Origin of the sequence: Paracoccus laeviglucosivorans (assembly GCF_900182695.1) — a bacterium.
GTDB classification, from domain to species: domain Bacteria; phylum Pseudomonadota; class Alphaproteobacteria; order Rhodobacterales; family Rhodobacteraceae; genus Paracoccus; species Paracoccus laeviglucosivorans.
In genome coordinates, this window is the sequence record NZ_FXTK01000022.1 from 1 (window position 1) to 55198 (window position 55198).

General features: G+C 64.0%; 57 protein-coding genes and 1 pseudogene (1 of these 58 cut by a window edge). 19 read left to right on the forward strand and 39 right to left on the reverse strand.

Translation table 11 applies throughout. The features are described 5' to 3' along the window. On the forward strand, positions 1 to 883 hold an 883-nt coding region (locus FN835_RS17410; protein ID WP_221930465.1), incomplete at its 5' end, for a ParB N-terminal domain-containing protein. Positions 884 to 975: 92 nt separating this feature from the next. On the opposite strand, the gene FN835_RS17415 is transcribed toward FN835_RS17410, so the two are convergent. From FN835_RS17415 to osmF, 5 genes are read right to left on the reverse strand one after another with little or no spacing between them, the layout of a single operon-like run. Beyond that, positions 976 to 2526: a tyrosine-type recombinase/integrase gene (locus FN835_RS17415; RefSeq protein ID WP_342778601.1), complete on the reverse strand. Its 1551-nt coding sequence runs from the start codon at positions 2524 to 2526 to the stop codon at positions 976 to 978. Next, entirely contained in the window at positions 2468 to 3205 is a 738-nt protein-coding gene (locus tag FN835_RS17420) for an ABC transporter permease (protein WP_142664515.1), read from the reverse strand. The genes FN835_RS17415 and FN835_RS17420 overlap by 59 nt, the downstream gene beginning before the upstream one ends. Then, the gene (locus tag FN835_RS17425) at positions 3202 to 4128 is read right to left on the reverse strand and encodes an ABC transporter ATP-binding protein (RefSeq protein WP_142664516.1); all 927 of its coding nucleotides are present in this window, start codon (positions 4126 to 4128) and stop codon (positions 3202 to 3204) included. The genes FN835_RS17420 and FN835_RS17425 overlap by 4 nt, the downstream gene beginning before the upstream one ends. Further along, the gene (locus FN835_RS17430) at positions 4125 to 5264 is read right to left on the reverse strand and encodes an ABC transporter permease (RefSeq protein ID WP_142664517.1); all 1140 of its coding nucleotides are present in this window, start codon (positions 5262 to 5264) and stop codon (positions 4125 to 4127) included. The genes FN835_RS17425 and FN835_RS17430 overlap by 4 nt, the downstream gene beginning before the upstream one ends. A 6-nt stretch (positions 5265 to 5270) precedes the next feature. Continuing rightward, positions 5271 to 6185 (reverse strand): glycine betaine ABC transporter substrate-binding protein OsmF, encoded by a 915-nt coding sequence (gene osmF / locus FN835_RS17435; protein WP_142664518.1) that lies wholly within the window; start codon positions 6183 to 6185, stop codon positions 5271 to 5273. 216 nt (positions 6186 to 6401) lie between these two features. On the opposite strand from osmF, the gene FN835_RS21325 reads away from it, so the two are divergent. Beyond that, positions 6402 to 6554, forward strand: coding sequence for a hypothetical protein (locus FN835_RS21325; RefSeq protein WP_185958736.1), 153 nt, complete (start codon positions 6402 to 6404; stop codon positions 6552 to 6554). On the opposite strand, the gene FN835_RS17440 is transcribed toward FN835_RS21325, so the two are convergent. The 5 genes from FN835_RS17440 to FN835_RS17460 form a co-directional block, all read right to left on the reverse strand. Beyond that, positions 6539 to 7468 (reverse strand): DNA/RNA non-specific endonuclease, encoded by a 930-nt coding sequence (locus tag FN835_RS17440; protein WP_142664519.1) that lies wholly within the window; start codon positions 7466 to 7468, stop codon positions 6539 to 6541. The genes FN835_RS21325 and FN835_RS17440 overlap by 16 nt on opposite strands. After that, a complete protein-coding gene (locus tag FN835_RS17445) occupies positions 7468 to 7722 on the reverse strand; it encodes a hypothetical protein (protein WP_142664520.1) in 255 nt (84 codons plus the stop codon). Before FN835_RS17445 ends, FN835_RS17440 begins: the two co-directional genes overlap by 1 nt. A gap of 5 nt (positions 7723 to 7727) precedes the next feature. After that, entirely contained in the window at positions 7728 to 9275 is a 1548-nt protein-coding gene (locus FN835_RS17450) for a S8 family peptidase (RefSeq protein WP_142664521.1), read from the reverse strand. A 116-nt stretch (positions 9276 to 9391) separates the two neighbouring features. Continuing rightward, positions 9392 to 11578 (reverse strand): calcium-binding protein, encoded by a 2187-nt coding sequence (locus FN835_RS17455; protein WP_142664522.1) that lies wholly within the window; start codon positions 11576 to 11578, stop codon positions 9392 to 9394. Positions 11579 to 11758: 180 nt separating this feature from the next. Further along, positions 11759 to 12676: a helix-turn-helix transcriptional regulator gene (locus FN835_RS17460; RefSeq protein ID WP_142664523.1), complete on the reverse strand. Its 918-nt coding sequence runs from the start codon at positions 12674 to 12676 to the stop codon at positions 11759 to 11761. Positions 12677 to 12905: 229 nt separating this feature from the next. On the opposite strand from FN835_RS17460, the gene cysD reads away from it, so the two are divergent. From cysD to FN835_RS17485, 5 genes are all read left to right on the forward strand, one after another. After that, complete coding sequence (gene cysD / locus FN835_RS17465; protein WP_142664524.1) at positions 12906 to 13811, forward strand: sulfate adenylyltransferase subunit CysD; 906 nt, start codon at positions 12906 to 12908, stop codon at positions 13809 to 13811. 48 nt (positions 13812 to 13859) lie between these two features. After that, positions 13860 to 15767, forward strand: a complete 1908-nt coding sequence (cysN, locus tag FN835_RS17470; RefSeq protein WP_142664525.1) for a sulfate adenylyltransferase subunit CysN — start codon at positions 13860 to 13862, stop codon at positions 15765 to 15767. A gap of 106 nt (positions 15768 to 15873) precedes the next feature. Further along, positions 15874 to 16158, forward strand: coding sequence for a metal/formaldehyde-sensitive transcriptional repressor (locus FN835_RS17475; RefSeq protein ID WP_142664526.1), 285 nt, complete (start codon positions 15874 to 15876; stop codon positions 16156 to 16158). Next, positions 16155 to 17099: a CDF family Co(II)/Ni(II) efflux transporter DmeF gene (gene dmeF, locus FN835_RS17480; RefSeq protein WP_142664527.1), complete on the forward strand. Its 945-nt coding sequence runs from the start codon at positions 16155 to 16157 to the stop codon at positions 17097 to 17099. Before FN835_RS17475 ends, dmeF begins: the two co-directional genes overlap by 4 nt. Before the next feature lie 62 nt (positions 17100 to 17161). Beyond that, positions 17162 to 17860: an aspartate/glutamate racemase family protein gene (locus FN835_RS17485; RefSeq protein WP_142664528.1), complete on the forward strand. Its 699-nt coding sequence runs from the start codon at positions 17162 to 17164 to the stop codon at positions 17858 to 17860. 1 nt (position 17861) lies between these two features. Here FN835_RS17485 and FN835_RS17490 read toward each other — a convergent pair whose 3' ends face one another. The 6 genes from FN835_RS17490 to FN835_RS17515 form a co-directional block, all read right to left on the reverse strand. Further along, the gene (locus FN835_RS17490; protein WP_142664529.1) at positions 17862 to 18491 is read right to left on the reverse strand and encodes an ABC-type transport auxiliary lipoprotein family protein; all 630 of its coding nucleotides are present in this window, start codon (positions 18489 to 18491) and stop codon (positions 17862 to 17864) included. Positions 18492 to 18502: 11 nt separating this feature from the next. Then, positions 18503 to 19762: an MlaD family protein gene (locus FN835_RS17495; protein WP_142664530.1), complete on the reverse strand. Its 1260-nt coding sequence runs from the start codon at positions 19760 to 19762 to the stop codon at positions 18503 to 18505. Between the two features lie 3 nt (positions 19763 to 19765). Then, complete coding sequence (locus FN835_RS17500; protein WP_142664531.1) at positions 19766 to 20533, reverse strand: ABC transporter ATP-binding protein; 768 nt, start codon at positions 20531 to 20533, stop codon at positions 19766 to 19768. Beyond that, on the reverse strand, positions 20530 to 21618 hold the full coding sequence (locus FN835_RS17505) for an MlaE family ABC transporter permease (RefSeq protein WP_142664532.1): 1089 nt from the start codon (positions 21616 to 21618) through the stop codon (positions 20530 to 20532). The genes FN835_RS17500 and FN835_RS17505 overlap by 4 nt, the downstream gene beginning before the upstream one ends. A 51-nt stretch (positions 21619 to 21669) precedes the next feature. After that, on the reverse strand, positions 21670 to 22725 hold the full coding sequence (locus tag FN835_RS17510; protein WP_142664533.1) for a glycosyltransferase family 61 protein: 1056 nt from the start codon (positions 22723 to 22725) through the stop codon (positions 21670 to 21672). 67 nt (positions 22726 to 22792) lie between these two features. Next, a complete protein-coding gene (locus FN835_RS17515; RefSeq protein WP_142664534.1) occupies positions 22793 to 23710 on the reverse strand; it encodes a LysR family transcriptional regulator in 918 nt (305 codons plus the stop codon). Between the two features lie 90 nt (positions 23711 to 23800). Between FN835_RS17515 and metF the strand changes: the two genes are divergently transcribed. Further along, positions 23801 to 24658, forward strand: coding sequence for a methylenetetrahydrofolate reductase [NAD(P)H] (gene metF, locus FN835_RS17520; protein ID WP_142664535.1), 858 nt, complete (start codon positions 23801 to 23803; stop codon positions 24656 to 24658). Here metF and FN835_RS17525 read toward each other — a convergent pair. Beyond that, positions 24655 to 25659: a DUF2235 domain-containing protein gene (locus FN835_RS17525; protein ID WP_185958737.1), complete on the reverse strand. Its 1005-nt coding sequence runs from the start codon at positions 25657 to 25659 to the stop codon at positions 24655 to 24657. The genes metF and FN835_RS17525 overlap by 4 nt on opposite strands. Positions 25660 to 25741: 82 nt before the next feature. After that, positions 25742 to 26884: a type III PLP-dependent enzyme gene (locus tag FN835_RS17530; RefSeq protein ID WP_142664537.1), complete on the reverse strand. Its 1143-nt coding sequence runs from the start codon at positions 26882 to 26884 to the stop codon at positions 25742 to 25744. 126 nt (positions 26885 to 27010) lie between these two features. On the opposite strand from FN835_RS17530, the gene FN835_RS17535 reads away from it, so the two are divergent. Next, positions 27011 to 27442, forward strand: coding sequence for an Lrp/AsnC family transcriptional regulator (locus FN835_RS17535; protein ID WP_142664538.1), 432 nt, complete (start codon positions 27011 to 27013; stop codon positions 27440 to 27442). On the opposite strand, the gene rsmD is transcribed toward FN835_RS17535, so the two are convergent. Both rsmD and FN835_RS17545 read right to left on the reverse strand, forming a co-directional pair. Then, positions 27439 to 27999 (reverse strand): 16S rRNA (guanine(966)-N(2))-methyltransferase RsmD, encoded by a 561-nt coding sequence (gene rsmD, locus FN835_RS17540; protein ID WP_142664539.1) that lies wholly within the window; start codon positions 27997 to 27999, stop codon positions 27439 to 27441. The genes FN835_RS17535 and rsmD overlap by 4 nt on opposite strands. Next, positions 27996 to 29162: an NAD(P)/FAD-dependent oxidoreductase gene (locus FN835_RS17545; RefSeq protein ID WP_142664540.1), complete on the reverse strand. Its 1167-nt coding sequence runs from the start codon at positions 29160 to 29162 to the stop codon at positions 27996 to 27998. The genes rsmD and FN835_RS17545 overlap by 4 nt, the downstream gene beginning before the upstream one ends. A gap of 76 nt (positions 29163 to 29238) precedes the next feature. Between FN835_RS17545 and FN835_RS17550 the strand changes: the two genes are divergently transcribed. Beyond that, positions 29239 to 29721 carry a peroxiredoxin gene (locus FN835_RS17550; protein ID WP_142664541.1) on the forward strand — a complete coding sequence of 161 codons (483 nt, stop codon included), beginning with the start codon at positions 29239 to 29241 and terminating at the stop codon, positions 29719 to 29721. Here the strand turns inward: FN835_RS17550 and FN835_RS17555 are convergent. After that, entirely contained in the window at positions 29655 to 30368 is a 714-nt protein-coding gene (locus FN835_RS17555; RefSeq protein WP_142664542.1) for a winged helix-turn-helix transcriptional regulator, read from the reverse strand. The genes FN835_RS17550 and FN835_RS17555 overlap by 67 nt on opposite strands. Positions 30369 to 30455: 87 nt before the next feature. On the opposite strand from FN835_RS17555, the gene FN835_RS17560 reads away from it, so the two are divergent. Genes FN835_RS17560 through FN835_RS17585 form a run of 6 tightly spaced genes read left to right on the forward strand, consistent with a single transcriptional unit; the run spans position 30456 to position 36637 of the window. Further along, the gene (locus FN835_RS17560; protein ID WP_142664543.1) at positions 30456 to 30809 is read left to right on the forward strand and encodes a DUF1428 domain-containing protein; all 354 of its coding nucleotides are present in this window, start codon (positions 30456 to 30458) and stop codon (positions 30807 to 30809) included. Between the two features lie 10 nt (positions 30810 to 30819). After that, entirely contained in the window at positions 30820 to 31608 is a 789-nt protein-coding gene (locus tag FN835_RS17565; protein ID WP_142664544.1) for a VOC family protein, read from the forward strand. Further along, positions 31605 to 32237 carry a YceI family protein gene (locus tag FN835_RS17570; RefSeq protein ID WP_142664545.1) on the forward strand — a complete coding sequence of 211 codons (633 nt, stop codon included), beginning with the start codon at positions 31605 to 31607 and terminating at the stop codon, positions 32235 to 32237. The genes FN835_RS17565 and FN835_RS17570 overlap by 4 nt, the downstream gene beginning before the upstream one ends. 4 nt (positions 32238 to 32241) lie before the next feature. Beyond that, positions 32242 to 32871, forward strand: a complete 630-nt coding sequence (locus FN835_RS17575; protein ID WP_142664546.1) for a glutathione S-transferase family protein — start codon at positions 32242 to 32244, stop codon at positions 32869 to 32871. Beyond that, on the forward strand, positions 32871 to 33536 hold the full coding sequence (locus FN835_RS17580) for a glutathione S-transferase family protein (protein ID WP_142664547.1): 666 nt from the start codon (positions 32871 to 32873) through the stop codon (positions 33534 to 33536). The genes FN835_RS17575 and FN835_RS17580 overlap by 1 nt, the downstream gene beginning before the upstream one ends. Before the next feature lie 59 nt (positions 33537 to 33595). Beyond that, a complete protein-coding gene (locus tag FN835_RS17585) occupies positions 33596 to 36637 on the forward strand; it encodes a valine--tRNA ligase (protein WP_142664548.1) in 3042 nt (1013 codons plus the stop codon). Between the two features lie 71 nt (positions 36638 to 36708). On the opposite strand, the gene FN835_RS17590 is transcribed toward FN835_RS17585, so the two are convergent. The 3 genes from FN835_RS17590 to FN835_RS17600 are packed head-to-tail and all read right to left on the reverse strand — an operon-like array spanning position 36709 to position 38995. Beyond that, a complete protein-coding gene (locus tag FN835_RS17590) occupies positions 36709 to 37383 on the reverse strand; it encodes a sirohydrochlorin chelatase (RefSeq protein WP_142664549.1) in 675 nt (224 codons plus the stop codon). Then, entirely contained in the window at positions 37376 to 37936 is a 561-nt protein-coding gene (locus FN835_RS17595) for a DUF4202 domain-containing protein (protein ID WP_142664550.1), read from the reverse strand. The genes FN835_RS17590 and FN835_RS17595 overlap by 8 nt, the downstream gene beginning before the upstream one ends. Positions 37937 to 37987: 51 nt before the next feature. Further along, positions 37988 to 38995, reverse strand: coding sequence for an NAD(P)/FAD-dependent oxidoreductase (locus tag FN835_RS17600; protein ID WP_142664551.1), 1008 nt, complete (start codon positions 38993 to 38995; stop codon positions 37988 to 37990). A 47-nt stretch (positions 38996 to 39042) separates the two neighbouring features. On the opposite strand from FN835_RS17600, the gene mnmC2 reads away from it, so the two are divergent. Then, positions 39043 to 39723: a tRNA (5-methylaminomethyl-2-thiouridine)(34)-methyltransferase MnmC2 gene (gene mnmC2, locus FN835_RS17605; protein WP_142664552.1), complete on the forward strand. Its 681-nt coding sequence runs from the start codon at positions 39043 to 39045 to the stop codon at positions 39721 to 39723. On the opposite strand, the gene FN835_RS17610 is transcribed toward mnmC2, so the two are convergent. After that, positions 39697 to 40416 carry a rhomboid family intramembrane serine protease gene (locus FN835_RS17610; RefSeq protein ID WP_142664553.1) on the reverse strand — a complete coding sequence of 240 codons (720 nt, stop codon included), beginning with the start codon at positions 40414 to 40416 and terminating at the stop codon, positions 39697 to 39699. The genes mnmC2 and FN835_RS17610 overlap by 27 nt on opposite strands. A 118-nt stretch (positions 40417 to 40534) precedes the next feature. On the opposite strand from FN835_RS17610, the gene FN835_RS17615 reads away from it, so the two are divergent. Further along, positions 40535 to 41803: a 4-aminobutyrate--2-oxoglutarate transaminase gene (locus FN835_RS17615; protein WP_142664554.1), complete on the forward strand. Its 1269-nt coding sequence runs from the start codon at positions 40535 to 40537 to the stop codon at positions 41801 to 41803. An 81-nt stretch (positions 41804 to 41884) separates the two neighbouring features. Here the strand turns inward: FN835_RS17615 and FN835_RS17620 are convergent, their stop codons facing one another. From FN835_RS17620 to pgsA, 4 genes are all read right to left on the reverse strand, one after another. Then, positions 41885 to 42841 (reverse strand): acetyl-CoA carboxylase carboxyltransferase subunit alpha, encoded by a 957-nt coding sequence (locus FN835_RS17620; RefSeq protein WP_142664555.1) that lies wholly within the window; start codon positions 42839 to 42841, stop codon positions 41885 to 41887. 69 nt (positions 42842 to 42910) lie between these two features. After that, on the reverse strand, positions 42911 to 43345 hold the full coding sequence (locus tag FN835_RS17625; RefSeq protein ID WP_142664556.1) for a molybdenum cofactor biosynthesis protein MoaE: 435 nt from the start codon (positions 43343 to 43345) through the stop codon (positions 42911 to 42913). A 1-nt stretch (position 43346) separates the two neighbouring features. Continuing rightward, a complete protein-coding gene (moaD, locus tag FN835_RS17630; protein WP_142664557.1) occupies positions 43347 to 43598 on the reverse strand; it encodes a molybdopterin converting factor subunit 1 in 252 nt (83 codons plus the stop codon). Then, complete coding sequence (pgsA, locus tag FN835_RS17635) at positions 43588 to 44217, reverse strand: CDP-diacylglycerol--glycerol-3-phosphate 3-phosphatidyltransferase (RefSeq protein ID WP_142664558.1); 630 nt, start codon at positions 44215 to 44217, stop codon at positions 43588 to 43590. Before pgsA ends, moaD begins: the two co-directional genes overlap by 11 nt. A 130-nt stretch (positions 44218 to 44347) precedes the next feature. Between pgsA and FN835_RS17640 the strand changes: the two genes are divergently transcribed. Further along, complete coding sequence (locus FN835_RS17640; protein WP_185958739.1) at positions 44348 to 45016, forward strand: metal-binding protein ZinT; 669 nt, start codon at positions 44348 to 44350, stop codon at positions 45014 to 45016. Positions 45017 to 45056: 40 nt separating this feature from the next. Here the strand turns inward: FN835_RS17640 and FN835_RS21485 are convergent, their stop codons facing one another. The 10 genes and pseudogenes from FN835_RS21485 to dnaJ all read right to left on the reverse strand — a co-directional run. Next, positions 45057 to 45287 (reverse strand): hypothetical protein, encoded by a 231-nt coding sequence (locus FN835_RS21485; RefSeq protein WP_221930467.1) that lies wholly within the window; start codon positions 45285 to 45287, stop codon positions 45057 to 45059. Next, positions 45271 to 45957 (reverse strand): hypothetical protein, encoded by a 687-nt coding sequence (locus tag FN835_RS17645; RefSeq protein ID WP_221930468.1) that lies wholly within the window; start codon positions 45955 to 45957, stop codon positions 45271 to 45273. Before FN835_RS17645 ends, FN835_RS21485 begins: the two co-directional genes overlap by 17 nt. 47 nt (positions 45958 to 46004) lie before the next feature. Further along, entirely contained in the window at positions 46005 to 47876 is a 1872-nt protein-coding gene (gene uvrC, locus FN835_RS17650) for an excinuclease ABC subunit UvrC (protein WP_142664560.1), read from the reverse strand. 508 nt (positions 47877 to 48384) lie between these two features. Continuing rightward, positions 48385 to 49185, reverse strand: coding sequence for a S49 family peptidase (locus FN835_RS17655; RefSeq protein WP_142664561.1), 801 nt, complete (start codon positions 49183 to 49185; stop codon positions 48385 to 48387). 39 nt (positions 49186 to 49224) lie between these two features. Continuing rightward, complete coding sequence (locus FN835_RS17660) at positions 49225 to 50100, reverse strand: ribokinase (protein ID WP_142664562.1); 876 nt, start codon at positions 50098 to 50100, stop codon at positions 49225 to 49227. 114 nt (positions 50101 to 50214) lie between these two features. After that, a pseudogene (locus tag FN835_RS21655) lies at positions 50215 to 50973 on the reverse strand (cytochrome c1); the annotation flags it as partial. Between the two features lie 708 nt (positions 50974 to 51681). Continuing rightward, positions 51682 to 53004 (reverse strand): cytochrome b, encoded by a 1323-nt coding sequence (petB, locus tag FN835_RS17670; protein WP_142664564.1) that lies wholly within the window; start codon positions 53002 to 53004, stop codon positions 51682 to 51684. A 10-nt stretch (positions 53005 to 53014) separates the two neighbouring features. Further along, a complete protein-coding gene (gene petA, locus FN835_RS17675) occupies positions 53015 to 53587 on the reverse strand; it encodes a ubiquinol-cytochrome c reductase iron-sulfur subunit (protein ID WP_142664565.1) in 573 nt (190 codons plus the stop codon). Positions 53588 to 53841: 254 nt separating this feature from the next. Beyond that, complete coding sequence (gene radC / locus FN835_RS17680) at positions 53842 to 54621, reverse strand: RadC family protein (RefSeq protein ID WP_142664566.1); 780 nt, start codon at positions 54619 to 54621, stop codon at positions 53842 to 53844. Between the two features lie 39 nt (positions 54622 to 54660). Further along, a protein-coding gene (dnaJ, locus tag FN835_RS17685; protein ID WP_142664567.1) for a molecular chaperone DnaJ crosses the window boundary here: on the reverse strand, positions 54661 to 55198 show its 3' portion. It continues 632 nt past the right edge of the window; only the last 538 of its 1170 coding nucleotides appear in the window; the start codon falls outside the window, past its right edge; its stop codon occupies positions 54661 to 54663.

Sequence of the window (55198 nt, forward strand, 5' to 3'; positions counted from 1 at the left end):
GCCAACGGACACCCGCAAAGCCGCATCGACGACCTGCTGCCGTGGAACTTCAGGCCGTCAAGCTAAGCTAACCGTGATGGCCAGCGAACGCTTACGACTGATTGCCCTCGACCAGATCACGACCGAGACCGCTTTCAGCCTACGCCGGGGGAGGCAAGATAGACGGCACCGCGACAACTTGGCCGCAGCAGTCAAGCGAACGGGGCGACCTCTGGACCCGATCTTGCTTTGGCGCGATGATTCCGACACGGCTGCACCCCTTGTGCTCCTTGATGGGGAATACCGAATTGCTGCCTACAGGCGGGCCGGGTGGACGGATGAAGTTCCTGCTCGAGTGATCGTATGCGACAGGCGGGAAGCCCTGCTTGAAGCTCTCAGGGCAAACGTCAAGGACACTGTGCCGCTGACCAGTTCTGAGCGGCTAGATGCCGCATGGCGTCTTGTCCGACAGCCGATGGAAAGGCGCTACACCGTCCCAGAGGTCAGCAAGGCCGCAGGTATCGCCGCCCGCACGGTCGATAATATGCGCAAACGCCTTCGGGAGATGCAGATAGAGGGGCGGGAGCCGACAGGGGACTGGCACAGAGACAAGCGACTGCCGCCCGTAGATGACGGAGGTGCAATACTTACGGATGCCCAGCGCAAGAAGGGTATAGCTGACCTGACGAAAGCAATCCGCGATCTGCTGGACAGACGAAAGCACATTGGCATGCCAATCTTGCGGGATGCGGGGGCGGTTGACGATGCCCTGATAGAGGCGCTGGGAGAGAAGCGTATCGTGGCCTTGTATGATTACCTGCATGGGGAAGGGGACGAATACGATTATGATGAAGTCCCGGACGATGACGCGGAGGACCGGTTGCGGGCTGATTACGCCTTTTGACCATTGTCCGATGTGCTGACTACTACGCATGTAGTAGAACACGCAAATTGCGTGGTCATAGTTAGGTGCGGGCGGCTTTGGTCGCCCCATTCCTAGCTGGTTGCCGAGCGAACCAAGGCCGTGCCGGTCCCAACTGGAACATCTTCTTCCGGTAGCCTAACAGCCTCCACACAGGCTCTCATCTGTTCCCCAGATGACCTCGCGATATAGGCCGCTCGGGTCACGTTCCTCTTGTCCGGGACATGCCCGATCACATCCTTAATCACAGGCTCCGGCTGGCCCGCTCTGTCTGCTGTCGTGGCAAACCAACGCCGCGCGGAGTGGAAGTTGACCAGACTCCGCCGCTTTCCGTCCCGCTTGTCATCGACTCCCAAATGGGTCCTGTAGCGCCTGAAGCGTTTCCCGAAGGTGTCGCCGGGGTCGCGCTCAATGGCGAGCTCATGGAACAGCCAAGCCTTGCCGTCTTTCGGTTGCCCTTTGCTGTCCTTCAGGCGGCGCTTCACGATGTCCATGAGGTCTGGGTGAACGGGGACGGGGCGGGCTGCGGCGTCGGTCTTGCCTTGCTGGATGTCGAACACCAGTCCGGCTCCCCCGACCTCTCGGACCTCTTCGACCCAAAGTGTGGCAATCTCGGCAACGCGCATCCCTGATAGCAAAGATATGCGCAGGATGTCTTGGATTTGCGTTTCGTGATTGGGGTCCATGCCCGAAGGGTAGGGGCAGTATAGGAGCTTTTTGACCTCCTCTTCAGTGAAGGGTCGTTCCGTCTCCTTCGCGCCGCGCTCCGCCCGCCCTGCCTTGCGTTCAAGCATCTGGTCATTCCAAGGCCAGCCGGTCCCTCTAGGCTCGCCTACAGGCAGGCTTACGTGGCCCCGTGCTGCCAGATACTTCCAATACCCGCGCAGGGCCGTCAGGTGCTTGCCCTGTGTCGCAGGGTGCATGGGGTCTATCATTTCAGAGACGTAGCGGCCCGCATGGCGACGGTCCAGCCTGTTGAGCATCAGCGGGGGCTTCTGTGCTGCTGCCCATGCTGCGAGCTTTCCGATTAGGCCCCTGCGTTCGTTGCCAGTCTTGGGAGCAATCTTTGCGGCTTTGAGGTAATCGTCCACATGCACGTCGAGCGGCTCGTAGCCGTGCAATGCGTCTAAGAATGCGCCTCGTTCCTCTGGGTCTTTTATCTTATCGGCTTCGCTCTCGGCAGACAGCACAGCGGCCTCGTAAGGGCTCACAACGGGATCTTCAGGGCCGTCTGAGTGCTGATCTGAAACCGCCGCTATCGCCTCCCTGTGGAGCACCCCACGCTCTCTAGCGGTCATCTCCTGTCCCGTGATGCCTCGGCCTTCACGGACGCAATCAAAGACCTCCGCTGTTTCGCGTTCTAGACCGTCACGAAGGCGCTGCGCTGTGCGGAGGTCTGAGGTGGCAAGGTTGACCATCCAGAAGCGGCCCCTTCCGACAGCCTCACGGCAGGCTTCAGGGATCTCCCTGCGAAACCACCAACGGTCATGCTTGAGGGTCAGAAGCCTGCGCCCCGCGTTCTTGCTCCGTCCCGCCATGATGCCCCATTCTGACCAGCCATTCCAATCAGTCGGTTTGCCCTGTTGCGCGGGCTGCGCGGCGTTCCAGATGCTGGAAACCCGCATGGATCAGCACGGCGATGATGCCGACGATCATGCCGCCCTGCACGACATAGGCCGTGTTCGATGATAAAAGCCCCGCGATGATGACCTCGCCCAGCGTCTTGGCCGCGACGGTCGAGCCGATGGTGGCCGTGCCAAGCGAGATCACGGCCGTCAGCCGCATCCCGGCCAGCAGCAGTGGCAGCGCCAGCGGCAGATCGACCTGCCAAAGCCGCTGGGCGGGGGTCAGGCCCATGCCCCGCGCGGCCTCGGCCACCTTTGCGGGCTGTCCGGTCAGGGCGGCCAGCGCGTTTTCAAAGACGGGCAGCAGGCCGTAAAGGATCAGCGCGACCAGCGTGGGGCCGGTCCCGAAGCCCATGACCGGCACGGCAAGGGCCAGCACGGCGACGGGGGGGAATGTCTGGCCGATGGTGGTGATGGTGCGTGCCAGCGGCAGGAATTCGCGCCCGACGGGTCGCGTGACGAACAATGCCAATGCCAGCGCAACGGCGGTCGAGATCAGCACGGCAAGCGCCACGATCCCCAGATGAAACAGGGTCAGCCGCAACAGGCTGGCTTGGGTATAGATGGCGGGCGCGCCATTGCGGGTCAGCGGCTGGAACAGGACAGCAAAGCTGGTCGGGCTAAGCAGGAATGCCAGCGCGAATGCCGCAGCCAAGGCCAGAAGCAGCCGCCCGATCATTGCCGGTCCTGCGCCGCATTGGCGCGCAGCGCATCAAGCGTGACGATGCCGCCGCCCTGGACAGGCAGGGCGTCACGCCCGCTCCACAGGCATTCGGCCAAGGCATCGCGCAATGTGGCGTCACGCGCGATGGGCGTGCCATGCGCCTCGCCCGGCATCGTGATCGGTCCGATGCCGGTCAGCGACAGCAGACGAAACGCCCGCTCGGTCGGGCCGATCAGGTCGCGGACGAAGGGGGTCGCAGGTTGGGTCAGGATTTGCGCGGGGCTGTCATATTGCAGCACACGGCCCCGGTCCATGACGGCGATGCGGTCGCCCAGTTGCACCGCTTCCTGAATGTCATGGGTGACAAGGATGATCGTCGTGCCCAGCTGACGCTGGATGTCGCGCAGATCGGACTGCGCCTTGGCGCGGATCACCGAATCCAGCGCGCCAAAGGGTTCGTCCATCAGCAGCAGATCTGGCTTTGCCGCAAGGGCGCGGGCCACGCCCACACGCTGGGCCTGACCGCCCGACAGCTGATGCGGCATCCGGTCGCGAAACGCCGCAGGCTCAAGCTGGAACAGCGCCAGCAATTCGTCGATGCGGGCGTCGATCCGCGACTTTGGCCAGCCCAGCAGGCGCGGCACGGTAGCGATGTTGCGGGCAACGGTGCGGTGCGGAAACAGCCCGTCGCCCTGTATGGCATAGCCGATGCGGCGCCGCAGGTGGTGGACGGGCAGGCTTGCGGTATCCGCCCCGTCGATCAGCACCTGCCCAGATGACGGCTGCACCAGCCGGTTGATCAGCCGCAGCAGCGTCGTCTTGCCCGAACCCGAGGTGCCCACAAGCACCGCGATCTGTCCGGTCTGGACGGTCAGGCTGACATCGTTCACAGCGGTCACTTCGCCGTAATGGCGCGTCAGGTTGCGCAACTCGATCATGCTTGCCCCCTTGTGGCGCGGCTTTGGTCCACCAGCAGGCCCATGACGATGCCCGATACCAGTGCCAGCGCGATGGTGGGCAGTGCGCCCAGCAGCACCAGATCCATCGCGGTCTGGTTCAGGCCCTGAAAGACGAAGGTGCCGAATCCGCCGCCTCCGATCAGGCCGGCGATGACGGTAAGGCCGATGTTTTGCACCAGCACGATCCGCACCGCCGCCAGCAGCGCAGGCAGGCCCAGCGGCAGTAGGATCTGGAACATCATCTGCGCCCGCGTCATGCCCAGCCCCGCCGCTGCGTCCCGTGCCGTCGCTGGCACCCCCGCCAGCCCCGACAAGGTGTTGGAAACGACGGGCAGCAGCGAATACAGAAACAGCGCAACCAGCGCTGGGAACATGCCGATCCCCGACACGCCCAGCCGACCCGCGCCGGGCAAGGTCGCGGCGATCCAGCCAAGGATCGGGATCATGATCCCGAACAGCGCCAGCGAGGGGATGGTTTGCAGGACGTTCAGCACCGCCAGCACAGGCCCGCGCCATCGTGGCGCCTGATAGATGGCGATGCCCAAGGGCAGGCCCGCCAGCAGCGCCAGCCCCAGCGAACCGAATGCAAGGATCAGATGGGCCCGCGCCTCATGCGCGAAGGTATCCTGACGCGCGGCGAGTTCGCGCATGACCGACACATCCGCCAGCTGCCCCGACAGCAGCAGCGCTGCGACTTGGGCCAGCGCACCCGCCAGCATCAGCCAGCTTGCGCGTAGCGAGGGACGCATCCGCGTGACCCCATCCGCCCACATCAGCGAAAATGCCAGCAGCATCAGCCAGAAGCCCGATGCCGGGCTGACCCGCGCCAGCTTGTTGTCCGGCCCGACCAGCTGGCTTGCCGCTGCCCCCAGCGACAGGACCAGCACGGCAATGCCAAGCGCTGCCGCGACGATCCGAAGGCGCGGCGACCAGTATCGCAGGCAGCCAAGGATCAGGACCGCCGCCAATCCCAGCGCGACCGGCCAGCCTGCCTCAAGCGCGGCTGCCAGCGTCAGGCTGTCGCCCGCAGCAATGCGGTTGGGTTTGAATTGCACCAGCGGCAGCCAAAGCCCGACAAGCCCAAGGATCGCGACAAGAATAGCGGGCGGGGACATGCGGCTTTATTGCTTGAGGAACCCCGCCTGGGTCAGGTAATCCTGCGCGACGGTGGCTGCGGGTTCGCCGCCGACCTGCACGCGGCCGTTCAGCTGTTGCAGGGTCTGCAGCGTCAGGGTCTGAAAGATCGGGGCCAGCACGTCGCGGATCTGGGGATGCGCCTCAAGCACCTTGGCGCGGACGATGGGGGCGGGGGCATAGACGGGCTGCACCGCCTTGTCATCCTCCATCACCAGCAGCCCGGCTTCGGCGATGGCGCCGTCCGTGCCATAGACCATCGCGGCATTCACGCCCGATGTCTGTTGCGCCGCCGCAGCAATGGTTGCCGCCGTGTCGCCCCCCGCAAGCTGGACCAGCTGTTCGGGTTTCAGCGTAAAGCCGTAAGCCTGCTGAAAGGCGGGCAGCGCGGCGGGCGAGGTCACGAATTCGGTCGAGGCAGCCAGCTTCACCTCTCCCCCGCCGGCGATCCATTCACCGAACTGGGACATGGTGGTCAGGCCGTTCTTTTCGGCCAGATCCTGACGCAGCGCGATGGCCCAGGTGTTGTTGGCGGGCGCGGGCTCCAGCCACACGATATCGTTCTGTTCCTTGTCCAGTTCCGCCACGCGGGCATAGCCCTTGGCCGCGTCCTTCCACACGTCGCTGTCGGCTTCGTTGAAAAAGAATGCGCCGTTTGCGGTATATTCAGGATAAATGTCGATCTGCCCCGCCGTGATCGCATCCCGCATGATCGGGGTCGCGCCAAGTTGCAGCTTGTCCTGCACCGGCAGTCCGGCATCACGCAACGCCAGCAGGATCACGTTGCCCAGCACCCCGCCTTCGGTGTCGATCTTTGACGAAACCACGATGTCCTGCGCGGCCACGGGCATCGAGAGCATGAAAAGCGAAGCGACGGTGGCAAGGGGGATATGACGCAGCATGGCGAACCTTCGGGATCAGGGGCTGGGACTGGCTAGACTCCTGAAAGGGCGAAAGGTTCCCGCCCGTGGGCAAGCGGGGCATTTCGGGGGCTCGGGCCACTTGGGCAATTGCCCGGATCGCGGGCGGATGGCAAAAAACCGCTTAAGCTTTTGGGCTGCTGCGTTGACCTGTGAAGGCCGCGAAGACGGGGCCAAGGTTAACGCAAGGTAAGCTTAATGAAACAGGACACTGTTATGGCCGCAAACTTCATCACCGCAATCATGGCTGGCGGCATGCTTTTCGCCACCTCGTTGATCGTTATGCAAAGTATGGGATTGATGGTCGATATGGGACCGATCGCCGTTCCCGAAGATCAGCGCGACAAATAGAAATCCGCGACGCTGCTGACCCGGATCTCCATGTTGCTGGATGCGCCTGCCATCACGTCGAAATCGGCGTAGGCGTCCAGCTCCAGCCCGGTTTCCTCGGCAATGGCGCTGATCGGGACCTGACTGTCCTGAAAATCACCAAAGACGAAACGCCCGCCCGAGGGGCGCGGCAGATAATCCATTTGCGAACGGCGATAGCCGATGGTGGTCAACTCGCCCGTGCCCGCATGGATAAAGGCCAGTATCTTCCAGAACGCGACGGGTATCTGGCGGTTGTAATAGGTCGGATCGGCATCGGACAGGATCGGCCCGGTGATGACCGTGACGCGCAGATTGGAACGGTCGGCATTGTCCAGCACGTAATCTTCAAGATCCAGCCAGATGCCGCCGTTGAAGCCCTGCCGCTGCGGCGCGACATTGGTGATGTGGAACGTGTCCACATCGGCGCGCTTGGCGGTGTCGCGGCTGCCCCAGTTCGGGTCTTCACGCCGCGTCATGTGGCCCCGGCTGAAAAGCCCGCGCCGTTCGTCGCCATAACCTTCGCGCAGGTTCTGATGGCTGGGATCGATGCGCGGATCACGCCGCCATGTATTGCTGCGCGGCACGCCCCGGTCGGATTGCGCACCGTCGATATTGCAGGCGCTGTAAATGGGCAGGGCGCGCGATTTCGACATCCGCACCGAAAAATGCGTATAGCGCAGTTCGGTTGCGTCCTGCCCGTTGCGCCGTGCGGCTGGCAAAAGCTCGATCAGGTCGTCCGCCCAGCGGCCCGGACCGGGCAGCGGCAGAGGCGTTGCGGGCAAAACGAAGCCGGGATCATAGCCCCGGCGGTCGTCATAGCTTTCCAGCGGCAACACCCCTTCGGTCACGCGAAGGGGATCAAGCTCGGCCAACGGCCCGAATTGCAGCCGCATCAGCGCAGCTGTGCCTTGTGCGGAGGATTCAGCGTGAAGATTTTTTCCTGCGACAGACGCCAATGCGCCAGATCGCCGATGCTTTTGCGAACCTGACCCAGCGTGCCTTTGACGCGGATCGTGCCCGGCACGACCTCTTCGGCGGCCAGCGGCTTCAGATGATCCATCACCCGCGCCGTTTCTTCGCGGCTGGGGTCCTGATCGTCGGAATAGACGATCATGCAGCTGTCCGACTTCTTGCGTTGCACCTTCATAGTCATCACCTCTGGTCGATCAGACCGGCGCCCTCATATTCCGGGCCGAAACCGATCGGGACGGCATGGCTGTTCGCCATCCTGATAATGTCGTCAGAGCGCTGTTGGTTGCGTTCCGCCGACAGGATTTCAGGGTTTCGCGACAGCAGCCGGGCAAACAGACCCGCAACCGCGGGACAGGCCATCGAGGTGCCGTCCATCACCCCCTTAGATTCCTTGCTGACCCAAGATATAATGCCGACGCCCGGTCCGATAAAGTCCACTTCCGGCCCAATATTGCTGAATCCTGCGAAAAAGCGGTCTCCGATGGGCGCGGGATCGTCGGCCACGTTGCGGCTGGTCATCACCCCCTGCGGCCACGCATCCAGCACGCCGCCCGCCGAAACCGCCACCACAACCCCCGACCGCGCCGGATAGGATACGGGCGCCATATAGTCGTTCCCGGTCGCCGCGATGCAGACAACGCCCATCGCCCGCGCCCGCCGCACCTCGCGCGAGATCGAGATCGGCTCGGACGGTTGACCAAGGCTCATGTTGATGATGTCGCAGCCGTCATCGACGGCCTGACGGATGGCGCGGGCAATCGCGAATTCGCTGGCTCCACCATCGCCGCGTTCGAACACGCGATAGGAATGCAGCACGGCCTGCGGGGCCACGCGGGCGACGATCCCCGCAACATGGGTGCCGTGGCCCGTGCCATTGTCGAACCATTCATCGGCAGGCTCGGTCCCGGTGGTGTTCAGCCCGCGTTCCAGCCGCAGCCCCTTGGCCGGATCGACCCCGGTGTCGATGATCGCGACCTTGACGCCTTCGCCATCGGGCTTTTTCGTGGCGGCCAGCATCCGGTCCAGCCCGTCCTGGAAATCATCCTGCACCGCGATCAGCGAAAGCGTCACTTCGGTCAGGCCATCCGCTGTGACCTGAATGTCCTCCTCGCCCGCTGGCCAGTATCCGGCCAAAGGCTGGCAGATCACCGCATCAATTCGGGTCTGTCCGGCGGGCAGGGGGGTGCGAAAGATGCCGTCCTTGTCCGTCACCGCATCCGAGATGCCAAAGCCCCGGCGGCTGTCCAGCACCACCACGACCGAGGCATCCGCGATGGGTTTGCCCGTCCTGGCATCCACGCAGCGCAGCTCAAGTTCCTTGCTGGAGCGAAAGGCCGACGGCTTGGCGTGCTTGCGGATGATGTTACGCTTGCCATAACGCAAAGGATAAAGCCGCAATTCGCGCCGGACCCGCAGTCCGGGATAGGCGCGTTGCAGGTCGCGCGCCTGTTCGGGGGTCATGCTGACCAGCGATGCCTCGTTCTCGCCGATGGAATCCAGCAGGCGGATGCGCCCAGCCTCGGTCTCCAGCAGGCGCAGGCGGGGGCGGGTTGCGGGGGCCGAACCGTCGCCCGCGCCCTGCGCCACGCTGCCGGCCGGACGCGCGCCCGCCTTTTTGAACAGCCGGTGATACATGGTGCGGAACAGGCGGAAACTGGTCGTCTCCATGCTGTCGTTGAACACGTTGTCTTCGGGGACGATCACATAGCGGGCGGATTTACGGGACATGCTCGGCTCCTTGCTGCAGGGGCAAGGCTACACGTCCTGCGGTCCTGCGCCAGATCGCGTATGCGCGCTTGGCAGGAAATCGCGCCCGCTGCCGGTCCGGCGCGGGCGCGGCTGGTTCAGACGAACAGCAGGTCGTCGGAAAGCGCGTTGATCGTCGCGTTGCGGATGGTCAGCGTGTCGCCGCCGCCGAAATCGAACACCACATTCGCACCCACCTGCGTCGCATGGCCACGCGCCTGCGCGAATGAGGTCAGGCCGAAATCCAGCAACCGGATCGTGTCCACGTCATTGCGGAAATCGGTGATCACGTCGCGGTCGAACCCGTCCCGATAGATGAAGGTATCGGCCCCCGCGCCGCCGGTCAGCACGTCATTGCCCGCCCGACCGCTCAGCATGTTGTTGACGCCGTTGCCGATCAGCGTGTTGTTCCCGGCCGAGCCGTTGGCAAATAGCGCAGCCGTGCCCGCAAGCGCCACGTTTTCGACATGCGGGAAACGCGCAAGATCGATGCCCACGGTGGCGTTGATCCAGTCGATCCCGCCGCCCGCGACTTCGGTTACCACGTCGCGGGCGTGGTTCACCGAATAGCTGTCATTGCCCAGCCCGCCGCGCATGGTGTCGATCCCCAGCCCGCCGATCAGCCGGTCGTTTCCACCCGCGCCGTTCAGGACGTCGTTTCCGGCGCCGCCATTCAGCACATTGGCGGCGCCATTGCCGCTTAGCACATCGTTGCCGCTGCCCGAGGTGACGTTTTCGATATTCATGATGGTGTCGGTGCCCTGACCCGTGGCCTGTGGCCCCCGCAGCGCAAGGTTCACATGGATCGGCGTCGCCGCGGCAAAGATCAGCGTATCCACGCCCGCGCCACCATCCAGCGTGTCATTGCCATAGCCGCCGTTCAGCGCGTCCGCGCCGCCGCCTGCGACGATCAGGTCATTGCCGCCGCGCCCTGTCAGCGCATCGTTCCCGGCCAGACCCATGATCCGGTCGGCCCCCATCGAGCCGGTGATCCGGTCCGCAAGCTGGGTCGGTGCGCCAAAGCTGCCGCGCGCGATTTCCGCGGCGGTCATTCCCAAGAATATGCGCCCGCCGATGCCCAGATGATCGCCATCCAGATATTCGCTTTCATAGGCGACAAAGATGTTGCCATTGTCCAGCGCCGTGATCGAGGGCCATTCCTGCGACCAGTCCCGTTCGTTGTTCACGATGAAATTGCCGCCGACCCGCACCCCGAATTCCGAGAAATATTGCCCGAAAACCTCGGTCTGGTGGGTATCGGCGCGTTCATCGGCCCATTGGTCCCAGACGACCGCAAAGCCGCCATTCGCCAGCCCGATGACGGCGGTATGGTCGGGCACGTTGCTGTCGTACTGATTGACCTGAAACGCACCCGTCTGCGCCCTGCCATCGGCGCCGAATATCCGGCCATAGACGCGAAACGCCGTGTCACCGTCCGGCTGCCCGTCCAGCACCGTGTCAACCCAGGTGACGATGAACCGCCCGCCGGACAGGGCCGCCACATCCACATCGGTATCGGTCAGCGCGATGCCGCCGTTAGGGCCGTTGGCATCGGGCGTGACCATGATCTCGGGGGTGATGGGACGACCGGTTGCATCAAGGATGCGCGCCCGGACGTCGCTGGGCAGGGCATAGGGGCTGTTGCCCGGACGCTCGCCTTCCCAGACGACGACGGAAAACCCGTTGCTAAGCGCCGCGCCCCGCCCGCCGTGCTGATCGCCGAATGTCTGGGTGTTCAGCAGGGTGGTGCCGGATTGCGGACTGCCATTGGCCCCGTAGCTGCGCACAAAGGTATCGCTGGAATTGAACACGTCTTCGTTCGGCTCGGCGCGTTCGCGCGACCAGATCACCGAATAGCCGCCATCGGGGCGGGCGACGACATCGGGGGCAAAGAAGTCGTTGTCGGTGGATTGGCTGACGCGCTGGATCGCGCTGGTCCGCGCGCCCGCCGCGCTATAGGTCGCCGTGTAGACATCTGTGGGGTTCAGCACCGAATCCGGTCCCGCGGTCCATGCCACGGCAAAGCCGCCGCCCGCCAAAGCCTCGACCCGCGGATAGTTCGCGACCAGTGAAAGGTCGGACAGGATCATCTCTCCGCCGACGCGGGTGCCGTCGGGGCGAAAGATCTGGGCGGCGACATATTGGTAATCCATGTCGTCATGCATGAACTTGGAATCCCAGACCACGACGACATTGCCATTCGCAAGGGTCGTGACGTCGGGATTGTCCTGCCAGGCATCGGTCCAGGTGTTGACGACGGTCTCGGGGGTCAGCGGGCGGGGCATTCGGTCCTCCTTTCCGGTGCGATGCGGGCACCATACAGGCGATTCGCGTGGCAGGGCATGACATCACCCGCCCCGCCCGCGCTTTTAGGCGGCAGCTTGCCGAACGGGGCCGGAAATCGCCCATATCTGCGCTGCGATTTCTGGGGTGCAAATATCCGGGCCGGCCACACCCGCCAGTGTTCAGCCTTGCCCCTGCAAAGCGGCTGTCCCCGCCAGCCAAAGCGGCCCGCAAAGCATCCGCCGCACCACGTCGCTTTGCCCGTCAGCCCCCATCCGCGCGTATATCTGCTTCGAGCAGCTTCGCGCCGTTTCGATCGTCCAGCCCAGTTCCGTGGCCGCATCGCGCAGGCTGAACCCGTCGCAAAGCAGCATGGCCAGCCGCGCCTCGCTGCGGCTAAGGCCAAGGGCTGCGGCGACCCGTTCGACCGGCTGCGTGCTGGCGGCGGGCATCAGACGCACGATCCCCAGCATCCGCGATTCCTGCGCGGGCAGCATGGCGATATGCATGGGCGGTTCATGCGTCAGGGTCACGAACTGCGCATTTCCGCGTTCGGCCCCGGTCATGGCGCGCTGGAATTCCTGCGCAAGCGCGGGGTCCGAAAACTCCAGCCGTCCGGTGGATCGCAGCCTTGCACCGCCCGCAACCAGCATGGGCCGCAACTGAGCCGAGCTTTCGGTGACGATACCCCCCGGCCCCAGGATCATCCAGCCGCAGCCAAGGCCGGTTGCAATCTCGCGCTCTAACGCTGCGCGGTCGCGCTCTTGTGTCAGCTTGCGCCAGCTGCGCATGGTCTGGCCCAGATAGGGAGTCAGGTTCGCAAGCTGCATCCCGTCCACCGCCCGAAAGTCCCGATCGGCGCGTTGCAGCGCCAGCAGCGCCTGTTCATCCGGGCCGATGGTGAATTTCAGCGCGCGAATCGGTGCCTCCCGTTCCGGCAGGCCGGGCAGGTCGGTCTGGGAATAAACCCGGTTCACCCGCATCTGCGCCAGATCGGCCCGCGGCTCGTCAAGGTCGCGCCCGATATGCCATGACAGCGCGCGACGCCCCTGGACCTCGACGTGCAACGACGCGGCATCCGCCCCGGTCGCCAGCGCCAATTCCTGCAGGAATCCCGGCCAACGATCGCTTGGCGACGTGCCGGGATCGGCCCCCCGTGGCGGCTTGTCGGGAAAGCCCGTCGCTGCCGCGATCAGGGCATTCAGGATATCTGGTTCGACAGAAATGGAAAAACGACCTGCTTATTTCATTTTCCCCCCATATGGGGGGTTAGACGAATAGAACGCGGCGATAGATCAGGATCAACAGCTATCTGACAGAGACTTTCAAATGACCCTGAAATCCCTGACTCACCTGCAACGCCTGGAAGCTGAAAGCATCCATATCATGCGCGAGGTCGTCGCCGAGGCCGAAAACCCGGTGATGCTTTACAGCGTCGGCAAGGACAGCGCCGTCATGCTGCATCTGGCCAAGAAGGCGTTCTATCCCGCGCCGCCGCCCTTCCCGCTGCTACATGTGGACACCACGTGGAAGTTCCGCGACATGTATGCGCTGCGCAACAAGGCCGCAGCCGATGCCGGGATGGAGCTTCTGGTCTATCAAAACCCCGAAGCGGCCGAGCGTGGCATCAACCCCTTTGACCACGGCGGTCTGCATACCGACATGTGGAAGACCGAAGGTCTGAAACAGGCGCTGGACAAATACGGCTTTGACGTGGCCTTTGGCGGTGCCCGCCGGGACGAAGAAAAGTCGCGTGCGAAAGAGCGCGTCTTTTCGTTCCGTTCGGCCAATCACCGCTGGGATCCCAAGAACCAGCGCCCGGAACTGTGGCGCATGTATAATGCCCGCAAGGCCAAGGGCGAAAGTGTCCGGGTGTTCCCGATCTCGAACTGGACCGAGCTGGACATCTGGCAATACATCCATCTGGAAGGCATCGAAATCGTGCCGCTGTATTTCTCGGCCCCGCGTCCGACCGTGGAGCGCGACGGGCTGATCCTGATGGTCGATGACGAACGCTTCCGCCTGAACGAAGGCGAAGTGCCGCAGATGCGCTCGATCCGCTTCCGCACGCTGGGCTGCTATCCGCTGACCGGCGCCGTTGAAAGCGAGGCGACGACGCTGCCGCAGGTCATTCAGGAAATGCTGCTGACCACCACCTCGGAACGTCAGGGCCGGGCGATCGACCACGATCAGGCCGCCTCGATGGAGAAGAAGAAGCAGGAAGGCTATTTCTAAGCCTTTCGCGCGCCGCTTCCAAATCATTCCACCGAAATCAGGTGACCCATGACGAACCAAGAACCCATCTACAAGACCGACGCGCTGATCGCCGAGGACATCGACGCCTATCTGGAAACCCACCAGCACAAGACCATGCTGCGCTTCATCACCTGCGGCTCGGTCGATGACGGCAAGTCTACGCTGATCGGTCGCCTGCTTTACGACAGCAAGATGATCTTCGAGGATCAGCTGGCCACGCTGGAAAGCGACAGCAAGCGCGTCGGCACGCAGGGGCAGGAAATCGACTTTGCCCTGCTGGTTGACGGTCTGGCGGCCGAGCGTGAACAAGGCATCACCATCGACGTAGCCTATCGCTTCTTCGCCACCGAAAAGCGCAAGTTCATCGTCGCCGACACCCCCGGTCACGAACAGTATACCCGTAACATGGTGACAGGCGCTTCGACCGCCGATCTGGCCGTGATCCTGATCGACGCGCGCAAGGGCATCCTGACCCAGACGCGCCGCCACAGCTATCTGGTGCAACTGATCGGTATCCGCCACATCGTCTTGGCCGTGAACAAGATGGATCTGGTGAATTACGATCAGGCGACCTTTGACAAGATCGTCGCCGATTACCGCGAATTCGCCGCCAGCATCGGCATTCAGGATTTCACTGCGATCCCGATTTCGGGCTTCAAGGGCGACAATATCACCGCCCACAGCGAAAACATGCCCTGGTATACGGGCACGGCGCTGTTGCCGCATCTGGAGGCGGTCGAGGTTGACGCGACCACCGATCAGGCGAAACCCTTCCGTATGCCGGTGCAATGGGTGAACCGTCCGAACCTTGATTTCCGCGGGTTCTCGGGCCTTGTCGCCAGCGGCACGATCAAGCCGGGCGATCAGGTGCGGGTGCTGCCGTCGGGCAAAACCTCAACGGTGTCGCGGATTGTGACGCTGGATGGCGACCGCGATCTGGCGGTTTCCGGTGAGGCGATCACCCTGACGCTGACCGATGAGATCGACTGCTCGCGCGGGCAGGTGATCGTCGCGGCCCAGTCGCCGCTTGAGGTCGCCGACCAGTTCGAAAGCACGCTGGTCTGGATGGACGAAGCGGAAATGGTGCCGGGCCGTGCCTATTGGCTGAAGATCGGCACGCAGACCGTTTCGGCCACCGTGCACGCGCCCAAGTATGAGGTGAACGTCAACACCCGCGAACATCTGGCGACCAAGACGCTGGACCTGAACGCGATCGGCGTGGCCAATATCACCACCGACCGCGAAATCCCGTTTGCGCCGTATACGGAAAACCGGGATCTGGGCGGTTTCATCCTGATCGACAAGATCACCAACCACACGGTTGCCGCCGGGATGATCCATTTCGCGCTGCGTCGCGCCCAGAACATCCACTGGCAGGCCACTGATATTGGTCGCGATCACCACGCGGGCATGAAGCACCAGAAGCCCGCGGTGCTGTGGCTAACGGGCCTGTCCGGTTCGGGCAAATCCACCATCGCCAATATCGTCGAGAAGAAGCTGGCGCGGATGAACCGCCACACCTTCCTGCTGGATGGCGATAACGTGCGCCACGGGCTGAACAAGGACCTGGGCTTTACCGAAGCGGACCGTGTGGAAAACATCCGCCGCGTCGGCGAGGTGGCGAAGCTGATGACCGATGCGGGCCTGATCGTGATCACCGCCTTCATCTCTCCCTTCCGGTCCGAGCGCGACATGGTGCGTTCGATGATGCAGCCCGGCGAATTCGTCGAGGTGTTCGTCGATACCCCGCTGGAAGTGGCCGAAGGCCGCGACGTGAAGGGGCTTTATGCCAAGGCGCGTTCGGGTCAGCTGAAGAACTTCACGGGCATCGACTCGCCCTATGAGGTGCCGGACTCGCCGGAACTGCGCATCGACACCACCCAGACCACGCCGGAAGAGGCAGCGGACCTGATCATCGCGCGCCTGATCCCCTGATTGGTGGCACATGACATGAACCCCCGGCAGCGCACCCCGCTGCCGGGGGTTTTGCTTTGTCCGGCAGGCTTGTCGCGTAGCGAAAAATAGGGTATCCCCCTATCCTATGTCTCATCTGTCAGATTCCCAGAACAAGGCCCGTCTGTTGGCGCGTGTGCGCAGGCTCAAGGGGCAGATCGAAGCCATCGAACGCGGGCTAGAGGCTGATGCCCCCTGTGGCGATGTGCTGAACCTTGTCGCCTCGATCAGGGGGGCGGTCACCGGCCTGACCGCCGAGTTGATCGAAGATCACATCCGCGAACACGTCTCGAACCCCGACAAGGATGCCGAGCCGGCACGCGCCCAAGCCTCGGCGGAATTGATCGGCATCATCAGGACTTATCTGAAATGAGCGATGCCTCACGTCTGAACAGCCCGCACGATCACGTCTTTCTGGGCTCCGGCCATGCCCGCAACGAAAGGCGGACATGGCTGGTCATCGCGATCACCTCGGCCATGATGGTGGCAGAAATCGCGGCGGGGACGATCTTTGGATCCATGGCGCTGGTGGCGGATGGCTGGCACATGTCCACGCACGCCGCGGCGATGCTGATCGCGGCGCTGGCCTACCGCTATGCGCGGCGTCACGCGCGCAACCCACGGTTCACGTTCGGCACCGGAAAATTGGGCGATCTTGCCGGGTTTGCCAGTGCGGTGGTTCTGGCGCTGATCGCGTTGCTGATTGCGTGGGAAAGCCTGCAACGCCTGTTCGATCCGGTTGCCATCGGCTTTACGCAGGCGATCTTTGTCGCAGTGATCGGCCTGGCGGTGAACCTGCTTTGCGCATGGCTGCTGCGCGACGACCACGACCATCATGGGCATCATGGGCATCATGGGCATCATAACGACCATGACGACCACCATCACGGCGCGGACAATAACCTGCGCGCCGCCTATCTGCATGTGCTGGCCGATGCTCTCACCTCGGTTCTGGCGATTCTGGCGCTGGTGCTGGGGGCGGTGTTCGGTTGGATGTGGACCGATCCGCTGATGGGTGTTGTCGGCGGGCTGGTCATCGCGCGCTGGTCATGGGGTCTGATCCGCGACACCGGGCGCGTGCTGCTGGACTATATCCCCGAGGGCGAGGATCTGCCCGCCGAAATCCGCAAGGCGGTCGAAACGGACAGCGACCGCATCAGTGATCTGCATGTCTGGCAACTGGGGCCGGGCCATCACGGCGCGATCCTGTCGATCCGTTCAACCGATCCGCGCGCGCCGGGCTACTACCGCCAGAAACTGTCGCGGCTGACCGAAATCTCGCATCTCACGATCGAGGTCGAGACGGCGCACTAAATTTTAACTACATTTTTGTAGACAATTTATGTTAACATTACTCTCGCTACAGGGAGAGAGCCATGAAGATTGCCGTCATCAACCCCAATTCGACCCAATCCATGACCGACAAGATCGCGGCATCGGCCCGTGCCGTTGCAGGTCACGGCGTCGAAATCGAAGGTCGCACCGGACATGGCGCGCCTGCCAGCATCGAAGGTCACCACGATGAGGTGATGTGCGCCCCGCATCTGCTGCGCGAAGTGCGCGAGGCGGTCGAAGGCGGCGCGGATGCCATCGTCGTCGCCTGTTTCGACGACCCGGCAATCGGCGCTTGCCGCGAAATCTCGACCGGGCCGGTGATCGGCATTTGCGAGGCGGGCGTGAAAGCCGCCAGCATGATCGCCACCAGCTTTTCAGTCGTGACCACGCTGCCCCGTTCCGTCCCGGTGATCGAGGAACTGGTGCGCCGCTACGGGTTGGAACATCAGTGCCGCAAGGTGCGCAGCGCCGAAATCCCCGTGCTGGCCCTGGAGGAGGAAGGCAGCAACGCCGCCGCCCTGGTCCAAGCCGAAATCACCCGCGCCATCGCCGAGGATAAATGCGAAGCCATCGTGCTGGGCTGCGCGGGCATGGCCGATCTGGCGCAGGAATTGTCGCGCAAGAACGGCCTGCCGGTCATCGACGGGGTGGCCATCGCCACCAAGATGGCCGAGGCGCTGGTGGGCGCAGGTCTGACCACCAGCAAGATCGGCGCCTACGCCGCGCCGCTGGTCAAGTGATTTAGCGGCAGGCGGAGGGGTTCACCCCTACGCCGCGCAGACCCCAATTGGTCATCTGCGCCAGCAATTCCTGCCCCGCCGCATCGAAAGCCGGGACCAGATCGGCGGTCCTGGTCGATGCGGCGGCGCTGGTCGCGCTGAAATTGCCGCGCGAGACGACGCGGGCGTCCATCTCGTTCACCAGTTGGGCGCTGACGGAAAGCTTGACCACGGCACCGCTGCCGGAAACCTCGGCGTTGAAATCGTTGATCTCGGAAATAAGGGCGTAATCGCCTGCGCTGCCCAAGGGCGCGCGGCCGACATGGGTAAAGGCGTCATAGCTGCCGAAACCGCGCACCAGCAGGTTTTGCAGTGTGATCGGCACGGTATCACCCCATTGCGCGTCGGGCAGGTATTGCGTCTGCAGGGCCGAGGGGCGGATCATGATGCGTTCGGTATTCAGCGTTCCGCGGGTCTTGGGCTCCTCGATCACCAGTTCGGCCAGCCGTCCGCGACCGCAGGTCTTGGGCGCATCCGACAGCGGGCGCAGCTCGAACACGTCCAGCTTGGGGCCGCCCGACAGGGCAGAAACGGCCGCACAGCCGGGCAAAGCCATGGTCAGCGCCAGAAAGGCCAAAGTCATGCGGTTCATCCTGGACCTCCTTAGCGGCGGAATTCGGGCGTGCGCGGCCCGGTTATGATCTGGGCCGGGTTGCGGCGCAGCGTGGTGACAAGCTGATCGACATTCGTGACAAGGCCGCGCAAGTCGCTGGCCATGCGGGTGAATTGCGGCAAGGCATCCCGCGCAAAAGCCTGCACCGGCGCGCGGGTGCTGTCCAGCATCACGCGCAGGCTGGCGAATGCGCTGTCGGCGCTTTCGGCGGCACTGCGCAGACGGGCGGTGATTTCGGGCAGGTCATCCGTCACGCTGCCGATGGCAGTGTTCAGGCTGGTCAGCGTGGCGCGCAGATCGGTGACGACGGGCCCGACTTCGGTATTGATCACCCGGTCCGCACCGTCAAAGGCACGGCCAGCGGATGCCATCATCGGCACGGCCTGTTCGGTCAGGCGCGACAGATCGGCCTGCAGCGTCGTCGCGGTGGAATCCAGCCGCTGCGTCAATTGCCGCAGATCGCCACCGATGTAATCACGTGCCTCGTTCAAGGTGGCCGTGCCCGCGTCCAGCGCCAGATCGGCGCGCTTTGCGGTTTCATTGAACTGTGCCATGGCGGTATCGGCATTGGCCAGCGTGGTTTCCGCCGCAGCCCCCAGACTGTCCAGCTTCGACCCGAAGGCCGAGATATCATCGGCGGCCAAGGCGATGGCATCGGTGGCCTTGCTGACATCGGCCAGCGCCTTGTCCAGATTTTCGCTGGAGCGTTCAACATTCGACAGGATGTTGTGCACACGGGTCTGGTTGGCCGGTCCCAGCAATTCGGTCATCTGCTCGGCCACGGTATTCAGGCGCGAGATCATTTCCGGCCCCTGATCGTAAAGCGTCTGCAGCACGGAACGGTTTGCCTCGATCACCGGAACCTCGTCGGGGTTTACCTCGCGCAGCAGGGGCGCGTCGGGCGTGCCCGCGCTGATCGCCATGGTGGCCGAGCCGGTAACGGCCGACAGCTCCAGTGAGGCGCGGGAATTGGTGCGGACGGGCGTATCCTCCTGTACCTCGATCCGCACGCGGACCGCGCCGTTGATGCCGTCGGCGATCTGCATGTCGATGACCTTGCCGACCATAAGACCGGCAAAGCCGACCTCCGAGGAAATCCCCAAGCCCGACACTTCCGGGAAATAGATGTCGTAATAGGCGAACTGCTTGTTCAGCTCGAGTTTCGCGAACCAGACCATGAATGCCAGCAGGCCAAGGAAACCCGCAATGGTGAATGCGCCGATCAGGACGTAATTGGCCTTGGTTTCCATATCCTAATCCTTCCCGTCCGTGGCGGCGCGGGCGCGTGGCCCGTGGAAATATTCATGCACCCAAGGGTGGTCGACCGTCAGCATGTCGGCCATTGTTCCGGTGGTCAGCACCTTTTTTTCGGCCAGCACTGCGATCCGGTCGCAACAGGCGTGCAGCGTGTCCAGATCATGCGTCACCAGAAACACCGACAGCCCCAGCGCATCGCGCAAGGCCACGATCAGCTTGTCAAAGGCGTCCGCGCCGATCGGGTCAAGCCCCGCCGTGGGTTCGTCCAGGAAGACGATTTCCGGGTCCAGCGCCAAGGCACGTGCCAGCCCCGCGCGTTTCTTCATGCCCCCCGACAGGTCCGAGGGATATTTGCCATTCGCGTTCCGCGGCAGCCCGGCCATCGACACCTTCAACTGTGCCAGCCCTTCGCGCTGCGCATTCGTCAGGCCGGGGACGGCGCGCAACGGCACTTCGACATTTTCCTGCACGGTCAGGGCCGAGAAAAGGGCCCCATCCTGAAACATCACGCCCCAGCGCCGCTCCAACGCCTCGCGCGCGGTGCCCGAAAGCTGGCTGACATCCTGTCCCAGCACGCGCACGTCGCCCTTGGCCGGGGTGATCAGCCCGACGATGGTGCGCAGCAGAACGGATTTCCCGGTGCCGGAACCGCCGACCACGCCCAGAATCTCGCCGCGTTTCAGGTCCAGATCCAGCCCGTCATGGATGACGTGGCTGCCGAACTGGGTGCGCAGGCCGCGCACCTCGATGACATTCTCGCTCATACCCCGATCTCCGCGAAGAAGATCGAGAACAGCGCGTCGATGACGATGACGGCAAAGATCGCGTTCACCACGGCAGCCGAAGTCTGCGCACCAAGGCTTTCGGCATCCTTGCCGACCTTCATCCCGGCATGACAGCCGATGATGCCGATGACGATGGCAAAGACCGGGGCCTTGCTGATGCCCGCGATGACATGTTCGATCCCGGTTTCCGCCACCAGCCGATAGCGGAACATGCTGGGCGATATGCCAAGCTCGATCCACGACATGATCGCCCCCCCGATCAGGCCCGAGACATTGGCGATCAGCCCAAGGATCGGCAGCATGATCAAAAGCGCCAGCACACGCGGCAGGATCAGCACCATATCGGGGTCCATGCCAAGGGTGCGCATCGCGTCGATTTCCTCGCGCATCTTCATCGAGCCGATCGAGGCGGTCAGTGCCGATGCCGTGCGGCCCGCAACGATGATCGCGGTCAGAAGGATGCCCAACTCGCGCAGGATCGAGATGGCGATCAGATCGACGACAAAGACCTCGGCCCCGAATTGCTGAAGCTGGGCCGCGCCCTGAAACGCCAGCACCACACCGATCAGGAATGACATCAGCGCCACGATGGGCACCGCGCGCAGGCCGGTTTCCTGACAGTGATGCACCAGCGAGGTCAGGCGAAATTCGCCGGGATGCCGGATGGCGCGACCAAGCGCGGCAAGGAAGCGGCCCAGAAACTCGGCCAGTTCGCGCATGAAGGTCAGGTATTCCATGACCCTGCGCCCGGTCTTGTCCAATATCTCGCGCCATGCGGGCATGGTGGGGGCGGCTGGGTCGGGCTGGGGCTGGGCTGCAGTCACGGCGTCCAGCAGTTTCTGCTGCGGGTCGGTCAGACCCTGAACGGTCGTGCCATCCGCTGCCCGCCCGGCCAGATACCAAGCGGCGGCAGTGTCGAAACGTGTCAGCCCTTCGACGCGGATCGTTTGGGGCGGGTTTTCGGGCAGTTGCGGCAATGTCCAGACGGTCAGCTCACCGGACAGAATCAGGCTATCGCCGTCATTTCTGGCGGTCAGCTTGTGGTCCCGTGTCAGATCGTCCATGGCCTGTCCCGCCGTAAAGTCAGGAATTATTCGAACGATTGGTCGGAAATGTCAAACCTTTGCAAGATCAAGGGTTCGCATCAGATTATCCGGGTCCAGCCGGAATTCGGACTGTCCGCCAGTCGCGATGACATAGCCGTAACGCATCCCCAGCGCGTCGGTGTAATCCTTCCACGGGTTGTTGAACCGGAAGGGCGGCTGGATTGCCACAAGGGCCGAACCTTCGGCCATGCTCAGCAGGCCGTGCGCAAAGGCGCTGCCTTCGACCGAGGCGATGATGGCCGCGCCATGCAGCTTGGTCGCGATCTGGGCCACGCTGTCGCGGGCGGGATCGACGATCTCGAATCCCTCGCGGGCCAGACGGTCGGCAATCTCGGCCTCGTTCAGCAGGTGGCGGGCCTGCCCGCCGCTGCGCAGGATAAAGGCGCCGTGCCCCTGTCGCGGTCCGCCGGCCGCGCGCATCCGGGTCCGCAGCTCGGCCATGCGGGCGCGGCGGTCGGCGGTCATCCCGTGGTCGCGAAACAGCCATGCCCGATCAATCCGCGCCCTGCCGATCTGGGGAATGTCGATGCCCAGCTGCGCGCGATAGGGGGCAGCATGTGACCATGCGTGGCGGGCGGTCGCGCGGGGCAGGCGCGGCGGGGCGAAACGCGGCGCAAGCAGCGCGGTCGAGGAATCGTCGATCAGGAAATGCCCAAAGAACTGATCCCCGACCGATGTGCCGGGCAGGCTGCATTCCTTGACCGCCTCGATCGGGCCTGCGCTGGTCAGCGGCTCTGGCCGGACGACCTGCTGGCGCCGCGCACCCCGCGTATAGATGAAGCCGTCGAAATACTGCACGTCGCGCAGCAGCAATGCCACGGTGGCGTCGTGCAGGATTTCTCCGCCGCCGATCCGGGCCAGTTCATTGGCCATGCTGGTATCGGGTGGCGTCGCCTTGACCCGGTCAAGCTGGCCGGGCAGGGCGAATGCGGGCGCCCGCTCGCCCATTTCATCGGGAGAGATGACGACCACCTCGGCGGCGATGCGTTCATCGGCGGGATTGTGGCCCAGCTTGCGCGATATTCTGGTCGCCAATCTTTGTGCAAAAAGGTCGGGGGCAAACAAGCGGCAGGCCCTTTGAAAAATGCTTTCGTCAGGCAGGATAACCAGTTGCAGGCCATCGGCAAGAAATTTAGCCCTGTGCCAATGCGCGCATCATCCGCACGGGTTCCGTCCGCGCCAGCCGCAGCACATGCGCCATATAGGGCTGGGCCAGATCGTCGCTGCGCACGGCGGCATAAAGACGGCGCAGCATCCCCTGCGGCCCCAAAGGCAACATCGCCAATTCGGGATTTCCGGCATGGGCGCGCAGCACCCAGTCGGGCATCACCGCCACCCCGCGCCCCGAGGCGATCAGCATCAGCGCGACCGCCGTCTGTTCGATCTGGCGGTGATGCGCCGGTTCGATCCCCGCCGGGTCCAGAAACTGCGAAAACACATCCAGCCGGGGCCGGTCCATCGGATAGGTGATCAGGGTCTGGTCGGCAAAATCCTGCGGCTCGGCATAGCCTTTGGCGACCAGCGGGTGATTTGCGGCCAGAACCATCGTCGGCGCATAGTCGAACAAGGGCTGGAAAGCGACGCCCTCCATCTCCTCGGGGTCCGAGGAGATGACCATATCCACCTGACCCCGGACCAGCGCAGGCAGTGCTTTCAGCGCAAGACTGGTGCGGATGTCCAGATCCACCTCGGGCCATGCGCGGCGGAACTGGTCCAGCACCGGCAGCAGCCAGTCGAAGCAATGATGGCATTCCATCGCGACATGCAGCCGTCCGGCGCGGCCCAGCTCGACCGCGCGAAACTCGGCCTCGGCGGCTTCGATCATGGGCAGCACCTGTTCGGCGGTGCGCAGCAGGCGCATCCCCGCGGCGGACAGGCGCAGGGGCTTGGTCTTGCGCAGGAACAGTTCGACCCCTGCTTGCTCCTCAAGCGCCTTGATCTGGTGCGACAGCGCCGATTGCGTCAGGTTCAGCACCTCGGCCGCGCGGGCAAGGCCGCCCTGTTCATGAATGGCGCGCAGGCTGCGCAGATGGCGAAGTTCCAGATGCATGATGACTGCCGTTCATGACGATGTTGAGGATTATGAATTTGTCTCACGTCGCGGGGCATGTCAAAAGGCCTGCGACAAAAGGATAGTGCGATGACGACACCGGCGATCAGTTTCGAATTTTTCCCGCCCAAAAACTTGGATCAATCGTTCAAGCTGTGGGAAACCGCGCGTGCGCTTGCACCGCTGGGGCCGGATTTCGTCTCGGTCACCTATGGCGCAGGCGGCACCACGCGGCAACTGACCCACGAGGCGGTGACGGCGCTGGCCAGCCATTACGGGCTGAACGTCGCGGCGCACCTGACCTGCGTGGACGCCACGCGCGAGGAGACGCTGCAGATCGTCGCCGATTACGCCGCAGCGGGCGTGCATGAGATCGTGGCACTGCGCGGCGATGCGCCGCAGGGGCAGGACCGTTTCACCCCGCATCCGAACGGCTTTGCCAACTCGATCGAGCTGATCGAGGCGATCGCGGCGCGTGGCGACATGACCATTCGCTGCGGCGCCTATCCCGAGCCGCACCCGGAAAGCCCGGATACGGCTGCCGATGTGGCGTGGCTGAAGCGAAAATCGGACGCCGGCGCGACCAGCGCGATCACGCAGTTCTTTTTCGATGCCGACACGTTTTTCCGCTTTCGCGATCAGGCGGAACGGGCGGGCGTCACCGCGCGCATCCTGCCGGGCATCCTGCCGATCCAAAGCTGGGCGGGCACGCGCCGCTTTGCCGAACGCTGCGGCACCTCGGTCCCGCAATGGGCCGAAGACGCCTTTGCCGCCGCAGGCAAAGCCGGAGAGGCGCAGCTGGCCTTGGATACCTGCGTCAAGCTGTGCGAGGAACTGGTGGCGGGCGGCGTGGACAACCTGCATTTCTACACGCTGAACAAGCCGGAACTGGTGCTGAAGGTCTGTGCCGCATTGGGCGTGGCGGCGAAATCCGAACTGGTCGCCTAAGCGGTCGCGGAATCCGTGCCGCTGCCGGGCAGGCGCAGCTTGGCCCGCCGCAAGCGGGGACGGGCCTGCGCCGTTTCCAGATGCCCGACCAGCCGCGCCGGTCCCGCATAGGGTTGGACCACCGAAGGGTGCAGCAATTCGCTGATGTCCCGGCCGGGACGGCGCGCACGACGGGTCAGGAATATCTTGCCCCAGCTGCGCCACGATCCGACCGAACGTGCGCCCACATCGCAAGGCAGCGACTGCCGCCAGTCCTGCGGCAAGGGCAGGCCCAGCACCTCGGCCTGCGCCAGCAGCCACACCAGCGGCACATTGGCCAGCGGTCGCGCGAATTCGTAACCGCCAAGCTGCCCGCCCACATCCGGGTGACAGCCGCGGAACCACATCTGTTCGACGCGCTCATCTGCCTGATCGCCGGTCCACAAGACAGGGGCAAAGGCTTCGCGGGTTTCGTCCAGCGCCAGCGCGTGCATCCCGCGACGGACATTGGGGGCGATGCAGCCCTTGGAATACGTGAAGCCCGGTTCCGACACGGTGCGCAGGAACGGCACGCGCAGGCCCAGCGACATGACCGTATCCAGCAGGCCAAGGAATTGCACCGGCACTTCGGCGTGGCACAGCGCGGGGTCCAGCCGACCGCCGGTTTCGGCGCGGTAATGCCGCCATGCCTCGGCGATCACGTCGTCGCTGGCATGTTCGGAGGTCGGCAGGCCGATGCGGTGGATCATGTCGGCCAATGCGCAGACGCCGATCCCGCCGCGCGAATAGCCAAAGAAGAACAAGGGGTTGTCCGCACGCCAGTTCCGCGCCAGCCAAGTATAGGCGGCCAGGATGTTCAGATCCAGCGACAGCCCCGAAACAAGCTGCGGCACGGTGCGCCACGCGGCCCATTGCTGGCCTGCCGCGTAGTAAAGCTGGACGTTCTGGCCTGCCAACAGCCCGTGAATGCGGGCGATGGATGAGCATTGCCCCTCGGTCAACGAGGCGAAGGTCCCGTCCATCAGGACCACTTGGCAAACGGGCGAAGCATGCGGTTCCATGCCCGCGAAACTATCGCCCGAACGCGACGCGAAAGTGGCGGCTTTATGAAAATGCTTTGACAGAAACCTGTGAAAGCTGCCCGAAGCCGTTGAAATGGGTATTCGTAACTGTGGAATAAGCACCTGCACCATGAAACACCACAAAATCGCCCTCGCAAACATTGCCGGGCAGGGCGAGTTCCCCCGGCAATCGGTCAATTGAATCGCAGGTCGGGCCAAAAATCGTGCGCGGCGTGACATTGCCGTCGCGCGGCAGCCCTTGGGGCGTCAGAACCTGAATCCGGTCCAGATTACCGATCTGCGGCAGCTCGGTCAGGCCGCCATAGACGCCGTCGTTCAGAAATATGTCGGAATTGCGAATGGCCTTGATCCGGGTGATCAGCGAAAAGGCATCTGCACAAAGACCGCGCCCCGGTTCGCAGACCAATTGCGGCGCGCGGTCGAACACCTGCACGCTTTTCGCGATCTGGCGAAAGATCGACTCAAGATCCGGGGTCGCGCCTGCGATCCGATGCGACGGAAAACCGCCGCCGACATTCAGCCGATGGATCGGCGTGTCGGCCATGTGGGCAATTTCTGCGGCCATGCGGATATAGCCGTCCCAAGGCAGCGGATCGGTGCATTGCGTGCCAGGATGAAAGCTCAGCGACGGGATATGCCCCCGCGCGGCCACCGAGCGCAACAATTCCGCGGCGACCTGGGGCGTGGCACCGAATTTCGATCCGAAGTCATAAGCCGCGCCCTTGATCGGCAGCTTGAAACGCGGCGCGATCTCGGACCCTTTGGGCAGGGCGTCGAACAGCTTTTCCAGTTCCGAAAAACTGTCCACTGACCAGACCCGCACGCCCGCGGCGACGGCATGGGCAATCTCTGAACGCGACCGCACCGGGTTGTGGTAATGGCGCGCAGCACCCGGAGCCAGCCGTCCGATCAGGTCGATCTCGGCGGGTGAGGCGACGTCGAAACCGCCGATCCCCGCCCCGGCCAGCGTGCGGATGACGCGCTTGTCGGGATTGGCCTTGACCGCATAGGTCACCAGCCCCGGAAAGCCCTGAATGAACCGTCGCGCCTGCGCGCGCAGGACGGCGGGCGCAAAGGCCATGACGGGTTGGTCGGGGGCCATGTCCCGGATGATCTGCGCGGGGTTCGTCCATAGTGCCGGGCCGCGGCCCTCGGTCAGTCCCATCTGCTCCTCCCGTATTTTCTTTCAGCTTGCGCCCGACTCGGGGCGGGCGCAGCAGCGAAAATGGTGGAATCGCCCGCCAAATGCGCTAATACGACAGGATTGTCGTCAAAATGACAGGTGAAGGCTTTGGACGAACTGGATCGGGGCATTCTGGCCCATTTGGCGCAGGATGCGCGTCTGTCGGTCGCGGTGCTGGCGCGGCGGCTGAAGGTGGCGCGTTCCACCGTGCAGGCGCGGCTTGAACGGCTGGAGACCAGTGGGGCCATTGCCGGATATACGCTGCGGCTGGGCGACAGCGCGCGTGAAAACCGCATTCGCGCCACCTGCCTGCTGACGATCGAGCCGCGCTCGCAGGCCGGGATCCTGACCCGGTTGCGCAATCTGCCCGAGGTCGAGCGTATCCATACCACCAGCGGTCGCGTGGACATCCTGCTGCAACTGGCTGCGGAATCGACCAGCCAGCTTGACGATGTGCTGGATCAGATCGGCGGATTGACCGGCGTGCGCAGCAGCGAAAGCCTGATCCACCTGTCCACCAAGCTGGACCGCGCCACTTAGGCCGGGCGCAGCAGCGTCACCACCGTATCGCCATATTGGCGCTGGTCGATCTGTTCCAGCCCCGCGACGGGCGGGGGGGCTGCGGCTTCTTCCCAGACGACCATCGCGCCGGGGGCGATCCAGCCACCGGCCAGCGCGGATTGCAGCGCGCGTTCGCCCAAGCCCTTGCCATAGGGCGGGTCCAGAAACACCAGCCCATATCCCGCGCAGCTGTTGTCGCCCAGCCGCGTGGCGTCGCGCCGCCAGCAATCGGTCACCGCCCCCGCCCGGCACTTGTCGATATTGGCCCGCAGCAACGCGCGCGAGGCCGCGCCGTCATCGACAAAGGCCACGCGGGACGCGCCGCGCGACAGCGCCTCAAGTCCCAGTGCGCCAGTGCCGGCAAACAGATCCAGCACGCGGGCATTGGGGATCGGATTGCCATGCGTGCCGTTGATCAGCAGGTTGAAGATCGCTTCGCGCACCCGATCGGTCGTGGGGCGCAGATGTGCCGCCGGATCGCCCGCGCCGACCTCGGCCAGCTTCAGCCCGCGCAGATTGCCGCCGATGATCCTCATAGCAATGCCTTCAGGTCGGTGGCCTGCGCCACGGTTTCGGGTGCGGGCGACTTGCCGCCTTCGATCAGGCGCTTGCCGATCATATAGGCGCGCGCGTCGTTCAGCGCGTCCACCGCGATCAGCCGCCCGTCCCGGTAATACCAGACCGAGCCGGGGCGCGTGACCACCCGGTCGTAACCCGCATTCAGCCCGGCGATCTGCAGCTTGGCGTCGAACTGATCCGACCAGAACCATGGCTTCGGGACATAATCCGTCGCCGCGCCAAGGATGTTGGCCGCCACCGCCTCGGCCATGTCGATGGCGTTGCCGACGCTTTCCAGCCGCAGCCGCCCATCGGGACCGGGAAAGCTGGCGCAATCGCCCGCAGCCCAGATCGCCGGATCGCTGGTGCGGCCCTGCGCGTCGGTGGCGATGCCATTGTCCAGCGCCAGTCCCGCTGCCTCGGCCAAGGCGGTTTCGGGGGTGACGCCGATGCCGCAGATGACCAGATCGGCGGGCAGGGTGCGGCCATCGGCCAGCGCCACACCGTCGGCAATGGCGGTGATGCCGACGCCCTCGATGATCTGGACCCCGTGCGAGACATGCAGCGCGCGGATCATGTCCGCCGTCTCAGACGCGGCCACGCGGCCAAGGATGCGCGGCGCGGCCTCGACCAGCGTGACCTCCAGACCCAGCTTGCGGGCGACTGCCGCCGCCTCCAGCCCGATATAGCCGCCGCCGATCACCACAAGCCGCGCGCCTGCCACCAGCGCGGGTCGGACCGCAGCGATGTCGGCAAGATTGCGGATCACATGGACATGGGGCAGATGGCCGCCCATCGCGGCAGGCAGGCGGCGCGGCGTTGCGCCCAGCGTCAGGGCCAGCGCGTCATAAGGCACCTCGCCCGCATCCGTCACCACCACGCGGCGGGCGCGGTCGATCCCAGTCGCCCGGCGACCCAGCAGCAGCGTGATGCCCTGTTCATCCCACCATTCCGGCGCGCGCAGCGTCAGGCGGTCCAGCCCCATATCGCCCAGCAGATAGGCCTTGGACAAAGGCGGGCGCTGATAGGGCGGCGCGGGTTCGTCGCCGATCACCGTGATCCCGCCCGCATGGCCAAGCGCGCGCAGCTTTGCCGCCATGGACGCCGCTGCCTGTCCCGCGCCAAGGATCACGATGTTCATGGTAAGCCCTTACTGGTGTTTCGCGGTCGGCACCCTATAGTCCGCCCGGAACCGATGCAATTCATGGAGAACCTGCATGGCAATCGCAAAAGGCGACAAGCTTCCCGAAGGCAAGCTGGTGAAACTGGGCGAAAACGGCCCCGAGACCATCGAGGTGGCCGAACTGTCGCAGGGCCGCGTCGCAATCTTCGCCGTGCCGGGCGCCTATACGCCGACCTGCAACAACAGCCACATGCCCAGCTTCGTGAAGAACGTCGACAAGTTCCGCGAAAAAGGCGTCTCGCGCGTGGTCTGCGTCACCGTCAACGATCCCTTTGTCGCGGGTGCATGGTCGAAATCGACCGGCGCTGGCGATGCGGGCATCGACGTGCTGGCCGATGGCGACGGCAGCTGGACCAAGGCGCTTGGCATGAACATCGAAGGTGCGGGCTGGGTCAACGGCCGCTCCAAGCGTTACGCGATGCTGGTCGATGACGGCACCGTGACCGAGCTTCAGGTCGAGGAAAGCCCCGGCGCCTGCACGCTGACCTCGGGCGACTCGCTTTTGGATCTGGTCTGAGCCTTCAGGCTGAACAGCCCACAGAAACGCTGGGCGGCGTCCCGATCGCCGCTTAGCCCCACGCGACCCGCGCCGGCCATGGCCAGCGGCCCCGGCCCATAGATCGCAAAGGCCAGATCATTGCCGCTGCCGCGCAGGACGAAATCCCCCGCCGCCTCGCGCATGGCCACGACCTGCGGCGCGCCGCTGGCGTCGAATGTCACGCGGAACTGTTCGACCCCGGACACGATCCCTGCCGTCAGCCCCGATCCTGCCGCCCGCGCCGCATCGACCGTCGCGGAAATCGAGATCATCAGCGCCGAGATGCTGATATGCCGCGTCGGATCGTGGTCCGGCAGCAGCAGCGCCCAGCGGCAAAGCTCGCGCAGCATCGGATGCAGGGCGCGACCCAGATCGGTCAGGGCATAGATCCCCAGCACCTCATCATGCGCGACGATGCCGAATTCCACCAATTGCCCCAGCCTTTGCGTCAGCACGCTGGCTGTGATCCCCGGCATTCCCGCGCGGATCATCTGGAAGCGCTTGGGCTGGAACATCAGTTCGCGCACGACAAGCAGTGCCCAGCGGTCGCCGATAAAGTTCAGCGCATGGGCGCCAAGGCAACCTTCGTCATATCGCAAGCGCGGGGTTTTGCCGGTGTTGGTCATAAAATAATATTAGCAGTTGCTTTTTAATACTGCAAGTGCCAACCTCCGACTCAGCGGCGCAAAGCCGCGCCATATGAGGAGGAAGCTATGACTTACTACTCGGGGTTCCTGCTGGCGGTTCCGACCGCGAATAAGCAGACGTATATCGACCACGCGAAAAAGGCCGCGCCCATGTTCAAACGCTGGGGCGCGCTGCGGATGATCGAAAACTGGGGCGTGGACGTGCCGCGCGGCAAAGTCACCGATTTCTACATGGCGACGCAGGCCAAGGATGACGAAACGGTGGTGTTTTCGTGGATCGAATGGCCGGACCGCGCCACTGCGGACGCCGCCTATGAAAAGATGATGTCCGATCCCGACATGCAAAGCATGGGCGAAATGCCCTTTGACGGGATGCGGATGATGTGGGGCGGGTTCGAACCCGTCGTGGACGAAAGCTGAGGTTACGGCGATGTATCACGGTAAACCGAACTGGTTCGAACTTTCGACCGCCCGCGGCGCACTTGCGGATGCCGAGGGGTTTTATGGCAAGGTTCTTGGCTGGGCCGTTGTCGATGGGGGGATGGAGGGTTTCACCTATCACCTTGCCAGCCATGACGGCGAGATGATCGCCGGTCTGATGGAACTGCTGCCGCAGATGGAGGGCATTCCACCGAACTGGCTAATCTATTTCGATGTCGATGACCTTGATGCGGCAGTCGCCAAGATCCAGACCCTTGGCGGCAAGGTTCACCGTGATCCCGCCGAAATCCCCGGCACGGGCCGTTTTGCAATCGTAGCTGATCCGCAGGGTGCGGTTCTGGGCCTTCTGGAGCCCGCACCCATGGACCCGCAGCCTCCGGTCGAATCCGGGGCGTTCAACCAGCGCAAGGAAAGCCACGGCAACTGGATCGAACTGATGTCCACCGATCCCGCCGCGGGCTTCGATTTCTATTCCGAGCTGTTCGGCTGGACGAAATCCGACGCCGTGGACATGGGCGAGATGGGCACCTATCAGGTGTTCGCGTGGCAGGGCACCCAGATCGGCGGCATGATGGGTCTGGGCATGTCGCCCGTGTCCTGCTGGCTGCCCTATTTCGGGGTGAATGGCGTGACCGAGGCGATTGAACGCATCAAGGCCGCCGGGGGCGAGATCCTGCATGGTCCGGTCGAAGTGCCCGGCCCGGCCTATATCGCCTTTGCTCGTGATCCGCAGGGGGCGCATTTCTCGGTCGTCGGACCCAAGGAGCATACGGAATGATCCGCGCCGCCGTCCTTGCCATTCTCTGCGCCACCCCGGTGGTGGCGCAGGAATATTCCCCCGCCGACGTGCCGCATGGGCAAAAGGATTATCACGCCGCTGCGGCAGGCAGCTATAAGCTGGACCCGATGCATACGGCGCTGGTGACGCGGGTGCTGCATCTGGGTTTTTCCTACAGCCTGTTCCGGTTCGACAAGCCCTCGGCCACGCTGGAATGGAACCCCGACGACCCCGCCAAAAGCAAGCTGTCGGCGCAGGTTCAGATCGACTCGATCTCTACCCCGGTTGAGGGCTTTGCCCAATACCTGCTGGGCAAGGAATATCTTGACGCCGCCACCAATCCGACCGCGACATTCGTGTCGGACAGCTTCACCGCGCAATCCGATACAGGCGGCACGGTGACGGGGCAGCTGACCATCATGGGCAAGACCCATCCCGCCACGTTTGACGTTGAACTGATCGGTGCGGGCAAGGGCTATACCGGCGATGCACAGGGCAATCCGATCATCCGCGACCTGATCGGCCTGCAGGCGGAAACCGAAATCGATCCGCAGGCTTACGGCCTGAACGCCTTTTTCACCGCACCAATCCCCATCCAGATAGATGCCGAGTTCGTTCGGCAGGAGTGATCTGATGCTGACCATCACCACCTATGACTGGGTTCCCGACATGGCCGTGGGCTATGTCCGCGACCTGCGCATCCGCTGGGCCTGCCTTGAAGCGGGCCTGCCCTATACCGTCGAGACGACCAGCGTGCGCGAAAAGACGCCGCAGCATTTCGCCCGCCAGCCCTTTGGGCAGGTGCCCATCCTGCGCGACGGCGATCTGTCGCTGTTCGAAAGCGGCGCGATCCTTTTGTATCTGGCCGAGCGTCAGCCCGCCCTGATGCCCCAGGACGCCAAAGGCCGGGCCGAAACCCAGCAATGGCTGATCGCCGCGCTGAACAGTCTGGAACCGGCGGTCATGACGCTGACCATCGCGCGGATATTCGATCAGGATGCCCATGCCGATGCGCTGGCATTGCCGCGGATGCACGAAAGGCTGGGCCAGCTTGCCGCCGTCATCGCCAACCGCGAATTCATCGCTGCCGGGCGCTTTACCGTCGCCGATATTCTGGTGGCCGACGTGCTGCGCATCGTGGACAGTCTGGCTGAGCTTGGCCCCTATCCCGACCTTGCCGATTACATGACGCGCATGACCGCGCGGCCCGCCTTTCAGCAGGCCCATGACGCGCAGGTCGCGCATTTCGCCAAGGCCGCATGATGCTGACGCTGTATTATCACCCGCTGGCCGCCTATTGCTGGAAACCGCTGGTGGCGCTTTACGATACCGGCACCGAATTCACCCCGCACCCCATCGACCTGTCCAAGCCCGAGGATGCGGCGCTGCTGGAAAGCCTGTGGCCGATGCGGCAGTTTCCGGTGTTGCTGGACGGCGCGACGCGCGTGCCCGAAAGCTCGATCATCGTTGAGCATCTGGACCTGCACCACCCCGCCGCTACGCGGATGATCCCGCTGGACCCGCAGGCGGCGCTGCCCGTCCGGCTTTGGGATCGGTTCTTTGACATGAATATCCAGCTGGTCATGCAGCAGATCGTCAACGATGCGCTGCGTCCGGCAGAACGGCGCGATCCGCAGGTGGTGGATGCCGCCAAGGCCAAGCTGGACCGTGCCTATTCCATTGCGGAACGGCATCTGTCGGGGCAGCAGGACTGGGCGGCCGGGGCGTTTTCGCTGGCCGATTGCGCGGCCCTTCCGGCGCTGTTCTATGCCGGTGCGATCCACCCCTTTGACGCCCATCCCGCGATGACGGCGTATTTCGACCGGCTGGTCGCGCGTCCGTCCTGCGCCCGCGTGCTGGCCGAGGCGCGGCCCTGCTTTGATCTTTTCCCGTTCCGTGACGGGATTGCGGCACGGTTCCGCAGCTAGCGCCTCTTGGCCTTTGCTGCGCATTTCGCTATCCCCTTGGCGATTCAAGGGGTGACGACATGGCCATGGAAAAGAACTTCGACGCGACCGCCGCCGAGGCGCGCATCGCGGATGAATGGGCAGCGAAGGACGCTTTCGCTGCCGGAGCCAACGCGAAACCGGGGGCGGAAGCCTTTTCGGTCGTGATCCCGCCGCCGAACGTAACCGGCAGCCTGCATATCGGCCACGCGCTGAACAATACGCTGCAGGACATCCTTGTGCGCTGGCACCGGATGCGCGGCTTTGACACGCTGTGGCAGCCCGGTCAGGACCATGCCGGCATCGCGACCCAGATGGTCGTCGAACGCCAGATGGCCGAACGTCAAGAACCCGGTCGCCGCGAGATCGGGCGCGAGGCATTCTTGCAAAAGGTCTGGGCCTGGAAACATGAATCCGGCGACACGATCGTCGGCCAGCTGAAGCGCCTTGGCGCAAGCTGCGACTGGTCGCGCAATGCCTTCACCATGTCGGGCGCCCCGAATGCCCCCGCGGGCGAGGAAGGCAATTTCCACGATGCCGTCATCAAGGTCTTTGTCGATATGTATGACAAGGGTCTGATCTATCGCGGCAAGCGACTGGTCAACTGGGATCCGCATTTCGAAACCGCGATCTCGGACATCGAGGTCGAGAACCGCGAAACCCCCGGCCATATGTGGCATTTCAAATACCCGCTGGCCGGTGGCGAGACCTATGAATATGTCGAGCGCGACGAGGACGGCAACGTCACCCTGCGCGAAACCCGCAACTATATCTCGATCGCCACGACCCGCCCCGAAACCATGCTGGGCGACGGCGCGGTTGCGGTTCATCCCGATGATGCCCGCTATGCGCCCATCGTCGGCAAGCTGGTGGAAATCCCGGTCGGACCCAAGGAACATCGCCGCCAGATCCCGATCATCACCGACGAATATCCCGATCCGCATTTCGGCAGCGGCGCGGTCAAGATCACCGGCGCGCATGATTTCAACGACTATGGCGTGGCCATGCGCAACGGCATCCCGCTTTACGCACTGTTGGACACAAAGGCCGCGATGCGCTCGGATGGCATGTCCTATGCGGACAGCGCCGCCGTGGCGTCCCGCGCCGCGCAGGGCGAGGATGTGGGCGACGTGTCGGCCGTTAACCTCGTCCCCGAGGAGCTGCGCGGTCTGGACCGCCTTGAAGCCCGCAAGCGCGTGGTCGAGGCGATCACCGCCGAAGGTCTGGCCGTGACCTATCTGCACAAGGAAATCGACAAGGAAACCGGCGCCGAGCATATGGAGCGCCGCCCCCTGATCGATGCCAAGCCGATTATGCAGCCTTTTGGCGACCGCTCGAACGTGGTGATCGAGCCGATGCTGACCGATCAGTGGTTCGTCGACACCGCCAAGATCGTCGGCCCGGCGCTGGATGCCGTGCGCAGCGGCGCGACCAAAATCCTGCCCGAGCAGAACGAGAAGGTCTATTTCCACTGGCTGGAGAATATCGAGCCCTGGGCCATCAGCCGCCAACTGTGGTGGGGGCATCAGATCCCGGTCTGGTATGGGCCGACGCTGGAGGCGCTTGAACACTATAAAGTGCAAGGCGATAACCCGTCGGCTGGAAGTAGTCTAACCGTCCACAATACGCGTTTCGCAAAACAGTTCTGCGGTTCAACTTTTAATGAAGTCTTGGCGCAGGCCCGTGACTACTATGGCGCGGATGTGGAACTCTCTGAGGTCGAGATGCACGAGAAGCTTCCCGGCTATAGGTTCGGGATCCGCATTGGTGGGACTACTCGGTTTGTAGATCTGACCCGCGACCCCGATGTCCTCGACACATGGTTCAGCTCGGGCCTGTGGCCCATCGGCACCTTGGGCTGGCCCGAGGATACGCCGGAACTGCGCAAGTATTTCCCGACCTCGACGCTGATCACCGGCTTTGACATCATCTTCTTCTGGGTCGCCCGGATGATGATGATGCAGTTGGCCGTGGTGGATCAGGTGCCGTTCCGCACCGTTTATTTCCACGGTCTGGTGCGCGACGAAAAAGGCGCCAAGATGTCGAAGTCGAAAGGCAACGTCATCGACCCGCTGACGCTGATCGACCAATACGGCGCCGACGCGCTGCGCTTTACCCTGACCAGCATGGCTGCCATGGGCCGTGACCCCAAGCTGGGGCCGAAGCATGTCGAGGCGAACCGCAACTTCGTCACCAAGATCTGGAACGCCACCCGCTTCGCTGAAATGAACGGCGTGCAGGGTGGCGTGGCCCGCCCCGAGGCGAAGAATGTCGTCAACCGCTGGATCATCGGCGAGGTCGCCCGCATCCGCATGGCGACCGATGAGGCGCTGGCCAGCTATCGCTTCAACGATGCCGCGACCGGGCTTTACGCCTTTGTCTGGGGCAAGGTCTGTGACTGGTATGTCGAATTCTCGAAGCCCTTGTTTGATGGCCCGGACCGCGAGGAGACGCTGGCCACGATGGGTTGGGTGCTGGATCAGTGCTATACCATGCTGCACCCGATCATGCCCTTCCTGACCGAGGAACTTTGGGCCCTGACCGGCGCGCGGTCCAAGATGCTGGTGCATGGCGACTGGCCGGAATATGGCGCGGAGCTGATCGACGCGGATGCGGATCGCCAGATGAACTGGGTGATTTCGCTGATCGAAAACATCCGCTCGGCCCGCGCGCAGATCGGCGTGCCTGCGGGCGCGCGCCCCGATCTGATCGTGACCGAGGCCGATGACGCGGCCCGCGCGGCGCTTGCCGCCAATGGTCCGCTGGTCGAAAGGCTGGCGCGGGTCAATCCGCCCGGCGATGGCGCGATGGGTCCGGGCATGATCTCGGTCGCGGCGCTGGGGGCAAGTTTCGCGCTGCCGGTGGGCGAGATGATCGACGTGGGTGCGGAAACCGCGCGGTTGCAGAAGTCGGTGGCCAAGACCGAGAAGGACGCCCAAGGTCTGCGCGGGCGCCTGTCGAACCCGAAGTTCGTCGAGAATGCCGAGGCCGAGGTGATCGAGGAAACCCGCGAGAAGCTGGCCGCGCTGGAAGATGACGTGGCGCGGATCAAGGCCGCGCTGGCGCAGCTGGCCGCGATGTGACCGGACGACCGTGCCGGTGGCGCGGTCGGCATTTGGGTATTTAAGGAACTGAGAAGCCGAAGGGCCGCGCGTTACCGGGCGGCCCTTATGCTTGCGGCGATCATGGCGGGGACTTCGGTTGCCATGCCGACCGGGGGCAGGGTGATGCCCCTGAAGTCTGCCTGCGCCAAGGCCTGAGGCAAGTCGTCGGTGACATGCTCGGCGCGGGTGGCGAAAAGCGGCAGGCAGATCGCGCGGGGGGGCAGGTTGCGCGCGGCGTCCGCGATATGCGGCGTTTCCTCGATGAAGCCGCAGGTGGCGTTCAGGGGGGCGAGGTCCTGCGCCATTTGTTGCGCCGCCTGAAACGGGGCGCGCGACCGGCCCGAGCCGTGGGCGGCGATCAGGATATGGGTCTGCGCGATGGGCCATCCCTGTGCAATCGCGGCCTGTTCCAGCAGGCGGCGGCACAGGTCGGGCAAGCCGGGATCGGCACCGAAGGGAGGCAGGATGCGGGCATTATTTGCCCCGGCCAGAGCAAGGCGGCGCGGCAATTCGCTGCGCGTAAACCAGCCCTGTGCCATGAACATCGGATAGATCAGCGTAGCGTCATCCGCCACGTCCAGCGCGCCGGGCATGGCAAGCGTCGCGCCCTGCACCTGCAGGTCGGGCAGGTGGCGGGCGACGGCGGCGGCAAGGGTTTCGACCGCCGCCTGCTGGGGGCCGGGATCGCCCGGCTGGCCATGGGCGACGATCAGCGCTTTAGGCACGGAACGCCTCGGCGAAGGGTTCGGGGATGTCGAATTCCTTCAGCGCGATCATCCGCGCCTGTGCCGACATCTTGCGCGCGGTCTTTTCGACGATACGCTGCAATTCGTCTGGGTCGCGGCCTTGGGCGAAGGGGCCCAGATACCAGCGGATGAAGGTGAAGCAGGCCACGTCTTCGAGTGCCTGCACATCGTCGTCGCGCTTGATGCCCTGCTTGGTCAACATCTTTTCGGCATGGACCACATCTTCCTGGCCGTAACCTGCCTCGCGCATGATTTCGGCCACGCGGGCGGCATGACGCCGGCCCTGTTCGGTGCGCCAGGCCAGATAGCCGGGGCGGTCCATCGCATAGGCGTCGCGCGGAAGCAGCCAGCGTTCGATATGCTGGCCCCGGCACGCGATGCGCAGCGCGTCCGAGGCGTCTGGGTAAAGCGCATCCTGTTCGGCTGTCATGCGCTGGCCGTAAAGCAGTTCCTTGGGCTGGTCCCCTTCGAGATGGGGGTCGGCGGCGTTGGCCTTGTCGATGGCGTCGAAAGCGGTCTGAAGGCTGGTCATGCGGTCCTCGGGCGGTTTCAGGTCTATATCATGGCGCGGGCAGGCGGCGCGTCAATCGGGTTCCGGTGGGCGAAATCCGTCGGGGATGGTGTCGCGCCCGTCAAGGATCAGGTCAGCCAGCATTCCGGCGCAGGCGGGGGCCATCGCAAGGCCGATCTTGAAGCCGCCATTTGCGACGTAATCGCCCGGCCGACCCGGCCAAGCGCCGATGATCGGGGCACGGGATCGGGCGCGGGGCCTGATGCCTGCCCAACGGTCGATCACCGAGGCATCCCGCAGCGCCGGGCAGATCGCGCGGGCCTGCGCGATCAGCGCTTCCAGCTGCCCATCCGTCGCGAGGTCCGTCACGTCGCGTTCCGAGGTCGAGCCGATGGCCACCGTCCCGTCGCCATGCGGCACGATATGCAGCGCATCGGCAAAGACCTGTGGCGCGTCGGGGGCGGCGTATTCCAGCAGCGCCGACTGGCCCTTGACCCCGCCGCCACCGAAATCCGCCAGACCTGCTGCGCCCGTGGCCCAGATCGCGGGGCCGTCGGTCGTGATGCCTTCGGCCACCTCGCCGCCCTTGGCACGGATCGCGGCGGCCAGCGCGGCACAGGCGCGGCGCGGATTGATGCGGGCGGTCAGCCGGTCCACCAGCCACAGCCCAGAAGCCGAGGCGGGCACCAGCGCCGCGTCTGGCGCGTCCGTCATTTCCATCACCGCCCATTCCGGCCAGTGGATGCGCGCGCCTGCGATGCGCTCCGCCATGCGGCCCTCGGCCCCCGGTGGGACGGGCTGGATGCGGCCGGTGCGGGCATAGCCGGGATCGACGCCACCCGCATCCGCCACCTTGGCCCACCAGCTTTCGGCGGCAATCAGCGCGTCAAGCTGCACCTGTTTCTTGGCGTTCCAGTTTTCCGGCGCATGGGGGGCCAGCGCGCCGACATGGCCGCCGGACGACCCTGCGCCGATATGCGCGCGTTCGACAACGCGGACGGGTTGGCCACGGCATAACAGTTCCCACGCGCAGGACAGGCCGAAGATCCCCGCGCCCGCCACCGTGATTTCGCTTGCCATTCCGCCGCCCCGTGCCGCATTGCCATGAGAAACAGGAGTTAGCGCGGATGGACCAGCGCGACCAGAGCGGTGCCGATCTTGATTGGCGCGACGGCGGTATTCCCGTCTCGCGCCGGTTCGACGATCCTTATTTCAGCCTGAACGGTGGCCTGGCCGAAACGCGGCACGTGTTTCTGGCGGGCAACCATCTGCCCGCGCGGCTGGTGCCGGGCTTCCACGTCGCAGAACTGGGCTTCGGCACCGGGCTGAACCTGCTGGCACTGGCGCAGATCGCGACGCAGCCGATCCGCTTTACCAGCTTCGAGGCGTTTCCGATGCGCCTTGACGAACTGGCCCGCGCCCATGCGGCATTCCCGGAACTGGCGGACCTGTCGGCCCAGCTTCGCGATGGCTGGGACCAGCATAGCTTTACCGTGGGCACGGTCACGGCGACGATCATCCGGGCCGACGCGCGCCAAGCCCTGCCTGACTGGGACGGTCAGGCGGATGCGTGGTTTCTGGACGGTTTTTCCCCCGCCAAGAACCCCGAACTATGGGGTGAGGAGCTGATGGCGCAGGTCGCGCGCCACACCGCACGGGGTGGTACGTTCGCGACCTATACGGCGGCGGGGCATGTCCGCCGCGCGCTTGCGGCGGCAGGCTTTGATGTCAGCCGCGCTCAGGGATTCGCAGGCAAGCGCCACATGAGCGTGGGTCGCCTGTCAGCGCCGCACCTCGGGGATGCGTGAGGGGGTATAGTCGATCGGGCTATGCGGCGGGCGGCCATGCGTTCGGTTCCAGAATGCCCGACCACCCCGGCGCAGAAATACCGGAACTGCCAGCACGATACCTGCGACAAAGCCCGCCGCATGGGCGACATAGGCCACGCCGTCATCCTGCACCGCCGCTGTGCCCACGACCTGCAGGGCAAACCACGCCAGCAGCAGCACCCATGCCGGGATGGTAAAGCGCTTGATGATAATAATGATGATCGCGATCACATCGACGCGGGCGCGCGGGAACAGCAACAAATAGCCCCCCAGCACTCCGGCAATCGCCCCTGATGCGCCGATCATCGGGATCGTGCTTTGCGGATCGGCAATGATCTGCCCGCCTGCGGCCAACAGCCCACATGCCAGATAGAACAGCAGGAACCCCACATGCCCCATCTGGTCCTCAAGATTGTCGCCAAAGACCCACAGGAACAGCAGATTGCCGCCGATATGCATGATCCCGGCATGCAGGAACATATGGGTCACCAGCCCCCACAGCCATTCGCCCTGCGTGATTGCCAGCGGATACAGTGCCAGCCGCGACCAAAGCTCGGACATATTGCCCAGCCAGGGATCGGTCAGCAGAAACATCAGCAAATTCAGAAAGATCAGCCCGTTGCGGACATAGGGTGTGCGCTCGGACGGGTTGTGGTCGCGAATGGGAAACATGGGTGGCCCTGACTGGTTACGGCCCAGCGTGACCCATCGGGCCTGACGGCGCAAGCGGGCCTGTTCGCATCGCGGGCACAGGTATAGCATCGACCCCGAATCTGACGCGGAGGGGATGATGACCAGCCTGACGGATCGCAAGAACGCCGCCATTTCGCGCGGGGTCGGCATGACGACGCAAATCTATGCCGAACGCGCCGAGAATGCGGAAATCTGGGACAGGGACGGCAACCGCTATATCGACTTTGCCGCCGGAATCGCCGTGGTGAATACCGGCCACCGCCATCCGCGTGTGATGCAGGCGGTGCGCGACCAGCTCGACCGTTTTACCCATACCTGCCATCAGGTCGTGCCGTATGAAAACTATGTCACGCTGGCCGAGCGTCTGAACCGCGCCGTGCCCGGCGACTGGCCGAAAAAGACCGCGTTCTTCACCACCGGGGCCGAGGCGGTGGAAAACGCCGTCAAGATCGCGCGCCATTACAAGGCGCGCCCCGGCATCATCGCCTTTTCCGGCGCGTTTCACGGTCGCACCTTTCTGGGCATGTCGCTGACGGGCAAGGTCCAGCCCTACAAGGCGGGGTTCGGGCCGATGATGAACGATATCTGGCACCTGCCTTTCCCCAATCTGCTGCATGGCATCACGCAGGAAGACGCGCTGGATGCCTTGGACCGCCTGTTCAGATCCGATATCGACCCCGCCCGCGTCGCCGCGATCATCATTGAGCCGGTTCAGGGCGAGGGTGGCTTTTACGAGGCTCCGCCCGGCTTCCTGCAACGGCTGCGCGAAATCTGCGACCAATATTCCATGCTGCTGATCGCGGACGAAGTGCAGACAGGCTTCGCCCGCACGGGCCGGCTGTTTGCGATGGAACATCACGGCGTGGCTGCCGACCTGACGACGATGGCCAAGGGACTGGGCGGCGGTCTGCCCATCAGCGCCGTGACCGGGCGTGCGGACGTGATGGACAGCCCCGCGCCGGGCGGGCTGGGCGGCACCTATGCGGGCAATCCGCTGGCCGTCGCCGCAGCCCTTGCCGTGCTTGACGTGATCGCCGACGAAGACCTGTGCGCCCGCGCCACCCGTCTGGGCCAGCGCCTCAAGCAACGTCTGGCCAGCGTTGTTCAGGATGTGCCCGAAATCGTTGACATCCGCGGCCCCGGCTTCATGAACGCGATGGAATTCAACGTGGCGGGCAGCGACCGCCCCAGCCCCGACATGGCCAACCGCGTCCGAGAGGAGGCGCTGAAACGCAACCTGATCCTGCTGACCTGCGGCGTCCACGGCAATGTCATCCGCTTCCTCGCGCCGCTGACCATCCCGGACGCGATCTTCGACGAGGCGCTGGACATTCTGGAAACCTCGATCCGCGCTGCCCGCGCCTGATGCGAAAAGGCCCGACCCAATGGGCCGGACCTGTGATTTCTCAGTTCTTCAAATACCCATGCCGGCTTCGCGGCCGGGCGATCAGGCCAGTGCCTTTGATCCCATGTTCAGGAATTTCTGACGGCGATCCTTGATGATCTCGGCGGGTTTCTTGCCGGTGAACTCGCCCAGCATTTCGGCAATCGTGTCACCCACGGCCTTGATGGCATCGGCGGGCGCGCGCTGTGCGCCGCCCATCGGTTCGGGGATGATGCGGTCGATCACGTCCAGACGCTTCAGATCCTGGGCGGTCAGTTTCAGCGCGACGGCGGCTTCGCGCATCTTCTCGGCGTCCTTCCACAGGATCGAGGCGCAGCCCTCGGGCGAAATCACCGAATAGATCGAATGTTCCAGCATCGCGATTCGGTTGGCGGTGGCGAATGCGACCGCGCCGCCCGAACCACCTTCGCCGATTACCACCGAAACCAGCGGCACACCGATCTGCAGGCATTTCTCGGTCGAACGGGCGATGGCTTCGGACTGACCGCGCTCCTCGGCGCCCTTGCCGGGATAGGCGCCGGGCGTGTCCACCAGCGTGATCACCGGCAGCCGGAAACGGTCCGCCATATCCATCAGACGGATCGCCTTGCGATAGCCTTCGGGACGGGCCATGCCAAAGTTGTGGGTGATGCGCGACTTGGTGTCGTTGCCCTTTTCATGGCCGATGATCACGCAGGGCTGGTCGCGGAAACGCGCCAGACCGCCCATGACGGCGTGATCCTCGCCAAAGGCGCGGTCGCCGGCCATCGGCGTGTATTCGGTGAAAAGCCCCGCCACGTAATCGCGGCAATGCGGACGTTCCGGGTGGCGGGCCACCTGCGTCTTGCGCCACGGATCCAGCTGCTTATACAGATCGCGCAGCATGTCCTGCGCCTTCATGTCCAGCGCGGCGGCCTCTTTTTCCAGATCGACGCCTTCACCCTTGCGGGCAAGCGCGCGCAGTTCTTCGGCCTTGCCTTCCAGATCGGCCAGAGGCTTTTCGAACTCAAGATAGGTCATTCAGGGCTCCGCACTGGTCCGGGTTGCGGGTCTATATGATCGCCAAAGCACGGGATTGCAACTTCCCGCTCACCATCTGGCAAGCGCGTCTTCGTCATCGGGTCTGGCCGCGACCCATTCGCCGGGACCGTCGGGGCCGATCTCGCGCTTCCAGAAGGGGGCGCGGGATTTCAGCCAGTCCATCAGGTATTCCGCCGCGTCGAACGCCGCCTTGCGATGGCGCGCGGCGGTGGCGACCATCATGATGGGTTCGCCCACGGACAGGATCCCGTGACGATGCACGATCCGCCAGTCTGTCAGGTCGAAACGCTGCGCCGCAGCCGCACCGAAGGCGGTCAGCGCCTTTTCGGTCATGCCGGGATAATGTTCGATCTCCAGCGCGGTCAGCCGCCCGTCCTCGCTGCGCACAAGGCCCGAGAATGTCACCACCGCGCCGGCATCCGCACCAAAGCCCCGAAGTTCGGCCCCGATGTCGAATGGCTCGGACTGGACCCGCGCCGACATCTCAGCCCCCGGTCATCGGCGGGAACAGCGCCACTTCGCGGGCATGGCCCAGGGGGGCGTCCAGATCGGTCAATTCCTGATCGACGGCGATGCGTACCGCGCTCAGGTCCGACAGCGCGGCTGCGTGCCATTCGTCCATCGCGGCAAGCTGGGCGATCAGGTCGCGCACCGTCGCGGCATCGGTCTGCACCGTTTCGCGCGGCACGCCGATGCGTTCGCGCAGCCATGCGAAATACAGAACCTCAACGGCCATCGGGTTCACGCAGGAAGGGGCGGGCCTTGTCGAAATAGTCCCAGCCGGTGATGGCGGTCAGGATGGCGGCGACCCAGATCAGCAAAAGCCCAAGCTGCGTAGCCAGATCGGACCAGCTGTCCGACCAGGGCAGGCTGGTTTCGCCGACCAGCGGAGGGTGGCCCACCTCGTAATATTTCAGCCCCGTGCCAAGGAACAGGATCGCGATGGCGACCATCTGGGCCGTGGTTTTCCACTTTGCCAGCTTCGTCACCTTCAGCAGCCGCGACTGGTCGCCCAGAAATTCGCGCAGCCCGGATACAAAGACTTCGCGGAACAGGATGACCGTCGCAGGCAGGATCAGCCAAGGGTTCATGCCGGAATAGCCGGTGATGACGACCAGTGCGATGATCACCATCGCCTTGTCCGCGATCGGGTCCATGGCGGCGCCAAAGCGGCTTTCCTGTCCCCACGCGCGCGCCAGATAACCGTCGAACCAGTCGGTCACGGCCGCGATCAGAAACAGCGCCAGCGCCGCAAAATCCGCAAAAGGCCGGCTGAGGAAAAAGAACATCAGCGGCACAAGGGGCGCGGCCACAAGCCGCAGAACAGTCAAAAGATTGGGCAGGGTCCAGCGCATGTCGCGCAATCTAGGACTTTGCCGCGGCGGGGGGAAGGGGGCGCGCGTCACTCAATCAGACGGGTTGCCATTGGCGGGTGTCTGGGTTACGCAGTCAGAAATGTAATAACATATCAAATACGAGGGGCTGATGATGAAAACCCGGATTGGCGCGATCCTGCTTGGGGGGATGATTCTTGCCGCTGGTCAGGCGATGGCGCATGACTCGCATTCCCATGACCACGGCCACGATCACGGCCATGACCACGCACATGCGCCGGTGGATAAGGCGGTCTATGACGGCTATTTCGAAGATGCGCAGGTCAAGGACCGGCCCCTGTCGGATTACGAAGGCGATTGGCAATCGGTCTATCCGCTGTTGCAGGACGGCACGCTGGACCCGGTGATGGTCCACAAGGCGGAATCCGGCGACAAGACCGCCGAGGAATACCGCGCCTATTACGAGACCGGCTACGAGACCGATGTCCACAGCATCGAAATCCATGGCAATGAAATCACCTTCCATGACAAGCAGGACGAGATCCGCGCCGAATATAAAAGCGACGGCCATGAAATCCTGACCTATGCCAAGGGCAATCGCGGCGTCCGCTTCATCTTCCGCAAGTCGGGCGGCGACGATGCGGCCCCCAGGTTCATCCAGTTCAGCGACCACGGTATCGCGCCGGGCAAGGCGTGGCATTACCACCTGTATTTCGGCAATGACCGCGACGCGCTGCTGAAGGAAGTGACGAATTGGCCGACCTATTATCCTGCGCAGATGACCGGCGCGCAGGTGGCCGAGGAAATGATCGCACATTGACGGATCGGGGCGGCTGGGCCGCCCCTTTTCCCTGCCGGGATCATTCTGTCCAGCGCGCGGCCTTGGGCAGGGGGTGTTCGGTGATCGCATAAAGCTGCAGGATGTCGTCGCGCCCCATGAACATGACCTGCGACCGGCGCGAGGCATCCAACCGCGCCCCCAGCCAGTTCCGGGCCTGCTTGGTGATCTCTCCGCCGGCCACGACGAAGGCGTGATCGACCAGCACGCGCCGATTCAACTCTGGGTCGAATATCTCATGCCCCAGCATCATCAGCGCCTGATTCAGAACCTCGCCAATGTTGCTGGCACCGCGACGGCTGTTGCCTGCGGCATCGATGCGGCCCTTTTTCGCCTGAATGCCGAAATACAGCACATGCAGCGTCGGCAGGGTCAGCTTCATCCACACGTCCTTGCCATATTCCAGAGCCTTCGCGATGTCCGGTCGCCGTCACGCGCTGAAAGCCAAGATGGCGAAAGATCGGCAGCAGCACCGTTTCAATAAATTCATCTTCGGAACAGCGGTCCAGATAATCGGCCAGTTGATCCAGTTGCTGCAATTGGGGCGCGTCCATGCAGCGCAAATGCGGCACACCTGCGGCGTCATAGCTTGCCACCCAGCCTTCGGTTTGCAGAACGGCATTCAATGCGGCCAGCGCGGCGCTGCGGTCGGGGTCGTCCGGTTCTGCCTCGGCCCGGTCAAGCAGGTTGCGCAGGATGCTGGCAAAGGCGTCGGGCAGCAGATCGGGGCGGGTCTGCGCCGCCAGAACCTCGGTCAGGCGCCGCGCCACCCAGTCGCGCCGGGTGCGGCCGTCATGGCGCAGGTCCAGTCCACAATCCTCAAAGAACTCCGTGATCAGCCGCCCCGTCCGATAGGGGAAGTGATCGACGTTGCCGCAGATCATGTCGGCGATCGCCCGGATGTTTCGATTCTTCCACCGCATGAATGGAACATAACAAGAACAAACGTCCATCACAACGCGCGCGTGTGTCAGGATTTATGGAAGTGGTCCACGATCTTTTGCGCGATGGATTCGCTGATGCCTTCGACGGCGACCAGATCGGCAAGACCGGCGCGGCTGACGGCCTTGGCGCTGCCGAAATGCGCCAGCAGGGCGCGCTTGCGGGCCGCACCAATGCCGGTGATTTCATCCAATGGGTTTGCCATCGTGGCCTTGGCGCGTTTGGCGCGATGCGTGCCGATGGCCCAGCGATGTGCTTCGTCCCGCAGCCGCTGGATGAAATACAGCACTGGATCGTTCATGCGCAGCGCAAAGGGGCGTTCGCCGTGGCGGTGGAATTCTTCCTTGCCGTGGTCGCGGTCCTGACCCTTGGCGACGCCGATCATGGGAATATCCTCGACGCCCAGTTCGGCCAGAATCTCATGCACGGCGCTGACTTGCCCCGCGCCGCCATCAATCAGCAAAAGGTCCGGCCATGTATCGGTCTGGCGGTCGGGATCCTCTTTCAGCAGGCGGGAAAAGCGGCGGGTCAGCACTTCCTTCATCATGCCGAAATCGTCGCCGGGGGTGATCTCGGTGCCTTTGATGTTGAACTTGCGATACTGGCTTTTGATCCAGCCTTCGGCCCCGGCCACGACCATGCCGCCCACGGCGTTGGTGCCCTGGATGTGGCTGTTGTCGTAGACCTCGATCCGCTGAGGTGTGGCGGGCAGATCGAACGCCTCGGCCAGCCCCTCCAGCAGGCGGGCCTGCGCGGCGCTTTCCGACATGCGGCGGGCCAGACTTTCGCGGGCGTTGCGCAGGGCGTTTTCCACAAGCTCGGCCTTTTCGCCGCGCTGGGGCACGCCAAGGACGACCTTGCGACCGGCTTTTTCGGTCAGCGCCTCGGTCATCAGATCGGGATCTTCGATACCGTGCGACAGCAGGATCATGCGCGGCGGCACCTTGCCGTCATAGAACTGCGCTATGAAAGCCTGCATTACCTCATCCACGGATTCCACGCCGTTCAGCTTGGGATAGAAATCGCGGTTGCCCCAGCTTTGATTGCCGCGGATGAAAAACACCTGCACGCAGGCCTGTCCGCCTTCCATGTGCAGGGCGATCACGTCGGCTTCGGGAACGCCGCGCGGGTTGATGGCCTGCACCGATTGCACGGCGGTCAAAGCCTTGATGCGGTCGCGCAGCGCGGCGGCGCGTTCATATTCCATCGCCTCGGCTGCCTCGGCCATCTCACGCGCAAGATTGGCCTGAACGGCGGTCGATTTTCCCTGAAGGAAACGTTCAGCATCCAGCACCAGCGCGTTGTAATCGGCCTGCTCGACCCGACCCACGCAGGGCGCGCTGCACCGCTTGATCTGGAACAGCAGGCAGGGCCGCGTGCGGCTGGAAAAGGTGGCGTCGGTGCAGGACCGCAGCAGAAATACCCGCTGCAACTGGTTCAGCGTGCGATTGACCGCGCCCGCGCTGGCAAAGGGGCCGTAATAGTCGCCCTTTTCCGATTTCGCGCCGCGATGCTTTTTGATCTGGGCAAAGGGATGCGACTTGGCGACCAGAATGTTCGGAAACGATTTGTCGTCACGCAGCAGCACGTTGTAGCGCGGCTTGAGCTGCTTGATCAGGTTCTGCTCCAGCAGCAGCGCCTCGGTCTCGGTGCGCGTGGTCAGAAACATCATCGAGCAGGTTTCGCGGATCATCCGGGCGATCCGTCCCGAATGGCCACTGCCGCGCGCATAGTTCGATACCCGCGCCCGCAGGTTGCGCGCCTTGCCGACGTAAAGCACCGCCCCCTGATGATCCAGCATCCGATAAACCCCCGGCGATGCGTCGAGTGTTTTCAGGTAGTCCTGAATCAGCGGCTGGCCGGTCTTGGCTGGCGGGGTCGGATGGGTCGAATCGGTCATGACGTCAAGGAAAGTGATTCTGATTGGCGGCTGCAAGTTTCCATGTCCAAGATCAAGGTGAATCCTGTCCACGGAATCTGGGGATAACTCTGTGAGTCTCCTGTTGGGACAACATGCTTCTGCCAGCGTTTGTTGAGGTTTCGTTGACCTGCACAAAAAATGCGCAGTATTTTAGGGCATTGATTTCTAATGTTATTTTTTATCCCTGCAACAATCCCATGAATTTGCTGGCAGAATCGTGAATGAATTGCGACGAAGCCTGTCAAGGTGGACAACTTGTCGCTGGCTTGCCTAATCAATGCTCAGCCCCATCGTGTTTCCACCACGGCTGATGCTAACCGCCGGCCCCGCGAATCGTCATTTCGGTCGCAATTTCAGCTCGGCGGCGCATCTTGGGATCAGGGCCAGCGGATGCCCAGCAGTTTCGCGATCAGTTTGCGCATACCCGGTCCGGCGACCAGCGCCAGCGCAATCAGGATCAGCAGGCAAAGAATGACGGTCTTGATCATCAGCCACCCGTGCCGAAGCGTGAAAATGCCGCGCGTTCCTGAAGGCTGTCCATCACGTCATCCGCCGACAGGCCAAAGCGTCGCAGCAGCGGCGTTTTTTGGCCATAGGTCTGGAAGCGTATATCCTTGCCGTAAAGTTCGCGCATCTTGGGGACCAGATGGGCAAGGCCATCGGCCAGCCCCAGTTCGACCGCCTGCCGTCCGGTCCAGATTTCGCCGGTGAACAGGTCGCGATCTGCGGGCAGGCGATTGCCCCGGCGGGCACGGATCTGGTTCTTGAAAGCTTCGTGGATCGGTTCCAGCAGCTTTTTCAGCCGCTCGACATCCTCGGGTTTTTCGGGGCGGAAGGGGTCCAGCATGGATTTCGACTGGCCCGCCGTGTGCACGCGCCGTTCGATCCCGTGCCGCCCGATCAGGTCGGAAAAGCCGAAACCCGCCGCAATGACGCCGATCGACCCCAGGACCGAGCTTTCATCGGCCCAGATGAAATCCGCGCTGGAGGCCAGCCAGTAGCCGCCCGATGCCGCCACATCCTCGACAAAGGCATGAACCGGCACGTCATGTTCTTCGGACAGGCGGCGGATGCGCGAACCGATCAGGCTGGACTGCACCGGAGAGCCGCCGGGCGAATTGATCGCCAGCGCCACGGCCACGGGTTTCCTGCGCTTGAAGGCGCGTTCCAGAACCGATGCCAGACCCGCATCCGACAACCCGCCACCCCCGCGCGATGACATGCCGATGGCGCCTTGCAGGCGCAGGACCGAAACGGTGGCGGGGCGGTTCAGGAACGGGATTTTCATAATCTCGCAGATAGGTGTCGGGCGGGGTTTGGGCAAGCGTCAGGCCTGCGTTTTCAGGAAAGCCATCACTTCGTCGCGGTCGGGCATGGCGTCGCCCGCCCCTTCGCGCGTGACCTGCAATGCGGCGGCGGCGGCGGCATGGCGCAGCGCGGTCGGCGCATCTTCGCCCCGCGCAAGTCCGGCGGCGAACCAACCCGCAAAGCAATCGCCCGCCCCGGTCGTGTCCTTGGGGGTCACGCGAAACGCGGCCTGGCGATGGGTCGTGCCGCGGATCAGGTCGCGATATTCCGCCCCCTCGGCCCCACGGGTAATCAGCAACCCGTCGATGGGCAGGTCTTGGCCCAAGGCGGCGAACGCCTCACGCGCCTCGCCTTCGTTCACCGCAAGGACCGAGACATGCGGCAGCACCGCCCGCAGCGCGTCGATCTGGAAAGGTGCGGCGGAATAGATCACGCGCGCGCCGTTCGCGCGGGCATGGGCTGCCGCCTCGACCTGCTGGTTCGTTTCGTTCTGCATCAGCAGGATGTCGTCCGGCCCGATCCCGGCCATGTCGCGGCTGACCAGTTCCGGGGGCAGCGCGACATTCGCTCCGCCATGAATGACGATGCAGTTTTCGGCGGCGTCATCGACCAGAATGATCGCATGTCCCGTCGGCTGCTCGGCAAGCCGCGCAATGCGGTCGGTCTGCACCCCGGCCTGCGCCAGCCGTTCCAGCACCCATGCGTCGCCCGTGCCCATCGCACCCAGATGCACCACTTCGCCCCCGGCTTTTGCTGCGGCGATGGACTGGTTCGACCCCTTGCCGCCCATGCCCAGAGACAGCGCGTGGGAATGCAGCGTCTCTCCGGCCCGCGGCAGGGCGGTCAGGCGATACACATGGTCGATATTGATCGAGCCGAGATTATAGATCGTCATGTTCATCCCCGTTTCGCCGTATCTGATGCGGCCAGACAGGCTTTGTCCAGCGCCCACAAAAGAAAGACGCGCCCGGTCAGGGCGCGTCGATCCATTGCGGGTGATGCGGCAGGGTTATTCCGGCTTGCGCCCGCCCTTTTGCGGCGCCCACAGCTTTTTGTTGGTATAATAAAGCAGTGCGGCCAGCACGCCCAGCAGCAGCACGGCGACAAAGCCCACCTGCTTGCGGTCCATCATCTTCGGCTCGGCGGTCCACATCAGGAATGCGGCCACGTCGCGCGACATCTGATCGACCGTCGCCTCGGTCCCGTCCTCATAGGTCACCTGACCATCGCTGAGCGGCGGCGGCATCTTGATCCAGCCGGTCGAGAAGGCGGCGTTGTGATAGAAGGTGCTGCCCGCCTCGTCTTTTGTTTCGCCGTTATATCCGACCAGAATGGCGTGGATATATTCCGGCCCGCCTGTGCCCTTGAACAGTTGGGCGATGCCTGTGCCCAGCGGGCCATGGAACGCGGCGCGTGCCTTGGCCATCAGCGACAGGTCCGGCCCCATCCCTTCGTCAAGGATGGTGGGGAAGTGGTCGGTGGGCGCGCGGGGACGCTCCTCGCCGGTTTCTTCGTCCATGATGGTCAGGTTGCCGGCATAGGCGCGGACCTGATCTTCGGGCAGGCCGGGACCGCCCGGATCGCCCAGTGTGCGCAAGGGCACATAGCGCAGACCGTGGCAGGCCGAGCAGACCTCGGTATAGACCTGCAAGCCGCGTTGCAGCTGGAACTGGTCATAGCTGCCGAACGGACCCTCGAAGCTGAACGAGATGTCCTCGATATGCGGCGCGGCATGGGACGCGGCCTGACCTTCGGCCTCGGCATGGGCGCCTTCGGCTGTGGCGGCAGCGCCTTCGGTCGGGGCTTCGGCATCTGCGGCGGGTGCCGCAGCTTCCTCGGCTGGTGCTTCTGCAGCGGGCGTTTCCGCAGCAGGCGTTTCTGCCGGGGTTTCCGTCGCCGCAGCTTCCGGGGCAGCAGCTTCGGGGGCCGCGGGTTCGGGCGTTGCCGCTTCCGGCGCGGCTTCAGCGGCAGGTGCTTCGGCAGCGGGTGCTGCATCAGCAGGTTCCGCCGCCGGAGCCTCGGTGGTGCTTTCCACCGGAGGTTCTGCTGAGGGTTGCGCTGCCGGGGCCTCGGCCTCGGCTTGCGCCGGTTCCTCGGTCACGGGCTGCGCGGCAGCGGGGGCCTCGGCGGGCTGCTGGGCCGGGGTTTCGGCTTCGGTCTGCGCAGATGCGGCGGGTGCGGTGCCGTAGCTGGAACCCGCAGGTGCCGAAACGCCGGGGGCCATTGCCGGTGCCTGGCCGCCGGTGTCGGCCTGCGCAGCCTCGGGTGCGACAGCGGGGGCATCGGCGGCGGGTGCCTCGGCCTGCGCCTCGGCTGCGGGTGCGGACTGCGTCGTGTTGCCATAGCTGGAACCTGCCGGGGCAGTCACGCCGGGGGCAAGGCCGCTATCCTGCGCCATGGCCCCACCTGCGACGGCAAGGGTCAATGCCGCAACGGCCGTGAGCGGTGCGTATCTCAGGGTCATTGATGCCTCTCCTTACTCGGCAGGATGGGTTTTTTGCCCGTAATGGGCCTTGAAGTCCTCTTCGATGCTGGCGGGCATCGGATCAGGCTTCTCGATGATGCCAAGGATCGGCAGGATCACCAGGAAATAGGCGAACCAATAGGCGGCGCCGAACAGCGCGATATAGGGATAGATCCCCTCGGCAGGCATGGCGCCGACCCACATCAGGACCACGAAGTCCACGGCCAGCAGCCAGAACCACCACTTGAACAGCGGACGGAACCGGCCCGAACGCACGCGCGAGGTGTCCAGCCACGGCACAAGCGCCAGCACCAGAATCGCGCCGAACATCGCGATCACGCCAAAGAACTTGGCGTCGATGATGCGGAAGGACAGGAAGTTGACCAGCTGCACCAGCCAGACATCGGCGGTGAAGGCGCGCAGGATCGCGTAGAAGGGCAGGAAATACCATTCCGGCACGATATGGGCGGGCGTCGCCAGCGGGTTCGCCTCGATGTAGTTGTCGGGGTGGCCGAGATAGTTGGGCATGAAGCCCACCACAGCGAAGAACACCACCAGAACGATCGCCAGACCCACCAGATCCTTGATCACGAAATAGGGCCAGAAGGGCAGGGTATCCTTTTCCGCCTCGGCCTTGGAGGCGCGGCGGACTTCGACGCCGGTGGGGTTGTTGTTGCCGGTGGTGTGGAACGCCCAGATATGAACGACGACCAGCCCGGCGATCACGAAGGGCAGAAGATAATGCAACGAGAAGAAGCGGTTCAGCGTGGCGTTATCCACCGCGGGTCCACCCAGCAGCCATGTCTGGATCGATTCGCCGATACCGGGAATCGCGCCGAACAGGCCGGTGATCACGGTCGCGCCCCAGAAGGACATCTGGCCCCATGGCAGCACGTAGCCCATGAAGGCCGTGCCCATCATCAGCAGATAGATCAACATGCCGACGATCCAGGTCACCTCGCGCGGGGCCTTGTAGCTGCCGTAATAAAGGCCGCGGAAGATGTGGATATAGACCGCAAAGAAGAACAGCGATGCGCCGTTCGCATGCAGGTAACGCAGCATATAGCCGCCATTCACGTCGCGCATGATGTGTTCGACCGACGCAAAGGCCATGTCGACATGCGGGGTGTAATGCATCACCAGCACCACGCCGGTCGCGATCTGCATGACAAGGCAGAACGCCAGCACGATGCCCCATATCCACCACCAGTTCAGGTTCTTGGGGGTTGGGATGAACAACGCGTCGTAGATCAGCCCGGCAATGGGCAGTCGGCGGTGCAGCCAGGTTTCGAATCCGGGCTTGGGTTCGTAATGGTCGTGGGGAATTCCGGCCATCTTGCGCTCCTCAGCCCAGCTGGATGGTGGTGTCGTTGACGAATGCGGCAACGGGGATATGCAGGTTCTGCGGCGCCGGACCTTTGCGGATGCGGCCCGCCGTATCGTAATGCGACCCGTGGCAGGGGCAGAACCAGCCGCCGAAATCGCCCGCGCCGTCACCGATGGGCACGCAGCCCAGATGGGTGCAGACGCCCAGCATCACCAGCCATTCGCCCGCCTCGTCCAGCGTGCGGTTCTGGTCCAGCGCGGGTTCGCCCGGCTTGTTCTGGTTTTCGGCATTCTGGTCGATCAGCTGGTTCAGCTCGACGTCCCGGCCCTTCTGGATCTCATCCTCGGTCCGGCGGCGGATGAACACGGGCTTGCCCAGCCACTTCACCGTCAGCTGGGTGCCGGTCTGCACCCCGCTGACATCGACCTGAATCGAGGCAAGCGCCTGCACATCCGCCGAGGGATTCATCTGGTTGACAAGGGTCCAGGCTGCGGCGCCAGCCGCGATCGTGCCGGCACCGGCAGTCGCGAAATAGAGGAAGTCCCTCCGAGTAGCGCCGTGGTCTCCTGCGTGGTCATCTGCGTGGGACACGGATTCTCCTCTCCATATTATGCACCCTGGCGGGCATATGACGGAGCGGGCCGTGACAGCCTTGCACTTCCCCCTCCCTCGCAGGATTTGTAGCGATCAATTTCCTGTCAGTCCAGCTTGGGCCGGAGAGGTATGCGATGCAACCCGCCCAAGGTGTGGGATTTTGGCGTCTGCCCCATCTGTCCCCGTCTGCCCGCGATGCCGACATGAAAGTGATGCGGGAACTGCGACTTGGCCGCGCCTGCCGCAAAAACCTACAACAGACCTTCGGCCCGGAAGCTGAGTTCGCGCGATTTGCCGATGATCAGATGGTCGTGGACGGTGATCCCCATCACCTCACCCGCCGCAAGGATACGGTTTGTCATGGTGATGTCGGCTTGCGACGGCGTGGGATCACCCGAGGGGTGGTTGTGCACAAGGATCAGCGCGCTTGCCGTCAACTCCAGCGCACGGCGCATGATTTCGCGGGGATAGACCGGGACGTGATCGACGGTGCCTTTGGCCTGCTCCTCATCCGCGATCAGCACGTTCTTGCGGTCCAGATACAGCACGCGGAACTGTTCGATTTCGCGATGCGCCATGGCGGTGTGGCAGTAATCCAGCAGCGCATCCCAGCTGGTCAGCACCGGGCGGTGCATGACGCGGGACCGCGCCAGCCGCGTTGCCGCCGCCTCGACGATCTTCAGTTCCTGCACGACGGCGGGGCCAACGCCGGTCACTTCGCTTAGACGAGGGACGGGGGCGGACAACACGCGGTTGAAGTCGCCAAAGGTATCGATCAGCCGCCGCGCCAGGGGTTTCACGTCCTGCCGGGGGATGGCGCGGAACAGGATCAGTTCCAGCATTTCGTAATCCGGCATCGCATCCGCTCCGCCCTGCATGAAGCGGTCGCGCAGCCGCGCACGGTGGTCCGAGATATAGCTGGGCAGCCGCGCACCTTGTTGCAGCGGCGCGGTCTGCGCTTCATCCCCCGCCAGCGTGGCGGGGGTGAACAGGGGAAGCGGTGCTTCGCGGAATGAGCGATTCGGGTCCATGACCGAAGGCTGGCACGCGGGCGGTTAACGCCCGGTTAATCAGCCTTTCATCTCGTCCCAGAAACCTTTGATCTTCTGGAAGAAGCCTTGGGTCTGCGGGCTGTTATCGGCGTTGATATTGTCGAATTCCCGCAGGATTTCCTTTTGCCGCGCGGTCAGGTTCACCGGCGTCTCGACAGAAAGTTCGATCAGCATGTCGCCCGATTCGCCGTTCATGCCGGGGCCGTGGCGCAAAGGCGGCATACCCTTGCCGCGCAGGCGCAGCTGCTTGCCCGATTGCGTGCCCGGCGGGATTTTGACGCGCGAACGGCCGCCGTCGATGGTCGGAACCTCGATCTCGCCGCCAAGGGCCGCGGTCGCCATGCTGACCGGAACCTGACAGGCCAGCATCTTGCCGTCACGCAGGAAGATGCCGTGTTCCTGAACCTCGATGAAAATATACAGATCGCCCGCAGGACCGCCGCGCATCCCGGCCTCACCCTCTCCGGCAAGGCGGATACGGGTGCCGGTCTCGACGCCTGCCGGAATGTTCACCGACAGCGTGCGCTCCTTTTCGACGCGACCCGCGCCGTGGCAT

Excerpts from the sequence above, each read along its gene's own strand:
- pgsA (WP_142664558.1), bottom strand. The coding sequence starts at position 44,217 with ATGCGCTGGACCCTGCCCAATCTTTTGACTGTTCTGCGGCTTGTGGCC.
- FN835_RS17525 (WP_185958737.1), bottom strand. The coding sequence starts at position 25,659 with ATGGACGGGACCTTCGCCTCGTTGACCGAGGGGCAATGCTCATCCATC.
- FN835_RS17615 (WP_142664554.1), top strand. The coding sequence starts at position 40,535 with ATGACCAGCCTGACGGATCGCAAGAACGCCGCCATTTCGCGCGGGGTC.
- FN835_RS17505 (WP_142664532.1), bottom strand. The coding sequence starts at position 21,618 with ATGGACGATCTGACACGGGACCACAAGCTGACCGCCAGAAATGACGGC.
- FN835_RS17495 (WP_142664530.1), bottom strand. The coding sequence starts at position 19,762 with ATGGAAACCAAGGCCAATTACGTCCTGATCGGCGCATTCACCATTGCG.
- osmF (WP_142664518.1), bottom strand. The coding sequence starts at position 6,185 with ATGCTGCGTCATATCCCCCTTGCCACCGTCGCTTCGCTTTTCATGCTC.
- FN835_RS17560 (WP_142664543.1), top strand. The coding sequence starts at position 30,456 with ATGACTTACTACTCGGGGTTCCTGCTGGCGGTTCCGACCGCGAATAAG.
- moaD (WP_142664557.1), bottom strand. The coding sequence starts at position 43,598 with ATGGCCGTTGAGGTTCTGTATTTCGCATGGCTGCGCGAACGCATCGGC.
- FN835_RS17575 (WP_142664546.1), top strand. The coding sequence starts at position 32,242 with ATGCTGACCATCACCACCTATGACTGGGTTCCCGACATGGCCGTGGGC.
- rsmD (WP_142664539.1), bottom strand. The coding sequence starts at position 27,999 with ATGAGGATCATCGGCGGCAATCTGCGCGGGCTGAAGCTGGCCGAGGTC.
- FN835_RS17515 (WP_142664534.1), bottom strand. The coding sequence starts at position 23,710 with ATGCATCTGGAACTTCGCCATCTGCGCAGCCTGCGCGCCATTCATGAA.
- FN835_RS17660 (WP_142664562.1), bottom strand. The coding sequence starts at position 50,100 with ATGACGATCTATAATCTCGGCTCGATCAATATCGACCATGTGTATCGC.
- metF (WP_142664535.1), top strand. The coding sequence starts at position 23,801 with ATGACGACACCGGCGATCAGTTTCGAATTTTTCCCGCCCAAAAACTTG.
- FN835_RS17500 (WP_142664531.1), bottom strand. The coding sequence starts at position 20,533 with ATGAGCGAGAATGTCATCGAGGTGCGCGGCCTGCGCACCCAGTTCGGC.
- FN835_RS21325 (WP_185958736.1), top strand. The coding sequence starts at position 6,402 with ATGAAACAGGACACTGTTATGGCCGCAAACTTCATCACCGCAATCATG.
- petB (WP_142664564.1), bottom strand. The coding sequence starts at position 53,004 with ATGGCCGGAATTCCCCACGACCATTACGAACCCAAGCCCGGATTCGAA.
- FN835_RS17640 (WP_185958739.1), top strand. The coding sequence starts at position 44,348 with ATGATGAAAACCCGGATTGGCGCGATCCTGCTTGGGGGGATGATTCTT.
- FN835_RS17610 (WP_142664553.1), bottom strand. The coding sequence starts at position 40,416 with ATGTTTCCCATTCGCGACCACAACCCGTCCGAGCGCACACCCTATGTC.
- FN835_RS21485 (WP_221930467.1), bottom strand. The coding sequence starts at position 45,287 with ATGATGCTGGGGCATGAGATATTCGACCCAGAGTTGAATCGGCGCGTG.
- FN835_RS17430 (WP_142664517.1), bottom strand. The coding sequence starts at position 5,264 with ATGTCCCCGCCCGCTATTCTTGTCGCGATCCTTGGGCTTGTCGGGCTT.
- FN835_RS17550 (WP_142664541.1), top strand. The coding sequence starts at position 29,239 with ATGGCAATCGCAAAAGGCGACAAGCTTCCCGAAGGCAAGCTGGTGAAA.
- FN835_RS17545 (WP_142664540.1), bottom strand. The coding sequence starts at position 29,162 with ATGAACATCGTGATCCTTGGCGCGGGACAGGCAGCGGCGTCCATGGCG.
- FN835_RS17420 (WP_142664515.1), bottom strand. The coding sequence starts at position 3,205 with ATGATCGGGCGGCTGCTTCTGGCCTTGGCTGCGGCATTCGCGCTGGCA.
- FN835_RS17450 (WP_142664521.1), bottom strand. The coding sequence starts at position 9,275 with ATGTCCCGTAAATCCGCCCGCTATGTGATCGTCCCCGAAGACAACGTG.
- FN835_RS17445 (WP_142664520.1), bottom strand. The coding sequence starts at position 7,722 with ATGAAGGTGCAACGCAAGAAGTCGGACAGCTGCATGATCGTCTATTCC.
- FN835_RS17490 (WP_142664529.1), bottom strand. The coding sequence starts at position 18,491 with ATGAACCGCATGACTTTGGCCTTTCTGGCGCTGACCATGGCTTTGCCC.
- FN835_RS17440 (WP_142664519.1), bottom strand. The coding sequence starts at position 7,468 with ATGCGGCTGCAATTCGGGCCGTTGGCCGAGCTTGATCCCCTTCGCGTG.
- dmeF (WP_142664527.1), top strand. The coding sequence starts at position 16,155 with ATGAGCGATGCCTCACGTCTGAACAGCCCGCACGATCACGTCTTTCTG.
- FN835_RS17570 (WP_142664545.1), top strand. The coding sequence starts at position 31,605 with ATGATCCGCGCCGCCGTCCTTGCCATTCTCTGCGCCACCCCGGTGGTG.
- FN835_RS17600 (WP_142664551.1), bottom strand. The coding sequence starts at position 38,995 with ATGGCAAGCGAAATCACGGTGGCGGGCGCGGGGATCTTCGGCCTGTCC.
- FN835_RS17565 (WP_142664544.1), top strand. The coding sequence starts at position 30,820 with ATGTATCACGGTAAACCGAACTGGTTCGAACTTTCGACCGCCCGCGGC.
- FN835_RS17645 (WP_221930468.1), bottom strand. The coding sequence starts at position 45,957 with ATGCGGTGGAAGAATCGAAACATCCGGGCGATCGCCGACATGATCTGC.
- FN835_RS17655 (WP_142664561.1), bottom strand. The coding sequence starts at position 49,185 with ATGAAAATCCCGTTCCTGAACCGCCCCGCCACCGTTTCGGTCCTGCGC.
- FN835_RS17595 (WP_142664550.1), bottom strand. The coding sequence starts at position 37,936 with ATGACCAGCCTTCAGACCGCTTTCGACGCCATCGACAAGGCCAACGCC.
- FN835_RS17620 (WP_142664555.1), bottom strand. The coding sequence starts at position 42,841 with ATGACCTATCTTGAGTTCGAAAAGCCTCTGGCCGATCTGGAAGGCAAG.
- radC (WP_142664566.1), bottom strand. The coding sequence starts at position 54,621 with ATGGACCCGAATCGCTCATTCCGCGAAGCACCGCTTCCCCTGTTCACC.
- uvrC (WP_142664560.1), bottom strand. The coding sequence starts at position 47,876 with ATGACCGATTCGACCCATCCGACCCCGCCAGCCAAGACCGGCCAGCCG.
- FN835_RS17580 (WP_142664547.1), top strand. The coding sequence starts at position 32,871 with ATGCTGACGCTGTATTATCACCCGCTGGCCGCCTATTGCTGGAAACCG.
- FN835_RS17585 (WP_142664548.1), top strand. The coding sequence starts at position 33,596 with ATGGCCATGGAAAAGAACTTCGACGCGACCGCCGCCGAGGCGCGCATC.
- mnmC2 (WP_142664552.1), top strand. The coding sequence starts at position 39,043 with ATGGACCAGCGCGACCAGAGCGGTGCCGATCTTGATTGGCGCGACGGC.
- FN835_RS17555 (WP_142664542.1), bottom strand. The coding sequence starts at position 30,368 with ATGACCAACACCGGCAAAACCCCGCGCTTGCGATATGACGAAGGTTGC.
- FN835_RS17425 (WP_142664516.1), bottom strand. The coding sequence starts at position 4,128 with ATGATCGAGTTGCGCAACCTGACGCGCCATTACGGCGAAGTGACCGCT.
- FN835_RS17530 (WP_142664537.1), bottom strand. The coding sequence starts at position 26,884 with ATGGGACTGACCGAGGGCCGCGGCCCGGCACTATGGACGAACCCCGCG.
- FN835_RS17455 (WP_142664522.1), bottom strand. The coding sequence starts at position 11,578 with ATGCCCCGCCCGCTGACCCCCGAGACCGTCGTCAACACCTGGACCGAT.
- FN835_RS17485 (WP_142664528.1), top strand. The coding sequence starts at position 17,162 with ATGAAGATTGCCGTCATCAACCCCAATTCGACCCAATCCATGACCGAC.
- FN835_RS17415 (WP_342778601.1), bottom strand. The coding sequence starts at position 2,526 with ATGCGGGTTTCCAGCATCTGGAACGCCGCGCAGCCCGCGCAACAGGGC.
- FN835_RS17475 (WP_142664526.1), top strand. The coding sequence starts at position 15,874 with ATGTCTCATCTGTCAGATTCCCAGAACAAGGCCCGTCTGTTGGCGCGT.
- cysD (WP_142664524.1), top strand. The coding sequence starts at position 12,906 with ATGACCCTGAAATCCCTGACTCACCTGCAACGCCTGGAAGCTGAAAGC.
- FN835_RS17625 (WP_142664556.1), bottom strand. The coding sequence starts at position 43,345 with ATGTCGGCGCGGGTCCAGTCCGAGCCATTCGACATCGGGGCCGAACTT.
- cysN (WP_142664525.1), top strand. The coding sequence starts at position 13,860 with ATGACGAACCAAGAACCCATCTACAAGACCGACGCGCTGATCGCCGAG.